The organism is Brevibacillus sp. AG162, assembly GCF_006715575.1.
Lineage (GTDB): Bacteria > Bacillota > Bacilli > Brevibacillales > Brevibacillaceae > Brevibacillus > Brevibacillus brevis.
The window spans coordinates 692,059-749,729 of record NZ_VFNO01000002.1; the positions used below are offsets into that span (position 1 = coordinate 692,059).

The following is a 57,671-nucleotide window of genomic DNA, read 5'->3' on the forward strand; positions in this document are numbered from 1 at the left end:
CTTGCGACCATCCAGCCTGCTTTGCTCTCTGATTATCCAGTGCCTTTTTTCCAGCCAGTCCAGCAAAGCTGTAACAGAAGCACGCCGAATGCCCAGCCTGTCTGCAAGCGAAGAGGGGGTGATAAGTTCTCCGTCTTCATGTAACGTAAGCAACAGCAATACGTCCCATTTACACTCCGTTATGCCGAATTTCTCCAAATTCAAATCAATGACGTCTATGGCGTTATCCCCCATCCATAGCATCAATAACCCCAAATGAGCCAATTTGCGATCCGTATTTTGCAGAGCTGTTTTTTCCATCAGATCCAAATACGGCTGAATACCTAGTTTTGGCAATTGATCGGATGTATGCTCACACTTGTTTTTTCTGCTCATGATCCACCTTACATATAATTAGACTATCTAACTAAAATCAATGTAATGGATTCTTTTGGATTTTGCAACCCCTAGAACCTTATTCCAAATACAGATACTCATGTCACCTTACAAGGACCTGGCAAGACGAAAGCCGAGATCATCAATTCGAAACGTGGGGTGACTGCGTCTACGGCAAGTCGCCCCACAGCCCCTGGCCTCTTCTGCCCAGCTGCCACCGCGAAAAATTCGGTAGGAGCCGTATACATTCACATCATAAAGGTCCCAGCACCACTCCCAAACATTTCCCAGCATGTCGTAGAGCCCCCACGCATTCGGCAGCTTTTGTCCTACCGCATGTGCTGTACCCTCAGCGTTCTCTTGGTACCATGCGATTTCATCCAGATCGCCGTATCGATAACCACCCGTCCCTGCTTTGCACGCGTACTGCCATTCAGCCTCTGTCGGCAAACGATAGCCATCCGCTTCCTCGTTCCATGCGACACGCTCACCATCTTCCCTTATCGAGTAGCATTCCGTGAAACCTGCTTGCTGAGAAAGCAAATTGCAAAACAAAATCGCATCGTTCCACGAGACATTTACAACGGGAGTCTCTGGGTGGTCATTCGGTCCAGCTGCTTTTTGTACAACCGAGAAGTATAACGCATTCGTAACAGGAACTGGTGCGAGTAAAAAAGCGTTCACCTCGGTTGTCCATGTGGCCTTAATCCGATCGTCCCGTAATTCGATATGCCCTGCTGGGATGTTCACCATGGGGTACGCCCGTTCCATCTCTATTTCACCTGGCTTAACTTCTCGAGCGCCTGCTCTTCGGTCGGCAAGAAAAAGATGTCGTTTCCGTTGTTGGATTCATAGATGAAGTCTTTTAGGCTTTTACTTGTGTACACCGAAAAATCTCCTACAATCGCTACTTTCACCCGATAATTGATGAACTTTTGCAGGATCTCGCCAGCAAGGCGTGTTTTTAAATCGAAAAAGCTTTCGTTAATCAATGATTTGTTTATAATGATACGATTACTGTCTGCCTCATAGTGTACGGTTGCAATCAGATCCAGGGCAGATTGTACATCAATAATCAATACCTCGCTTCCGCTCACGATCGCAATGTTTCCCACGGCTGCTTCTACCTTTGTAATATTCATGTGTACCCTCCTCATCTTCTATTGGTAATCTGCCTTACATAATCCTCACAAATATATCGGTTGTCTTCGCCGTTTGCCGGCTGAACGCTCGCCACTCGAAAGAAGCTCAAGCCCACAACCATCGCCATGAGTCCGTAGGCAGCGCTTTGCGAATCCTCTACGGACATAAGCCCGGTTTGCTTGCCGTAATCAAAAATCTTGGTGATGCCCTGCAAATCTCTCGAATAGCTGTTCGCAACCACTTCTTGGAGATTGGGGTCCAATGCGGCTTTGGAGAAGAATTGGACAAAGAGTCTTGCTTGATCTTCATGCGGGATGTACATGTTAGCGATGCCATCCAGCTGCGAAACATTGATCCGTTTTTCCTTGTCGTCCACGTATGGCGGCAAGATATGCGTAAGCGTAACGTCCATCATTTCCTTGGCGGTCATGGTGTTTTCAATGTCAGATTCGATTTTCAAGCCATAGTAGGCCAAGAATGCCTGAAAGGCTTCACTCGTCAAATTATCCTTATTCTTAAAATAATACGTGACGACACCTTTTGAGCAATCCGCATACTCCGCCACCTTATCCAATGTCATGCCATCAATCCCGTGATTGCTAATACAAGTGAGCGTCGCATTAATGACATCTGCTCGGCGCTTTGGTTCCATTCCTAATTTGGGCATGATTTTACCTCGTTTATTTATACTGTACAGTCGGAATAAAAAAAGTTTACACCATGATTTTCCAGTCTGTCAAACGAAGAGACTCTACCAAACAAAAAAACACGCTTACGCAGCGTGTTCCATCCTAACGTTACATGGCAAGTGCTTGGCGACTGATCCGATATTGCCCCGGTGTCAGCCCCGTCCATTTCTTGAAAGCATTTTGAAAGGCGCTTGGATCTGAAAAATGCAGCAGGTACGCAATCTCTCCGATGGAATACTCCGCTTGCTGCAAATACCCCATTGCCATTTCTTTGCGGACATTCGTGGACAATTCATGATAAGAAGTGTCCTCCGCCTTTAGTTTCGCTTGCAGGGATCTCGTACTCATATGAAAAGCAGCGGCAGTCTGCTGTAAAGTCGGAAAAGCCGCAGGCATACATCCCATCATCCATTGAAACACGCGGTCCGAAAATTCCCGCCCTCTGATCAGCTTCTCTCTAATTTCTTCCGCGATTGGTTCAAAAGCTTTACGTAGCCGAACATCTGAATACAGGATCGGGTATTGCAAAATTTCTTTGCCTACCAAGAGCCCATTTTCTTCTCCACCAAAGCAAGGCTCCATTCCGAACAGATTCAAATACGGAGCGACATTGGCCGTAGCGTCGTGTGTGAATCGTATTGCCTGTAACGGAATGGCGCGATGACTCATACGGACGATCAAGTGGTACAAGGAGCTGACCATATCTTCCATACAATGGCGAGACACGCTCCCAGGGCTTTGTCTATGAAACCGCAAGAAAACATCGTTCCCCCGCTCTTCCCAATCCAGCTCGTACCCGCTGCAAAGGATCACGTGATACCGCTGATAAGCCTTCAATGCATCGACGATTTTTTCCGAATGCATCATGACATAGCCAAGAATGCCCAGATCGGCAATATCGGTTAACTGCCCTTGATGCAGCCCAAAATGATCATCCTGCGTGTAAATGGCCGCTTCCTTCATCAAACGCTCGAGCTCCGCTTCATTAATGCGCGCCTCTACATCTTTTAACAAGCTACTGTCGAAAGAAATATGATCACAAAAACGCTCAAAATCAAGCTTTTTGTGAGTAATTGTCTTCATAATCGGATACACCATCGAAATCGCAAACCCATGCGCATTTTCCAAGTTACGGAACCCCCTTTGCGTGAATCTACAACATTTATGCGCTTTCGATCATTCATCTGTTCCCTTCCACACGATATGCTGAATACAGTTCAGTTTACCACGATCTGTCGTTTATGGAATCAACTCTACAGGGGGATATGAAAATGAACATTCTCGTTATCATCGGACATCCAGATCCCGAGAGCTATTGCTCTGCGTTGGCGCACGCCTATATGGAAGGAGCTAAAGGCAAAGCAGCACAGATTCGCATCATTGACTTGAGCCAAATCTCTTTTGACCCGAATCTGAAGTACGGATATCGGAAAAGAACGGAGCTGGAGGATGACTTAAAAGAAGCGCAGGACCTCATTCGTTGGGCGGATCATCTGGTCATTGTCTATCCGACCTGGTGGGGTACGATGCCCGCTATCTTGAAGGGATTTTTTGATCGTGTCTTATTACCCGGGTTCGCCTATAAATATCGGGAAGGCTCTTCTCTATGGGATAAGCTGTTGACGGGCAAAACCGCGCATGTGATTGTGACTATGGATACTCCATCTTGGTACAACCGATTGATCTACTGGCAAGCCGGACATCTCGTGATGAAACGCAACATTTTGAAGTTTTGCGGGATTAAGCCTGTGAAGGTTACGGAGATCAGTGGGGTGAATGCCTCGGCGGAGGAAAAGCGCAAGAAGTGGCTGGAAAAGGTGAAGCAGCTTGGGGCGAGGTTAGCCTAAGCCTAGCCGAACCATAGAACAAAAACTCAAGCCTATTTCAGCTTGAGTTTTTCCTGTTACCTTACTTATCGAGTGCTTTTGCACACTTTCCAAAAACTTGATGCGGCTATATGCGGGGCCGCCTTCCAGCAGAGGAGCAGCTAGTTTCTCCTAATCTGTCACTGTCCTGCACCTTCTTCCTAGCCTTATCCAGCGTATCTCTTCCGTTGGAATGATTTACCTAGGCAAATAAATCGTGCAAAGTGTATTTATTATGTAGCTGATTCTGAGTATGATAATAGTAAAAATAAGAAAGAGGCTATCATATGGATTCTACTTTTTCATCAAGAAAAGCAACAAAGACGAAAACCCTCGTTATCAATGCACTCTTTATCGCTTTTACTCTCGCAGCCACCATGTTTATCAATTTACGCCTCCCGATCATGGGGAACGGTGGTCTCATTCATCTCGGTAACGTGCCTCTTTTAATCGCTGCCTTTGTGTACGGCAGAAAAACAGGAGCTATCGCTGGAGCTTTTGGTATGGGCCTCTTCGATCTTATCTCCGGTTGGACAGCATGGGCACCGTTTACCTTCGTGATCGTAGGTGCAATGGGCTATGTAGCTGGACTCATCGCCGAAAAGGTGCCTGGCAATCGGGTATTTGTGTACGCACTGGCAGTTGCCGCTGCATTGGTGATTAAGATCGTGGGCTACTACTTTGTTGAGGTTATTCTTTACGGGAACTGGATTCAGCCGTTTGGCTCCATTCCGGGGAATGTTTTGCAAGTGGTTGTAGCAGCGATTATTGTCATTCCGCTGGTGGGGCGTTTGAAGAAGATTGTAGGACAAGGGTAAAAATCAAAAAATCGCTCAGGAGACATGAGTTCTCTTGGGCGATTTTTTCAGCGCTCTTTAAAAGATCGCCATTGCCGTACTCTACCAAATACAAAAAAACACGACCCATTGGATCGTGTTTTTTTGGTTAGGTGGGCATAACGGGATCGAACCGATGACCCCGGCACATCAACTTCTGCACCGAAGTTTGAAAATGTCAGTTCGCTACCTTTTGATTGGAAGCATGCTTGTCCTTTGCCGTATTCAGCTCAGCCTCGATCTGCGAGTTTTTCGACGACTCACCCATGCGCCAGTAAACAAGGAGGCTTATGGCAATACAAGCTGCTACATAGTAATAGAAGAGAGACTCGTTCCCGATGCTTTTGAACCATAGCGCGATGAACTCCGCTGTTCCTCCAAAGATCGCGACGGTCACCCCGTATGGAAACCCTACGCCCAGAGCGCGAATGGCGGTAGGAAACATCTCGGCTTTCACGATCGCGTTGATAGACGTATAGCCGGTAACAATGATAAGACCAGACAGCATCAGCAAGAAAGCAACATAAGGGCTAGTCGTTTGTTCCAGGAGCAAAAACATTGGTACGGTCCACAATGTTCCAAGAATACCGAAACCAATCAACAGCGGGCGCCGTCCAATTCGGTCGGACAGCATACCGGCAATCGGCTGCAAGACGACGAATACGAGCAATGCGGTAAAGTTAATCCAGCTGACTACTTCTTTCGGCAGTCCTACCGTAATCACCATGAATTTTTGCAAATAGGTCGTGTAGGTGTTAAAGGCGATGGTTCCCCCGAGCGTAAGGCCGACGACTGCCAGCACCGCCTTCGGATGCTTCATCAGCTCTCGAAGCGTACCCGCCTTCTCCTTGTTTTTCGACTCCATTTTGGTATACTGCTCTGATTCGTCCATACTACGGCGCAACCACAACACAGCTACTGCGCCAAATGCTCCGATGATGAATGGAATTCGCCAGCCCCATGCCATCATCGCATCTTCACTTAGTATTTGCTGCAGAATAATTTGCACACCCAGTGCCAGCAATTGTCCACTGATCAGCGTGACGTACTGGAAGCTGGAATAGAACCCTCGGCGACCACTCGCAGCCATCTCGGACAGGTACGTGGCAGATGTTCCGTATTCCCCGCCAAGCGAAAGACCTTGGAGCAGGCGGGCAAGAACGAGAATAATAGGAGCAAACACGCCGATCGTTTCATAGTTTGGTGTTACGGCAATCACCAGAGAACCACCTGCCATGATGGTGACAGACAACGTCAACGCGGCACGGCGCCCATGACGGTCAGCGTATCGGCCCAGGAGCAAGCTCCCGATCGGTCTCATTAAAAATCCGATAGCAAAAACAGCGGCAGTATTCAATAACTGGCTGGTAGGGTCTCCTTTTGGAAAAAACTGAGACGAGAAATACACCGCAAAAGCTGCATAGACATACCAGTCGTACCATTCAATCAGGTTCCCCAGTGAACCTTTAAAGATGTTGCTTGTGATTCGCCGCGTATTTTCACGATCACTCGATGGCTTCATTGCTGCCCCCTCCTTATGATTGACCCGAATCCATTCGCACTTGGGATTATTTAACCGCTTTCAAATGAAACTATACCTCTTCTGAAAGGGTTTACATATTTACCTGTATGGATTCTCGAAGAACTGTTTTCATTCTAAGTTGTTTGTTTTGCTAGAATCTATTGAATACTTCCAGATGTGCAAAAACGGCATCTGAGCTGCCGAAAAACCCAGTTGAGTTACATTGATTTTTCGACCGGATCGGGCTACCCTTTTCCATAGGGAGGCGGCTGTTATGACAATCACTATGCTTCTGGGACTGCTTGAAAACATCTCTGTAATCGCAGTCATCGCCCTTATCATCGGCCAGCTAGATTACTTTCGGAACATCGTGTACGGGAAAAACAACTGGATGCGGATCGTGATCCTCTCTACGCTGTTCGGGTTCCTGTCGGTAATCGGAACGGAGAATGGGCTACGGGTCAATGACGCACTCGCCAATACGCGCATTGTCGGTGCCGTCGCGGGCGGGTTGATCGGGGGGCCTGTCGTCGGTTTTTTTGCCGGCCTGATTGGAGGCATTCATCGCTATTCGATCGGTGGATTTACCGCATTCGCCTGTGCCATCTCGACCGTAATGAACGGCTACTTGGCCGGGATCGTAAGTACGAAAATGAATATGCTGCGTCTAAAATGGCAGCATATCGTACTGATTGGCGTTACAGCCGAGCTCATTCAAAAAGTTTTGGTGCTTCTCATGGCCAAGCCTTTTTCTGCGGCACTCGAACTGGAAGTAAAAATCGCGATCCCGACCACGATTATGACCATTGCAGGACTGTTGCTTTTCACGCGCGTTTTCCAAAATCTCAAAATGATGCAAGACCAGTCCGGCGCATTGGGGGCTAACCTGGCCTTGTCGATTGCAAGCCAGACGTTGCCTCATCTGCGGACGGGGCTAAATGAACATTCTGCAAATAAAACCGCTGAACTGATCCGTGAAATGGCCAGAGTGGATGCAGTCGCCATTACCGACCGAGAAAAGCTGCTCAGCGCAAAAGGCCACGAACTGGAGAATCATGTGCAGAAAGAGACGCTGTGCACACAAGTAGCGGAGGCTGTTTTGAACCACCCTACAGGGACATGGTGCGACAAAGATTTTGCTCTTCCGCGTCCACCTCGCCTAAAATCGATCAGCGCCGCATCGTTGTATCATCAAAACCAGAAAATCGGGACGCTGCAATTCTACTATAAAACCTCTTCCTCCAAGACGTCCCAGACCAACGAGAAGCTAGTGGACGGCCTCGCTAAGCTGCTGTCGGTCCAAATTGAACTGGCGGAGATCGAGCATCAAGCGAAAATGCGGAAGCAAGCTGAGGTGAGTGCCCTGCAAGCACAAATCAACCCGCATTTTCTGTTCAACACCTTGGGGACGATTATGTCGTATTGTCGTACAGACCCTGATCAGGCGAGAAACTTGATCGGTCATTTAAGTGACATCTTCAGGCGCAATTTGAAAAGCAAGGGAAATCATCACAGCTTGCAGGAAGAATTAGACGGAATCAAGTCGTATTTGGAAATCGAGAAGGTCAGATTTAGCAACCGCTTAAAGGTGAACATGGAGATCGACGAATCTCTGCTGGAGCGCAAATTGCCTGTCCTGACTTTGCAGCCGATCGTGGAAAATGCCATTCACCATGGACTTTCCCCAAAAGTTAGCGACTGTCTGCTCACGATTCGAGTGGAACCGTACGACCATGAAGTGAAAATCAGCATTGAAGACAATGGAGTTGGAATCAGTGAAGAGCGTTTGGCCGAAATCTGGAACAGCCGATCGAAAGGGATCGGCCTTGTCAATGTCCATTCACGGCTGCAATCCATTTATGGCAAAAAATACGGTCTCACGATTCAAAGTCAGCCTGGTTTGGGAACAGTCGTATCCTTTGTTGCTCCGTTATCCGTATTTGAAAAGGAAGTGCATCCAGATGCTCCTGAAAACAATCATCATCGATGACGAGCCAGCCATTTGTTCCGAATTGGAATATTTGCTGAAAAAATATATTGATATCCAGGTGGACGCAATCTATACCAATCCGCTTGAAGCATTGCCTCATATGATCAATTCTGAGCCTGATTTGCTTATGCTTGATATTCAGATGCCCGGGATGAATGGGCTTGAATTTGCCAAAACATTGAATCAGATGTCTAATCCCCCATTGATCGTTTTTTCTACTGCCTATCATGAACACGCTCTGGAGGCTTTTTCAACGCTGGCTGTGGGCTATTTGACCAAACCGATCATGGAATCGAAATTGGACGATGTGATCCAAAAAGTGAGGACACTGAGGAACCGATCGGCCATGAATGACCGCACCGCGACAGTCCCCCTGATAGAAGAGCATGTCTGCATCCGGAAGACCAACAAGATCATTCCGATCCCTGTAGGGCAGATTTACTTTGCGTTTGTGCGGGAGAAAGATTTATATGTGGCGACAAAAGAGAGTATCGACAAGTGCGACTTGTCCTTAAATGAGCTGGAGGAGATTTTGAATCGGTCGCGTTATTTCTTTAGAAGTCATCGGAACTATATTTTGAATGTGAAGTATATTAAAGAGATTATTCCGTGGTTTAATAATACGTATTTGATTAAGATGAATGATGACAGTCAGACCGAGATTCCTGTTAGCAGAGGGAAAATGAAAGCGTTTCGGGGTTTGATGAATTTGTGAATTTGGGGGAAGAAGGATGAACGGAGCGGGGAGAGAGTATCTTTTCGCTCCGTTTTTTCAGAGAAGCGCGGTATATTCGAGTTCCGAGGATGGATACTAAAACTATAAGATAAACCTCCGTCAAACTGGGGGGATTTCTTATACAAAAGATACAAAAAGAAAAAACGGCATCTCTGCCGTTTCCATAGTTGCTATATGGTGGACGAACCGATGACCTTTTCACTGCCAGAAGCGAAGTAGGGGTGATTTATGGTTATTGGGAAGTATATTAAATACCCTCGAACCCTTGATTTTTAAGGTTTTGTGGGCTTATTTTTCATTCGTCAATCTTACGTGTTATTTCTTGTTATCGGAAATATGTGACCATTTTTGTGACCACTTTCCCTAGCACATATAATCCGCTCAATTTCCAGCAACAAGAAGACCCGTTCATTTACATTCTTTAACTTTGAATGATAATTTTTATTGACATGGTATCAATTCACTTTATCACTCTTAGGAGAATTGAATTCATCCAATGATATCCATATTGTTTCAAAATAAGATCTAAATTGATTGATTCCTGTTTTAGTCTTAATCTCAATTCATTTTTCTCAATAAGATCATTGTTATAATTTTTAGCAATCTGAATTAGGTTCCTCAAATACTCACGATGCTTTGTATTTAATGTCATTTTTTGATTCTGTGCCAATTTTATATTAATTAACTCTATTTCTTCTTTTGGGATTTTGTTACTGAACTCAACATATGTTTGGAATTTATCTGTATGGTACTTCATTGCTGTGAGCGCATCGATTTCAATTGAATCTTTCAGTTTGAATACCGATAATAGTATTAATTGATAAAGAGTATAAGCAAAAACATATTCCTTAAATGTACTTAAAAGGCTATCCATCCCAATATCAGCACCCTTAAAAATGTAAACAATGATAGTGGTGACAAATAGAATCTCTAAAAAATATAATGTTACATGTTTTGTAAGCTTCAAAATTAATTTTCACCGCCATTTAAAGTTAACCCTATCAAACTCACATTTTATTAGATGTAACCTTGAGATTTTAAGTATTTTTTAACTCTTCTCTTCCAGTCAATGTAAGTATCATCAAGCTCCTCAAGCTCTTGATCAACTGTTAAAAGTCTTACACTCCTAAAAATTCGATCATTTGGAGTTTTAAAAATGTCTCCCCAGTAGGGAGCAGGATCAATTCCAACAGGCACAAATGGATTTTCGATCATTGTGTCAACATTTCCATCGATTAATATATTGTCACAAGTAACCCATGAATGCTCCCAAGAAAAAGTCATGCCTGCTTCATGCATAGACATGTAAATAGCCTCACCTATATGTACTTGTGCCTTGTGACCCAATAACCTTAATACGTATCTTATTAAGCAAGAGTAGTAAAGGCACATTTCTGATCTACCACACCAGTTATTATCGACTGCTGCCGCACACAAATCCACAAGTACATTTCTTGTATATTCATCTATTAGGTTCCCATTCGTAACTAGCCTGTCTGAAGGGAATGGTCGTGTCCCATCTTTTTTCTGTTCCAATATCCATTTCAATAACTCTTCTTGATCCTTCTGTGGTTTATAAACCTGACCATTTTTAACGATTGGCTTCCATTTATTTTTCTTAATTAAATCCATTGCAACATTCATGTTCCTTCTGATCCCTTTTGCCATTGAAAGCACCTCACATTAACTAGTCAAAGTCCCCATTTTATGAGAAAACGAACTGAATATAATTAAGCTCTTCTAATTCCTTAAGTATTTTCCTTGTTTCCTCTTCGCTATCTGATGATGCGTTAAGTATTTCATCTACTTCTATAAAACTCGCATCTTTTGATTTAGAAAGAAGAAACATTAACAATCCTTTAGCCTCTAGCGTCAACTTAGAATCATTTATTAAATCATTATGTACATACATGTGTTCCTTGTTATGGATAACTTCTCCTTGGTTCATTACTCTAATGTACAATCTAATCACTCCTATCCTATTGAAATGCAAATTTACAACTATGCTCTACTTCAAAATGATCATACTTTCGTTAGTCTCATTTTCTTTCTCTTCCAAATCGCTTAGATGTCGTCTAATATCTCTACTCATTTTATTGAATTCATTTTCAAATTTATCAAATTTTTTAGTTAGATCATGCAGTCCGTTTATATGAATTTGTGCTACTCCTTTATACATATTAGCATCTAAAGTATATGTAGCTCTGTATTGCATGCTCTCATTGTCTTCAAAGGTTACATGCACGTTTAATTTCGGAAACTCCCCTTCTTTTGACTTTAACTCAAGCAAAGTACCAAAAAACATTTCAAGTTTCTGGTTCGGCGCTAATGTTGATATTCCCTCAGATAGAATATATGTCTTTCTCATCTCATTCTCTTTCGCTATTTCATTGAGATATTCTAACTCAACCTTTGTATTTCTTGCCACATTTGCTCCAATATTTGCAATGTTGAAGTTCAAGATGTTGTGTACGGGCGTGTCAAAGTATGCAATAACATTGGGCATAACAGTCAACTTACGTGAAGTTTCTGTTTCTTTATAAACACCTTCATTTGCTTCTAGAATCTTCTTTGTAAATCTTACATAGAAAGCAGTTAACAACATCATTACTATTGCACTAATGCTTTGAATAACCCCAGAATTATTATTTATCCACTCAATCACAAATATCACTTCCTTTTCCAATTAAAACGATATTTTATTCTAATCTAAGTACTTGTGTTCAATCATTTCCAACATTTCGTCATAAAGTTGAGCACAATAATCAATCCATTCTGGTTCTGAGTCGACAAGGTAATTCATCTTATCAATCTCAGTATCAATTTTTCTAACACGACTTACTACTTCTTTGTCGAGAATATGTAGATTCTCATAAATAAGAGGACGAACATTGTCCATATAGATTTTAATTTTAAAATCACGTAGATTTATATAGTTTCCAGTGGTCACAATCATATGTTCACTTGCACTTTTCAATATTTTGTTATAAGCAAGAAACTTATTCTGCTCTTTTTCATAAGATTCTGCGCGCTCCTTGTCCTCCAATTCCCATCTTCTTCGTTGTTCTGCTTGTTTATTGTCATTTTTATTTTTCTGATCGTTTATTATCCAAGTGCCAAGTGTGCCAATCAAAGTACCGCTAAGTGTCCCTATCACGGTAATCAGTGTTGCATCCATTTACTATCCTGCTCCAATCACAATCAATTCGCTGTATTAATCAAATAGTAACTAACCAGATTTCATGTACTTCTAAAAGCTTATCCTTTTCTTCCCGATAAATTTCACGAAAATAACTGAGTCTTAAATGACCTTCCATTATATGATACGGCTTACCCAGGTTATAACATTGGTCATTTTGAAATACTATAATAGGTGCAGGCCATGTCGGATGGTTTAACATATACTTTTGAAGCCAACTCTTATCTTCTCTTTCATTTATTTGATAGCCCAAATCAAATATTCGATTATCAGGATATGAGTTTATTTCGTCGTATATTTTACTTGTATTCCACTTAACTTTTCGAAAGTTCATCTTATCAAAACCTAAAAAAGAATATTTCTCTATAGAATCATGGTGCCTGTAAATCCAGTTTTTAAATACACACTCAGGAATATTTGGAAAGTATCCACTTACGCGTTCATAATACGAAGAGAAGTCTTCCTTATTGTAAGGGCTTTTAATTATTGGTCTTAGTTTTTTAATTGTGGAATTACTTCGATTCAAGATAAATCCCCACCAATCAAATTACCTATTCGTTTGAATTCTTAGACAGCCTTTTTATTTCGAACAAAGCTGTAGCAGTCAATATAAGGAAGAATAGAGCTGTAAATAAGCTACCTTCAATTCCATACGTTCCACCATGAATCAAATGATTATTATACAATTCCGTTTCAAATAAGATTAACTCATTACGCCATATTCCCATGATCCCAGATGTAAAATTCCAAGCAAAATGGAAGCCTATCGGAAGCCAAACTGCCCCAGACTTTTCCCGCATGTACGTGTACAACACTCCAGCAAAGAATAAAGTACTTAAGGCAACTACGCTTACTCCCGGTCTAGTAAGATGAAAAACTGTGAATATTCCTGAGCTAATTATCGATGCTGTAATTCCACCGAACCAATGCTTTAGAGCACCATAGACATACCCCCTAGCAAATAACTCTTCAGACAAAGCAACGATAATACATGTAACTACCCAAATTAGAATTACTTTAGCATCAAAGGTGAGTCCTACTATTTTATGTCCACCAAAGATATAGACAGTAGTAAAAATAACAATGAGTGTTAGGGAGCCTCCCAACAACCCTTTTAAGAAATCGTAAATACACCGTTTTTTACTTAACCCTATTGACCAACGATCTTTCACAAATATAAAGTAATCAACTAAAGAAGCAACTGCAAGACTGACTGCTGTTGCATAAACTGGACTTTGCAAAGAAAGTCCAACTGTAATGAATATAACAATGTATAAACCTATTCTAAGAAAAACAACAAATGAGTTCTTATTTAACATTTTTCATCCAATCCAATCACCGTTTTATCCTTTAAATCTAGACGGCTTTTCAACATAACTATCAATAACATAGCCACAATTCGTAAAAATTCTATGAATTATAGTTGAGCCAAGACCAAAAAACTTGTCTAAAGGAGTCACTATCGCATGCCCACCTTGCTTCCCTCTTCTGATTTCATAACATCCACATTTTGGGCACTGTTCTTTTTGGTTTTCCACTTTTTGTACCTCGTTTTTATATCAAATCTTCATTTTATCGTTTTTTGATAATCATTGTACCAATCATCAATTTTCTTCTGATTGTTAAAGATAAATTCAATACCTTTATCAGTAATGGTGATTAATCCTCCGCCATTTGCACCTTTAATGAAGCCATATTGCTGCCTAATGCTAGTTATATGCCCACGGATTGAATTTGTTGGAAAATTAAACTCTTCTACCATCATTCTAGTAAATCCATCAGAAGACACCCTTCTACCACCAACATAAGATAGCTTTTTTAGTATGTAGCAGATTTTCTTTTGATTTGTTAATAAAGACTCCCATTCACGAACTTGCGTCATAAGATAGCCCCCTGTTTTTATTAAATACAATCTTTTATTTAGTCGTCATATCCTCTTGATTTTCTGTATTTTAGCCTGTAGTCAATAAATGCTCCAATTGCCCCTCCTATTACTATTAAGGCAATAGTAGATATGATCTAAAACCAACTAAAACCATTTAATACCGTTTCACGCTTCGGGAATGTAGCATATCCAATGTACTTACCAGTGAATTTATTGTACCCACCAAGAACACCAACTTCGGTTGTGTGTATTGTGTCAAATCCAAACAATAAAAGCACCGCTACCCATATTAGGACTCAAACATCCCATTCAAATTCTCCTTATAATGGAATATCTCACAACCGTTAACACTATCGATTTACTAAGACGAATACGTCCTGTAAAGTATAAATGATTTCCAATAATTACATAAGGAGGTATTTATGAAAAAAGTAATTTGTTGCTTATTAAGTTTGTCATTGTTCGGACTTATCTCTTCCATTGATTCAACACCTGTATCTGCAAAAAGTTCCAAATCTTCTAGTCATAGTGGGCATGTTAGTGTGAAGAGTTACGCCAAAAGAATGGAACTAAAGTAAAATCGCATCACCGTTCCAAAGCAGATGGGAAGTTCAAGAACAACTGGTCTACCAAAGGGAACGTCAACCCTGACACAGGTAAAAAGGGCACCAAGACAAAAAAGAAATAGCTGATATCGAAGCACTATTTTACAATAGTGCTTCTTTCAATCAAATATTGATTTTAAGCAAATGTAATTGGTGAAATAAAAGTGCCTTTGTCTAACTCAATTTCAACACCTTTGATTGCCAATCTAAAATCTTCTGCAATTAAATCAGATGGATGTGTTTTATAATAGGTTCTAAGTGAAATTCCATAACCTCCAAACACTTTTTTATGGCCTCATAGTTTGTACCAGTTTGGGAAAGCCTATGAATCCCAACAATGCTAGAATGAAGAGCTTGTTCGTTTGGCAGGAGTCCCATTGATAACATCTCACGAACAAAGTCACTTAATTATGCATGGTGTGAACGCAAAGATTGTTAGTGAACGCTTAGGTCACTCTAAAGTACAAATGACGCTTGATGCGTATAGTCATTTACTCCCTAACGTGCAAGCAGATGTTTTTGACAGGTTTGAATCTTCCCTTTTCGATATGACCAACAAACATGACCAAAACGCTATTTAAGAGACAACATGACCATTTTATGACCAATAACTATTGAATACACCAAACTTTACATAAATCACCCTCCCTCTTATTTTCCTAAAAAGCAAAAAACCCTTGATTTCTCAAGGGTTTCAAAGACCTTTCGTATGGTGGAGCATAGCGGGATCGAACCGCTGACCTCTACACTGCCAGTGTAGCGCTCTCCCAGCTGAGCTAATGCCCCATATGTATGGTACTTCCAGCGTATACCGCCTCAGTGAAATCAGTATAGCATACGCCCGCCGTACACTGCAAGCGAAAAAATCAGATAAATCCCCGTCCCTGCTGAAAAAACCAAATAAAAAGCCAACCGATCTCCACCGGTTGGCTTCCCTCTTATTCCCTACAAACCCACTATCTCACCGTCACCACAATCGGTGTCTTCTTCCCGCCATACTGCACATAAATCGTCGCTTTACCCGACCCTGTCGCCTTGATGACGCCGTCTTTTACATCGGCTACCAACAGACGAGAAGTGGTCCAGAGAGCTGGCTTGGTGACATTTTGCTCAGAGCCATCTGCATACGTCGCGATAGCGCTCACTTGCTTCACTTCACCTTTGCTCATGACAAGCTGTACGACATCTGTCTTCAAGTATTTCAATGTATCAACATCGACTGGGATCGATACGCTTTTGTCGTTGTATCTCGCTGTAATCGTTGCTTTTCCGTAGGTACGTCCTGTAATGAGGCCTTTGGTTACGTCTGCTACCTTGTAGTTGCTCGTCTTCCAGTCAGCCATTGAGGTAACATCCATTGTGCGGCCATCGGAGAAGGTAGCTGTCAAGGTTACTTGTACGTTGCTGTTCGACTTCGTAGATACGAAGCGCTTGTTTGCTTCCAGCTTGCTCACGATTCCGACTTCTACCGGGATGCTGATCGATTTGCCGCCGTATTTCGCGGTGATCGTTGCACGTCCGTTGGAGAGACCTGTTACACGGCCGTTTACCACATCCGCTACTTTTACCGAGGACGAGGACCATTCTGCATCACTGGTCACATTGTCCGAATTGCCAGCGGAGTCTGTTGCGTTCAGCTTGATCTCTTTTGACTCGTTGACGTTCAGGATCAGTAGGCGAGGATCAACGGAGAGATTCGTCGCTTGGTCTACTTCTACTGCAATCGAAACCGATTTGCCATCGAAGGTACCTGTTACGGTCGTTTTCCCTGCTCCTGTCGCTGTGATCTTCCCGTTCATTACCTCTGCTACAGCAGCAGAAGCCGAGCTCCATGTCGCTGTATCTGTTACATCCTTAGTCGTTCCATCTGCGTAAGCTGCAGTCAGCTTAACGGTTTCGGACTTGCCATTTCCAAGCACGATCTTTTTCTTGTCAACCGTCAATGTCTGCATGACGCCAACCGATACGGAAATGTTCACTGTGCGTGTTCCGTATGTAGCTGTCACGGTCGCTGCACCTGTTGACACACCAGTGATCAAGCCTTGACGCACGCTTGCTACGTTCGGTGCACTGGATGACCAAACGACTTTTTGTGTGACATCTTCTGCTGGAGTGCTTCCATCTGGATACGAAGCCGTTACCTTCACTTGCTTCGCGCCACCCACTGGGATTGCTACTGTCGTGATATCTGCAGCCAAGTTTTGCGGTACATCTACATCGACAACCAGTGTCGCTGTTTTTCCGCCGTATTTAGCGGTTACATTCGCCGTTCCAGCCTTGTAGGCGGATACGGTCTTGCCACTAGCAAAAACGGCATCTGCATTGTCCGAAGACCACTCTACTTTTGAAGTGATATCTTCACTTGTACCGTTTGCGAAGGACGCGTTTACAATTACATCTTTCGTTGTTCCGCTTTTCATCGTCAGGAAAGCTGGAACGATATACAAGGAACGAGGTACTTCTACATCTACGCGTACCTGAACCGATTTGTTTCCGTATTTCGCAGTAATCACGGCTTCACCGGACTTCACCGCGTGGATTTTCCCGTTGCTGTAGTAAGCAACGTCCTCGCGATCGGAGGACCATTCGGCCTTATCGTTCACTACCGTGGAACCGCCGCCATTGGCATACGTTGCTTTCAGCTCAATGTCTTCTTCCTTGCCCACATTCATGAAAATGTTTTGCTTGTTGAGTTCCAGCTTTTGCGTTGTATCCACATCGACTTTGATTGTCGCTGTTTTTGTACCATACTTCGCAGTAATCGTTGCTGTACCTGCGCCATAAGCCTTGATCGTTCCTTTGAGTGCATCGGCTACAGCGGTATTGTCTGAAGACCATTCAGCCTTGTCGGAGACGTCTTCCGTTACACTTCCATCCGGAAAAATAGCTTTGAGCTTGATTTTTTCTTCGCCGTTCAGCAAGAGTGAAACCTGGTTTTTGCTAGGCTCCAGTCTGTGTGCAATCTCTACATTGACAGAGATAGTCGTCGTCTGGCTGCCAAACTTCGCTGTCACGGTACCTGTTCCTGAATTCAAACCTTTGATTGCACCGTTTACTACAGTTGCAATCGCCGGATTATCGATGGTCCAGTCTGCTTGGGTCGTTACGTCTTCTGTTGTCCCATCACTGTAAACAGCTGTCAGCTTTACGTTTTCTGTGTTGCCGATCCGTACGTTCAACGTTTGATCTTCTGTCGTCAGTGCCTTTACCTTTTTCGTTACAGTTACACCTACTACAACAGGCTTACCCATGTACGTAGCTGTTACGGTTGATTTCCCTACCGATTTGGCTGTAATCTGCCCCGCATATACAGAGGCTACATCCGCATTTTGCGTGGTCCATTCTGTCTTGACGGTGACGTCTTCCGTTTTTCCGCTCACATAAATAGCGGTAGCCGTCAGCTTGGTAGAATCTCCATTTTCCAATGTTACCTCGTTCTTGGACAGAACGAGTCGGCTGATTTCATCGGCAGCCAATCCTACCCCTGCGTTTCCAGTCCCCACTAATAGCAGGACGGCCAGAAACAAGAGCATCGTTTTTTTCCAGAACATCAACTAGCCTCCCTCGCAAGTATGAAATTTGCTGTTCTTCGAAACCATTCCACCATTACTATATCGGCAAAGAGCAAGAAACAATTTACTAGTTTTTCGTGTCAGGCATGTGTCGAGCTTTGTAACTAGACTCCATTTCAAACGTCTAAATTAAAGAGAGCGACTATGAGGGAGATTCGAAGAATGAAAAATCGAACGACAAGCGTACAGCGTCCTTGCTGGCGCAGGATTTGGATAGGATTGGAGATTATCGTGCTGCTCGGCCTGATATGGTCGGGCTACAACTGGTACCGTATCGAACAGACGATTGAGGGAGCCAACGCCCAGCACGCAACTGTCGGCATTGTCCTCGGTGCAGCTGTCTGGGGAGAGGGACCTAGTCCTGGTCTGCGCGAACGTCTGGAGCAGGCGGCGACCCTGTATGAAGAAGGTTATGTATCGAAGCTGTTGGTCACAGGCGGCCTCGGTGAAGGCAAAACGATTACGGAAGCTGCTGTGAGCAGAAATTACTTGGTTGCCAAGGGAATTCCCGAAAAGGACATTTTGCTGGAAAGCAAGTCTACCAGCACATACGAAAACCTGCTGTACGGCCAGCAGGTCTTGGAGGAACATCATATACAAGACGCCCTGATCATCAGCCACGACTATCATTTGGCCCGTGCAATGATCATGGCTGATTCACTGGGAATTGTCGCCTCTCCTGTAGGGACGACGTCACACGTCCTGTTCGGTCCGTATCATAAGGCGAGAGAAGTACTCGCACTCACGCATTGGGAGCTCTCTCGCCTCTGGACACAAGTGCTAGGAACGGTGGTTCTCGCGTAAAATTTCATACACATCGACAAAATGGCGGATTCGCTCCATGATGCGAGCCGCTTTTGTTTGTTCGATCCGATTTCCGTTGGAGATAGACATATGCTCTTGCAGTTCACTCAGCGAGTAATTCGAAGTAAACAGCGTAGGCAAATGGTTGTTTGCCCGCTGATTCAGTATAACCCCCAAAATCTCATCCCGAACCCATGGCGTCAGGTTCTCTGCGCCGATATCATCGAGGATCAGTACAGGTACTTCTTTCAGCAGCTCCAGCTTCCCCGCGTACGATTGATCCGAGATGGAATCCTTCATCTCCCGGATAAAGTCAGGCACATACACCAGCAAGGAAGCGACGTTGCGCTCTGAGAGCTCGCGACCGATTGCTCCCATGATGTAGCTTTTTCCTACCCCAAACGGACCGTGCAAATAAAGTCCTTTTACTCGCTCCCCTGTTCCGACTTTTTCACAGAATTGAATCGCGGCATCTACGGTAGCCAAATTCCCGGAATCAATGACCAAGCCCTCAAAGCTCGCGTTCAAGGTCTCTTCGGAAACGTAATAGCTGCGCATCAGTCGGCGGCGGCGAATCTCTTCCTCGTGCGACAGTTGCTTGGAACAGGGCGTCATCGAGCTGATAATATGATGGTGAGCCAGCTCCAAATGAGTGCTATGCCCCTTGACCAAATTCGGGCATTCGCCAAGACCCGGACAACGCTCACACCAATACTGCTCCTTGACTGCCGTATAGATGTTGGAGAGCGAGCGAAGGTAATCGTCCCTGGTCAATGCGGGATGCTCTTGTTGAAATGCTTTTAAATAGGCTGACGAACGGAACATTTTATCTAACTGCTGATCCGGTGTCAGCAACTGACGCGGTGTACGTTTGGCGAGCTCTTGCATGAACTCACTGATAGATTCCATGCTCCCTCACACTCCTTATTTCCGTTTTCGCAAGGTTTCCAGTCTTTTCTGCAAGTCTGGAAAATCCTGAATGGACTGTTTCTTTTCAGCATCCGACGCGGATTTCTCCTGCGACAGCTGCCACTCGACAGATGCTGGCAGCTTGTCCTGCAAGATGGCTCTACCGTTGCGTCTTACAGGGGCAGATTCCTTCTTGCCCGCTTTTGCCTTCTCAGTTGTTTGTGCCCGTTGATCCGCACGTTCGAGGATCTGCTTGACTGCCTCGTCAGCTGTCGCGATCCGTTTGGCTTTCCAGCTGTCACGAATCGTCTCCATGTACGCTTTTGGCAGCTCCATTTGCATGCTAGCTAGCGTATGTAGCAGCAGCGCATTGACGACTTCCGGCTGCATCCCATCCGCAAATACAAGCGTTTCCGCCCGTTCCAAAAACACCTTGCTAATTCTGCCACCAACGACCTTTTCCAACAGGGTCACCGGAGATAGCTGGCGACAAGCACGGATAAAGGCTTCGCTGCCAGGCTCAGGCAAGCGACCCGGTCCCCATCCATCCTCTGCCGTGTCAGTTGCAGGCGCCGTTCGGTACAGCTTGTCTTCCGTGTAGCGTTGTACCAAACGCTTGCGCAAAACTTCTCCGTCCAAACTCCGATCCGACTTGTACAGTGTCCAATCACGCAGCTCCTGTCCCATCCCCCAGCTGTCCAGCTGATAGAAATGGCACAGCGAAAACAACAGCTCCATGCTCTTGCCTTCCAAAACTTTGACCGAGTCGGCATTATCCGGCAAGTACAGGCGCAAAGACGATACACTCAGCGAATGGTTGACTTGTGCCTCATAGCCAGATTTCATCGGCGCTTGCGGGAAGCTGTTATCCATCTCGGTTAAAAACTGATCCCGCTCCGATCCTTTTTTCACTTCCAGCTCCGATGGCTTCAACGACTGGAACACATCATGGAAATCTTTCGTGACGTTTTCCACAATGGAGTATTCTTGATCCAACTGACTGCCAAGCGTATCTGCATAATGCTGGCGCAGTTGCGAATAGCGAACGTTTTCGATTTTGTTTAACAACATCAATGACAGTACGTAGTCTGCAAAAAACTCAGCCGGACTAAGCGGCGGTTTGATCAAATACTCGTAATAATAGTCACGCTGCTGATTTTCCCTGCGGCGCACCTCGACTAGCCCGATTGCCTCCAGACGTTCACGCGCATCCAATAGCCGATCCAGAGAAAGCGAAGTCGTCAGCATCAAACTGCGATGGGTCCCCTCCGAGGAGGCTCCGCTCACCTCCTGCACGCCATGGACGAGCAGTTGGTAGAGAGCGTACGATTCGACACCGATGATCGGCAAGTATAGCTGCGTAACAAAGCCCATTTCGGCAAAGCCAATCGGTCTTGCCATCCGCACCAGATATCGATCCTTCGGCAACAACTCGTTCCAAACTAAACGACGCATCAGATCTTTCCTTCCTGACAAAATTCGATTCTATTATTATAGCACGACTACCCATTCATTCGCGGAAAAATCAGCTGGAAAGCCAAACAAGCCCTGGCGGATCGGCCGCAAGAGCGAGAGAGAGAAGTTGCGAGTTTGGCAGAAAAAAGCTTATCTATTCTTTTGGAAACGAGCTGTTTCGCGCTTGAGCCAAAAGCTCCTCCAGCTCTTTCATAAATACATTGATATCTTTGAATTGGCGGTATACAGAAGCGAAGCGTACATAGGCGACCTCATCGACATGGTATAAACGCTCCATGACCTTCTCCCCAACGTCATTGCTCGGGATCTCTGCTTGCCCGCAGCTGCGCAATTCTTTTTCAATGTCATTCACTACATTTTCAAGCACTTCCAATGGCACAGGTCGCTTTTCGCAAGCGCGCACCAGCCCCCGCAATATCTTGTCTCGACTGAATTCCTCGCGTGTTCCGTCCTTTTTCACAATTAACAAAGGTGTTTCTTCTACCATTTCAAAGGTAGTAAAACGGCGCTCGCAGGCTTCGCACTCACGGCGGCGGCGAATGGATTTATTATGATTGAAAGGACGTGAATCCAGGACTCTAGTCCCATTATATTCGCAAAATGGACAACGCATATCAGAATCAACTCCAATACTGACAATACTTGTCTACAGTGTCCCTCATATTCCTGTCAGAAGTCAAGTCAATCCTTGTACCTATTTAAAGCATAAGTCGAATGGAGTACAATTATGGTACTGTTGGAGGGATAGTCATGCGTTTAGTATCTTTAAGGCACCTACAGCCTGGAATGAAATTGGGACGTACGGTCTTCACAGAAGATGGAAAGGTGCTTCTTGGAACCGGCATGCAATTAACGGAACGACTCATTTCCGGATTAGAGCGAGCTGGTGTTGATTCGGTGTATATCGATGATCCCCGTACCAATGACATCGTTGTGGAAGAAGTAATTCGCCCACAAACCAGGCAAGTAGCTGTGGAAGCCATCGAGAAGACGATCAAACAAATTACAAACTCAAACAAGCTGGCCCGGAAAATTTCCTTAAAAGAAATGGGCCTTCATTTTCAGCGTGCCTTTAGTTCGATTTTGGACGACCTGATGCAAAACAAACAAATGGTTGGGCATTTGACAACGATCTCCACTCATTCGCCATCCTTGTACCATCATTCTGTGAATGTGGCTGTGCTGGCGACTGCTGTGGGCATGTCTCTGGGCTACAATCGCACACAGCTCATGAACTTAGGGATAGGTGCCATGCTGCATGATATCGGCAAGATAAGCCTGCCAGAAGAGCTGTTGCAAAAAACAGAGCGTTGGACGGACGAAGAGAAGGAAATCGCCAAAGAGCATACGATGCTTGGCTTTAATTTGTTGCGAAAGCAGCATGATATCTCGCTTTTGTCCGCACACGTCTGCTTGCAGCACCATGAACGGCTAAATGGAAGCGGCTATCCACAGGGTTTATCCGGCAAGCAAATTCACGAATTCGCACAAATCGTCGGTCTCTGTGATATTTACGACTCCTTGACTTCTCCACGTCCATGGCGCAAGCGTTACATGCCACAGGATGCCGTGGAATACCTGTTTGGATCTGGCGGTACGCTATTCGAGCACCATCTAGTCAATGCCTTTATCAAGCACATTGCTATCTTCCCGATTGGAAGCAGCGTCGTTTTGAATACCGGAGAAGTCGGGGTAGTGAGTCGGGTTGATCCGGATTATTCGCATCGTCCTACTGTACGTGTGATAAAAGACGGACGAGGAAACGACGTCCCTAGCCCTTATGACCTCGATCTCAAGGCGAACATCCGACTGTTTATTGTCGGCTTTGAAGATGATGATCTGTTTAACGTGAACTCATTAGAAGATTCTTCTACCTCATCGTAAATACGAAGCAACGAAAAACCCCTTTGCTCGAAATCGGCAAAGGGGTTTTGCTTATGCATTTTATTTTACACCAACGGCAGCTGCTTCTTTTGTTGCAGCTTGATTGTGCTGCTCGGATACGTGGCGAACCAGGTCTACAACACGGCAGGAGTAGCCCCACTCGTTATCGTACCATGCAATCACTTTCACCTGATTGTCTCCCATTACCATCGTAGACAGACCGTCGATGATCGAGGAGTGATCGTTGCCATTGAAATCGCTGGATACGAGTGGCTCGTCGCAGAACTCGAGGTAGCCTTTCATGCTGCCTTCGCTCGCTTCACGCAGGACACGGCTTACTTCGTCCAATGTAACTGGCTTCTTGGTATTGACCACCAAGTCTACTACAGAAACGTTTGGAGTCGGTACGCGAAGTGAAAACCCATTCAGCTTGCCATTCAATTCTGGCAGAACGATTCCTACTGCACGAGCAGCTCCGGTAGTTGTTGGAATGATGGACTCGCTAGCTGCACGTGCACGACGCAGGTCTTTATGCGGATTGTCGAGGTTCACCTGATCGTTTGTAAACGAGTGAATGGTAGTCATGAGACCTTGTTCGATACCGAATGCATCGTTGAGCACTTTTGCCACAGGTGCGAGACAGTTGGTCGTGCAGGAAGCATTGGAGATAATGTGGTGGTTGGCATGGTCGTAGGTGCCTTCGTTTACACCCATCACAATCGTGACGTCTTCTTCTTTCGCTGGTGCTGTAATCACAACTTTTTTTGCACCGCTTTGCAGGTGCTTGCCAGCGCCTTCGCGATTGTTGAACTTGCCTGTAGCTTCTACGACGATCTCTACTCCGAGGTCACCCCAAGGCAGCTTCAGCGGATCACGGTCAGACAGTACAACTGTTGCTTTTCCATCTACGATAATCTTGTTGTCTTGGACTTCCACTTTATTTTGCAGGCGTCCGTGGATCGTGTCATATTTCAACAAATGTGCAAGCGTCTCCGCTGGATAGCTGGCGTTAATTGCAACGATTTCAATGTTGGGGTCCTGGATAGCGCGGCGGAATACCATGCGGCCAATACGTCCGAAACCATTAATACCGATTTTAATTGTCATATATAGAAACCCCTTTCGAATTGAGTTACGCTTATCTGATACTTTTATTATAATAAGTATGACACAATTATCAATGTGTTTTACTGAAAAATAAATATTTGGACGATTTACCCTACCCAAAAAAAGAGGAAAAAGCCGCTCTCTTATCAGTAAGAAAGCGGCTTTTCATAATTTTTAACGTAATTGAAAGTCGTATATATTTTTGTAACGATCATGATAATAGAGCACTCGCTGGACATATTGACGGGTCTCCCCATATGGAATGTCCTCAATCGTCTCTCGAGTTCCGTCCCATTGCTCACTCGCGAGCCATCCGTTTACTTTTCCCGGACCGGCATTGTAGGCGGCAATGACTTGGACAATGTCCCCATCATAGCGGGACAGCAAAAAATCGAGATACCATGTCCCAATCTCGATGTTCATGACAGGGTCGTACAAGTATTGACTGTCCTTTGGACGGAAGCCTGCCTCCTTGACGATCCACTCCGCTGTTTCCGGCATGATTTGCATGAGCCCTACCGCACCCTTTTTCGAAACGCGATCTGTCGCAAACCCACTCTCGGAACGAATGACGGCCAATACCAAATGAGGGTCCACTTCATATTTCAATGAAGCCGTCACAATCTGTTGCTCATATTTGATCGGGTACATCCATTTCCACACCAATGGCGTGTTTAGCAGCAGAAATACACTCGCCAAAACGAGCACGATCAATGCTGCACGTTTGCCAAAACTCATGATTGACGCTCCGATCGAATCGCGGCCAATACTGCCTCCACTTGACGCTCGGTTTCTTCACGCGAACCAGAATTATCGATCAGAAAGTCCGCCCCCTGCTTCTTCTGATCAATGGGAAACTGCGCCCGCAGTCTTTTTCGTGCTTGTTCTTCCTCTAATTCGTCGCGCTCCAGCATTCTCGCCAGTTGCATCTCGTAGGGCGCATAGACGACCACGATTTTTTCTACCATATGCGTAAGCTTGCTCTCATACAGCAGAGGAATGTCCATAAAGACGATCTCGGCTCCATTCGCTTCCGCTGCTTCGGCCTCTTCCCGCATAACGCGGCGTACCTCGGGATGGACGATGGCGTTCAGCTTTTGACGCTCGGACTCGTCCGAAAACACGATCTCACCTAGTTTTTTCCGATCAATCTGACCATCTTCCAATAGGATTTCTCGTCCAAAATGGCGCACGATCGCTTCATAGGCCAATTTACCTGGTTCTACGACCTCTCTGGCGATCTGGTCAGCGTCGATGACAGGAATTCCGCGCTCTCGAAGCATACCTGTCACCGTGCTTTTCCCAGTGGCAATTCCGCCTGTTAATCCTAGTATCATGCCCATCCTCCTCCCTTGGTAGAACTGTTATAACTTTTGGCAGGTTGGGCAAATATGTGTCCCTCTGCCGCCGACTACAAACCGAATGATTTCGGCCCCGCACTTCGTGCACGCCTCATCTTTTCGCCCATACACCAAAAGCGATTGCTGGAACATGCCCATCTCGCCCTGTCCGTTCACATACGACTTGATGGAGCTGCCCCCTTGTTCTACCGCTTCTTGCAAGGTAGAGACGATACTTTCGTGCAGTCGGATAACTTCTTTATCTGTCAGCGTTCCTGCTGGTTTCTCCGGATGAATGCCTGCTTTAAAGAGTGACTCGTCCACATAAATATTCCCCAGCCCTACAATACATTCCTGGTTTAGGAGAAGCGGCTTAATTTTTGTTGACCGTCCTTTTAACAATTTCCCCAAAACTTCAGGAGTAAAACTTTTATCTAGCGGTTCTACCCCCAGCTTTGCCAAAGGTCCGACAGTTGTTTCCTTCCCCTTAGGGAACAGATCCATCGTCCCGAACTGGCGAACATCCCGATAACGCAGCTCCGTTCCGTCCGTAAAATGGAAGACGACATGGGTATGCTTCTCAACGGGATCATCCGCCTGATACACGCCATAGCGCCCTTCCATACGCAGATGGGACACGAGCACATCCTCGTTTAAGAAAAACTGAATGAATTTTGCCCGCCGTTGGATATCCTGGATGGTTTGTCCCACCAAGAGAGATTTGAAAGCTTCTACGTCATCTGGCTGACGCACAATGCGCGCCAAATGAACACTGACTCTCTCAATCGTTTTTCCCATGACCAAGCCACGCAGAGTCCGAACGACGGTTTCTACCTCCGGCAATTCTGGCATATGCCCTCCTCCTCTCGCTGTCTTTCCATCTTTATGTTCTAGGCATGCCTACTTCGCATCGTACCAGGTACGTCCGTCACTGACGTCCACCTTAAGCGGCACGTTGAGGGACAGCGCACTCTCCATCACTTCTGGCACCAGCTTGCGCATGACCTCCAGCTCATTTTCTGGCACTTCAAATACAAGCTCATCGTGCACCTGCAAAAGCATGCGGCTAGCGAGACCTTTCTCCTCGATTGCCTCTTGCATGCGAATCATCGCCAGCTTGATCACATCTGCTGCAGTACCCTGGATCGGCGTGTTCATTGCGGTACGCTCAGCAAACGAACGCAGGTTGAAGTTGCTGCTGCGAATATCAGGCAGGTAGCGGCGACGGTTCAACAAGGTCGTCACATAACCATCCGCCTTCGCCTGCTGGACGATCTCATCCATCCAGCGCTTCACACCGGAGAAGACATCAAAGTAGCGCTCAATGAAGTCGCCAGCTTCTTTGCGGGTAATATTGAGGTTTTGCGACAGACCGTAGTCGCTGATGCCGTATACGATCCCGAAGTTGACCGCTTTGGCCTGACGGCGCATCAGCGAGGTCACTTCTTCCTCACTCACACCAAATACGTCCATGGCGGTGCGGGTATGAATATCCATTCCTTTTTGGAAGGCGTCAATCAAGTTCTCGTCTTGCGAAATGTGGGCCAAAATCCGCAGCTCAATCTGGGAATAGTCGGCCGCCAGCATGTACCAGCCGTCCTCCGACGGGATAAACGCCTCGCGAATCTTGCGTCCTTCTTCCATGCGGATCGGGATGTTTTGCAGATTCGGGTCCGTACTGGACAGTCGCCCTGTCGCCGTAGTTGCCTGGTTGTAAAGCGTATGCACCTTGCTCGTCTTCGTATGGATTTCCTTGGTCAAGCCCTCAATATACGTAGAGCGGAGCTTGCCGAGCTGACGGAAGGTCAGGATCGCATCGATAATCGGATGATACGGGGCGAGCTTCTCCAATACATCTGCACTGGTAGAAGGCCCTGTTTTGGTCTTTTTCAATACAGGCAGAGACAAGCGGTCAAACAAAATCTCACCCAATTGCTTCGGCGAGTTGATGTTGAACTCCCCACCTGCCAGCTCGAAAATCTGTTCTGTCAGACCCGCGAGCTTTTTGTCCAAGTCTTCCCCCATTTGCACGAGGCGCTCACTGTTTACCTTCACGCCTTGCTTTTCCATGAGTGCCAGTACCATACTCAGCGGGGCTTCCAATTCTCCGAGCAGCTTTTCCATTTCGTTTTCCGCCAGCTGCTCGCGCAAGACAGGCACGCTCTGCCAGATGGCTGCCGCTTTATGCGCCACATGCTCGCTCAGCACGTCCATTTCAGGAACAAGACGCTTGGCACCCTTGCCGTACACCTCTTCATCTGACAATACCCGTGTCTGTGCGTATTGGGCCGCAATGCTATCCAAAGTCGGGTTGCTCTCAGCCGCATTCAGCAGGTAAGAAGCGAGGTACACATCAAAGCTGATGCCTTTTATCCCCAAATCATGCCAAGCGAGTCCAACCGTGTCTCGCTTGCCGTCAAATACCCACTTCTCCTTCGCCGGATCAGCCAGCCACTCACAGAGCGCCTTCCATTCCTTGGCTACGTCCCACGGAACGAACATCACCGTGTCATCCGCAGCCAGTCCAATCCCAAGGAATGGCGCATGATGATAGTTTTCCCCGTCCATTTCGATGTAAAGAGCCATTGGCGAAGTCAGCTTGGACTCGAACGCTGCTTTGTTTTCCTCTGAAATCCTCTCAAACGAAAACGGCTTGGCGTCTGCTTGTCCGCTTCCATCTGCTGGCTGTGCCACTTTGATCTTCGACAAGAGCGATTTGAACTCCATCTTTTTAAAGAACTCGCTGAGAGGTACACCATCATAGCCTTCATAGCCAGTCTCTTGCACATCCAGCTCCACAGGCGCTTCACGCAAAATGGTTGCCAAGGCTTTGCTCATGTTCGCCTTGTCTACATTCTCACGCAGGTTCTCTTGCAGCTTTTTGCCCGAGACTTTATCGATGTTTTCCAGTACTTGCTCAACAGAGCCATATTCGTGCAGCAGCTTCAGAGCAGTTTTCTCTCCGACACCAGGGACACCTGGAATGTTATCGGACGAATCGCCCATCAAGCCTTTCAGATCAATTATTTGCAGCGGCTTAAGGCCGTATTTTTCGTGAATTTCTTGCGGAGTGTACAACTCGATTTCGCTGACTCCCTTGCGCGTCAAAGCAACGGATACATGCTCGGACACGAGCTGCAGCATATCTTTGTCTCCGGTAATGACAGTCGTTTTCCAAGCTTGCTCATCTGCCTGCTTCGTCAACGTACCGATAATGTCATCCGCCTCGTAGCCTTCCAGCTCGAAGCGTTTGATTGAGAAGGCATCCAACAGCTCCCGAATCAGTGGAAACTGTTCAGACAGCTCCGGCGGAGTTTTGCTGCGTCCCCCTTTGTACTCTGCATACTCGCTATGGCGAAACACGACTTTTCCCGCGTCAAAAGCAACCATGATATGCGTTGGCTTCATTTCCTCCAACACTTTTAACAGCATAGTCGTAAAGCCCAGCACTGCGTTCGTATGCAGTCCTGCCGATGTGGACAATAAAGGAAGCGCATAAAACGCCCGGTTCGCAACACTGTTTCCATCAATCAACACAAAATGACTCAAGGAATTCGACCCCTCTCGTTACAAAACTACTATCTTTAATCGTAACATAGGGCAAACAACAAACCAAGCCGTAGATATGGCGGGTAAAGAACAAGCTGATTGAACAGACTATGAAAAAAATGGACAAGGAAGGTGATTCGATGAATTGGAGGAAATCGCTTCCTCTCTTGCTCGCATTATTTCTATCCTTTGGCTCGTTGCCAGTAACGGCGACCCCTAGTGTGGAGCCCAAACCCGCTGAAAAAAAGCTGATCGCATTTGTCATCGATGATTTCGGAAACAACATGCAGGGGACAGAGGAAATTTTATCGATGCCCGTCCCTCTGACAATCGCCGTCATGCCGTTTCTGCCAAGCACGAAGCAGGATGCAGAGCTCGCCCATCAAAAAGGTCATGATGTCATCTTGCATATGCCGATGGAGCCGATGAAAGGAAAACGCTCCTGGCTTGGTCCCGGTGCCATTACGGCTGATCTGTCCGACGAAGAAATTCGCAGTCGCGTCGAGAAAGCGATTGACGATGTGCCTCACGCGATTGGCATGAACAATCATATGGGCTCAAAAATAACGGCTGACGAGCGGATCATGCGCATCATCATGAAAGTGGTCAAAGAACGCGGGCTGATCTATTTGGACAGCAAAACGACCGACAAGAGCGTTGCAGGTAAGGTTGCAGCTGAAATGGGCGTGCCTTTTGCAGAAAATCTCTATTTTCTCGATGATATCTATACGGTCCCCCATATTACGAAGCAAATGGAAAAGATCTGCCAAAGAATCGGAAACCATCCGATCTGCATCGCGATTGGTCATGTTGGACCTCCTGGCAAGAAAACAGCCTCCGTTCTGCGCCAGTACATCCCGCGAATTCAGAAGGAGGCCGAATTTGTAACCATTTCAAAGCTTATCCAGCAAACTGCCCATTAATTTTCGCCACCAGCTCTCCTCAACACTCGCCTCCGTTTGCTTATTTCCCGACAACTTTACGTATTCGCTCACGGCTTCTGTAATGGCCTGAGCGATTTTTTCTTGTGTTTTGGGATTCGTCAACATTTCGCGGTCCTGCGCGTTGCTGATAAAGCCCATCTCCACGATGACAGACGGACAGTAGTTATGACGGAGCATGTAGTACGTCTTTCCCCTGACTGGCTTTTCGTTGGTTCCTGTAAGCTTGTTCAGCGAGTTTTGCAGCAGCTCTGCCAACAGGTAGCTCTCTTCTGTGTTTTGATGCAAAATAATCGCGCCCCTGCGCCGCGTACTGGGTGACCAGTTTACATGCAAGCTGAGCATCATCTGTGGACCGATTTCTTTTGCCAAGTTTTTGCGCTGTGCCAAGTCTCGTATATGCCGCGATCGGTTGTCCAACCAACGATTGTCATCACTCAGGGCAACATCCTTGTTCCGATTCAAAGCCACCGTGTATCCGGCTGCTGTCAATTGCTGATACAGTCGTTTGGCAATTTGCAGATTGATGTCTTTTTCGTGTAAATCCCCATAAGAAGTACCCGAATCTACCCCTCCATGGCCAACATCAATCAAAATATGAAACGAGGTGAGCGGCAAGGCCTCGCTTCGCGTCGGGATACAAATGAGGATAAGCATGAAAGCAGCGATACGGAAAATAGCCAGTAAGTTTCTCATGCCAGTAGGATAACCTGATTGAAAAGAAACCTTTCAAAGGGCGGGGTACACATAACATTGTGAATTTTTTAATCCAACTGTACAATTACAATAATGAAATATGACCTTACCTGCATAAGAAGGTGTACAAATGAATCAATCTTTGGAAAAACCGTTATTCCCCCCGTATTTGGCTCTCTTAATCGGGGTGATCGCCATTTCCTCTTCTGCGATCTTTGTAAAGCTATCGGATGCGCCTGCTCCGATTATCGCTACGTATCGCCTGATTTTTTCCGTTCTCTTAACGCTTCCTTTTTTATTCTGGAATCGTGGCGCCCTTGCAGAGATTGGAAAAATGTCCAAAAAAGTGTGGCTACTCTGTATTTTATCCGGAGCCTTTTTGGCAAGCCACTTTCTGTTGTGGTTTGAATCGCTGAACTACACGTCTGTAGCCAGTTCTACTGTGCTCGTTACCTTGCAGCCCTTATTTGCATTCATCGGCGGCTATTTCTTTTTTGGTGAAAAAATTCGATTTCTGGCTCTATCTGGCGGCTTGCTGGCGATTGCGGGAAGCTTCGTGATTGGCTGGGGAGATTTTCAAGTAGGCGGCATGGCTTTATGGGGAGATTTCCTCGCATTGATGGGAGCAGTTACTGTGACGGGCTACTGGCTGGTCGGGCAGTACGTTCGCCAGCATATGTCCTCTTTTGCCTACACAATTGTCGTTTATACGGCCACCAGCGTGATTCTGGTCGCCTATGATCTGGCTCTCGGGTATTCGCTCGTCGGTTACCCTGCGTCGGATTGGGGCTGGTTCTTCTGTCTCGCCCTGTTCCCGACCTTACTTGGACATTCTATTTTTAACTGGATTATTAAATGGCTCAATACGACGACGATATCCATGGGGATTTTGGGAGAACCGATCGGGACTGCGATTCTCGCTTACTTCATCTTGGGTGAAGTGGTAACGCCTCCGCAATGGATTGGCGGCTTGATCATTATCGCAGGCATTTATGTGTTCATTCGTTTTAACCAACCTGCTAAAGGAGTGTCCTCCATTGAACAAGCAACCGGAGAACCGAAAAAGCTTGCGTGAATTCGTCAAGGGACTGAACATTTGGGCGAAGATTGGCTGGACAATTCTTCTTGGCTACATCGTAGGACGGATTTTGTACTGGTTATTTAAAATAATGACCTAACAGCAAAAGGGGCAATTCCAAAGAAGTCTTCGATAAGACTTGCGGAATTGCCCCTTGCTATTAGGCTGTCGCCTTCTCGGTTGCGGGTATCTCTTGCTTTTTTTTCGGCTTTTTATGCAGGAAGTACAGAAGTGGAATCGAGAGGACAATAGGAATAACGGAGACGAGGAAAGTATCCCCGATACCTTGGACCAACGATTCTTTTGCCATCATTCCGTACAAAATCGTGCTGGCTCCCCCAGTCGCACTCGCCGCATCTACCCCTACTTGTGCATACATTCCGGAAATGCCACTGATAAACTGCATCGCCATATCCGTATTCAAGTTTTCAGAGATTGAAGCCATGTGAAAATTTTGACGCGCCTGCATGATCACGGTCAAAATCGCAATGGCAAACGAGCTCATAACCTGACGCAAGACGTTGGACAGCGGAGAAGCATCCCCCACACTTGCACGCGGAACAGCGTTCATCCCTACCGTAGACAGCGTCATCATACACAATCCGATCCCAATCCCGCGAATGGTCAAGATCATATCGATCCATGAGTGCATGCTGTCAGCAGATAGATTGTGCAGTTCATACGTCGTGACGCTCATGATGGTCAAGCCGATCAACCCAATCGGTCCGATCCCGTATTTATCCATCAGCTTTCCGCTGATTGGCATCATGATCGCCATGGCAATCGATTGCGGCATCAGCAGGATTCCAGACTCCATCGCCGTCAATCCCTGAATGTTCTGGAGGAAAATCGGCATCAGGAAGATACCGCCCATCATCCCCATCATGACGAAGCCAGAAGTCAAAATGCTGATAGTAAAGGTAGGAATCTTCAAAAGCCGCAAATCGAGCAGCGGACTTTCCTTCCCCAGCTCGACCCAAACAAACAGGATCAAGCTCATCACGGCAATGAAAAACAGACTGACGATGAAAAAGGAGGTCCAACCCTCTGCTTGCCCTTTACTTAAGGCGAGCAGCAGCGTCCCGAAACCGACGATAGCGAGAAATGCTCCCATAAAGTCGAACTTCAGCTCTGGCTTTTTCGGCGTTTCCTTGAGCAGAACGATACTCATGATCACCGCAAAAATACCAAAGGGTACACCGACCAGAAAAAGAAATTGCCAGCTTAAAAATTCGATGAGATATCCACCTAATGTCGGGCCCAGCGCAGGGGCTGTCATGGAAGCAATCCCGAATATCCCCAATGCCATGCCGATCTTTTCACGCGGAACAATCATGTAAATCATCGACATCCCGATTGGCATGATCATCCCCCCACTGACACCTTGCACGACGCGAAAGGCAATCAGCGAAGAGTCACTCCACGCCAAGGCACAAAGGATAGACGAAAAAGTAAACGCGGATAAGGAGAATACAAATATTTTTTTCGCCCCGAATTTGGCGGACAACGAGCCGCTCATCGGAATCATGACGGCGTTTGCCAGCATATATCCGGTCAATACCCACTGCATGGTCTCTGTGGTCGAACCAAAAATATTGACCATGGCTGGCAGGGCAACGTTAATCAAACTATTGTTCAGAATCGCAACGAAGGTTCCTGAGAGGATTGCGAGAAGAGACAGCCACATGCCGCCGTTCCCGCTTTTCTCCTCTCGGTGTGCCACCGCTTCCGCCATGTGTCATCACCCCCGTTAGTTTGCGATCACCTTGCTGCCCTCGGACAGTTTGTCTGTCGGGTTCAGCACAATTTGATCATTGTCTTTGACGCCATTCGTGACAGTTGTCCATTCGCCGCTTGCGTTCTCTACCGCAACTTCCACCTGGTGTACAACGTTGTCGTCTACGGTATAGACGTAATGCTTGCTGTCCTTTTCCAGCACGGCTGAAGTCGGCAATTTTGTTCCTGGCGTTGCCTGACCTTGGAGCATGACCTCTGCTACCATACCTGCGCGCAGCAAGCCGTCCTTATTATTTACTTTCACTTTGACTGGGAAAGAACTGCTGTTGGCATCCGAAATCGGAGAGACAAACTCAACGGTACCTTTCAGCACTTTGCCCCCCAGACTGCCTACCTTCACATCAACGCTAGAGCCGACCTTCACTTGGTTAATTTGGTTTTCCGGTACGCTTGCTTCTACTTTGACATCTGCCATATTCACAAGCACCATGAGAGGCGTCCCCGCTGCTGCCATTTCTCCCGGATCAACCGAGCGCTTGGCGACGATACCTGTGATTGGCGCACGAATAATGGTATTGTCATAATTGCTTTTCGCCAGCTCCAGATTGGAGCCCAAACGGCTTACTTCTGCTTGCAGAGCCGCTACCGTGTCAGCAGTTGGGCCGGCTTTTGCCAGATCGTATTGGGCTTGCGCCTGTTCAAGACCTGTGCGTGCTTTTTCCAAATCCAACGAAGATTTCTCCAACTCCGCTTGGGACAATGCCCCTGCATCAAACAATGCTTTCATTCGATTGTAATTGCTCTCGACCACCTTCAGGCTGGCTTCTGCCTGCGTGACAATACTTGCAAGCTGCGTCAGTTGCTCATTGCGCGCACCTGCTTTTGTATCTCTCAGCTTTGCCTGAGCGCCAGCAATGGCTGCCTGTGCCTGGTTGATCTGCTGCTGATAATCGGCTGCCTCCAGCTTGACCAGAACATCGCCTTGCTTGACGATTGCGCCTTCTTTTGCATTCACGCTCGCTGCTTTTCCAGATACTTTAGAAACGACTTGGATCTCCTCAGATGCTGCCACCTTACCATTGGCGATGACACCCGTAGAGGCCGAGGTCACCTTCCACGTCTTCACGACAGGGACGTTCTCGCTCGTTTGCGATGCAGAAGATGTCTCGCTACAGCCCGCCGTAATCAGCGAAACGGCCGCCATGACTGCAGCGATTGTTTTCCATTGTGCTGTCTTTTTCATGCTTGATTACATCTCCTTCACGTGCACTTTGATCTCGGCATTCAATCCGGCCACGAGGTCCAGACCGGCTGTGTCATCTATGGCGATTTTGATCGGAATACGCTGGGTTACCTTGGTGAAGTTCCCGCTCGTATTGGTCGCTGGCATCAAGGAAAATGTAGAATTCGTCGCCTTTCCGATCTCCATCAAATGACCGCCCAATTTCTTACCTGGGTAAGCGTCAAGCGTAAAATCGACTTTTTGGCCGAGTTTCAACCGTTCGATCTCAGTCTCTTCCAAATTGGCGGAGATGTACAATTTGCTTTCGTCAATTACGAGAGCTACCGATTGCCCTGTCGAAACAATCTCTCCCTCTTTTGCTTGCGTTTTAATCACGGTACCTGTAATGGGGGAGCGCAACACGCTGTTTTCCAGCATCGTCGTTGCTACGTTAGTTGTATCCTGCTGTCCTACGATTTGATCCGCTATAACGGTGTCGCCTTCTTTGACAGCGAGTCCGGTCAGTTTGCCTGTCATTTTTGGCATAACGCGATAAATGTCTCCCGTAATCCGGGCATCTTGTGTGGTCACATAATGCGCACCTTGATACCAATAGTAGTAACCGATTCCTCCACCACCTGCCACGAACAGGAGCAAAATGACATACAAAACCAGTTTTCGCTTCATGGTTTCTCCTCAACTTTCTCGTTCTTCTAGTTTCGCAATCAATGTTTCCATCGACTGAATAATGATGTCTAAATCCTCATCGGAAAATCCATGGAAAATACGCTTGTAAAAGTTCTCTGAGAAAAAATCAACCTTTGCGAACAGCTCGGAAATCTTCGGTGTTTTACGAATCCAGACAACACGCCGGTCATTCTCATCACGTACACGTTCTACGAGTTGTTCACGTTCCAAACGATCAATGATGCCAGAAACGGTGCTGTACGATAAGTCTACGGCTTTGCTTATCTGACCGATCGTTTTGGGATCAGGATGTATTTCTCGAATGACCATTAGCTGCGGGACAGTCACACCATATTGGGACAGTTCTTTTGTGGCCATCGTGCCAAATGTCTTGTTCAACCGTTTTAACAAGTCCCGAATATGCAGTGATTTATTCATAGCGCACTCCTTTCTTAAGTAATATTTCGTGTACGAAATTTATCACATGAAAACTATACGATGTTTTTCTTTCCGTGGCAACTATTTCTTTAGGTTAAACTTTAACTAGGCAACCTTTTAAGAGCGTGCGTTAAGTCGGGCTGTCGTGATGGGGCGGAAACAGGAGAAAACGCTCCAGCTTCTAGGGCCACCCGCTGTGGGATTGACTGCCCGACTCCATGCAAAAAGCGAAACCGCGTCCAAAGTGGTCCATTCAGGATGTGTTTCAGAGGTGGACGCTTAAAGTCGTGTTTCGCTTTTTGCATTCCGTCTCGGTCGGCGTCCCTAAGATCTTCGCTTATTTCTCCTGTTTCCTCTACGAGCTTTCCGTGTTAACCGGGTCTTAAATACCTGAAGAGATGGAAGAATGTAGTCAGTTACGACAGAGAAGAATATTTCCAGACGTAGCGACTTGGGGAGTCCTACCGAGCGGAGAAGGGATTTGCGGGCAAAAGAAACGCAACGTGCCCCTACGTCGAAGCGGCTACCACTTTTGCGTTTCCCCGCAAAACCCTTCGGAGCGGACAGTCTTAGCCCTCAGCAGGACGGAGCCTGGAGCCTAGACTGGAAATATTCTTCTCCCCACCGCAGCCTCGTACGCAAGCCATAAAAAAACCGACACCCCCAACTTATCTCTAAGGGCTTGCCGGCTCATTTTCATTCAAAATAGATGGAGCATCCGGTGCTTCCTCAGGAGTCGTGCGGCGCACGCTTGGTACATTTCTTGGCTCATGCTCAATTTCTGGAAAAGAGTGAACCGTCACGTACATGCTTCCGTTACTCGCGATCGCACGGATCAAGACAGGATAGGCGTATTTGTTTTGAAACACAAAATCAGGGCCGTACCAGCTCACTGTTGCATCGCGGCCAGGTGGTACATAGGCTACGTTTCGACTGTGGGAATAGCGTTGCATAATATGCAGACCTGCCTTGTCTACTGCATTGAACAAGGTAGACGATACTTGGCAAATTCCTCCCCCGATGCCTTCCGACAGCTCTCCCCTGACAATAATGGGCGCCTGCAAATACCCTTTTTCTTTTGTACGCTTGCCCACGACCTTATTAAAAGAAAAGATTTCTCCTGGCAATACCACGTAATTGTTAATCGCCTGCGCGGCGAGCTTGATGTTGTGTACACGATTTCGGTTGCCTGCATTGAAATAGGTCGCATATTGTCCGATCCTTTTTTTCCGAACCTGACTGATAAGAGCTTTGTCTACCTTCGGGAATACCTCTTTGTAGCTGACATTCATGCTTGCGGCTCCCGCACCGTAAAAATAATCGTAGAACCGTGTGCGAAATGCCAGGTCATCTAACCTTCTTCCCTTGGTTTCTGGAACAATGGCCCCTGCGTTATTTATCGTCGCATTGATGGGCTCGATGTACGCTTTTTTCGCCAACTCTTCCACCATTCGCGCAAGCTTGCTTTCATCGACCAAAGGAACACCATCAAAGGGAAGAGAATAATCAGCCCGATTGAGAATAGCTACCGTCTTGTCCTCCATCTCTATCTGCAAAAAATTCGTTGGGTCGAGGGGATTGATTAACAGTAACAGAGCCAACGTCATAGCAAAACCCATCCGGCTGCTCACCTCCATTCTCCAACAACGATCATCTTCCGTTATTGTAGTATGAGCAGTCGAACGGGTTTCATTCCACGACTTGAATACGATTAGCTCATCTTCGTCAGTCTGCTGACAATTGCTTGCGTAACTGCCTTGAGACGCTGCTGGTCGACCGCTTCCTGGTAAGCATTGTTCAACTGGTCGCGCAGCTCTTTGGCAGCGAGAAGATTCGCCGTTGCTTCTTTCACTTTTTGCTTATATCTTACCTGAATATCCATTAATTCTTCTTCATATACCTCATCTGTGCCAGGTTCAATTGCCCGTTCATACATATCGATAACCTCATCTGTAACTTTGCTTGGAAAATACTCATGAGGTGCGGTGCTGTCAAAAATAGCGAGGCCCTTCTCAGGAACAATGACCATATCAAGGCTGTGCGGGTCAAGTCCACAGTGGTACACTTCCACGTCAAAGCCGCGTGTTTTGGCTTCCTCCACCAACTTTTTCAGCATAGTGGACTTGCCAGAGCCTGGTCTGCCCTTGATAAAGTAACGCTTCTCCAAATGGTCGGTCAGCTTCATGATATGATCTACGGGCCCCTGTGGCGTCGCTGCCCCCAAATACATACGCCGTACCTTTGCTTTCTTTTCCAGTTGCTCCTCTCCGAAGAACAAGGCTTTTACTTCTTCCGTGACGCTATTGGCTTCTTCTCTGTTGAGGTGCTCAATGTAGGGAGCCTCCCACTCATCGTGGATGCGCAGCGCCTCGCCAAAAGCTTGATATGCCTCTTCACTCTTCCTAAAAATCTCTTCGTACCAACTGGCAATCTGGTCTTTGTAATCCACCAGCTGATCAACGTTGACCATCGACTGCAAATTGACCTGAATTTCCTTTACACCCGGAGAAGCGGGTCTCCAAATCCGGGGATAGCTTCCATCCATGATCGCCACTTTATACTTGGGAAAAATAACACCATCAAACTGCCCATTCACAAAAGGCGAATGAATCCACTCCACTTCATCTGTCTCTCGTGCTATTTGATTGCCAATCGCCTCTATGAGCGGTGAGGTAATTCCTTCCACTGTCCCTGTCAAAATATAGACGCGCTCCAATCCTTCCAATACGGAGTCATAAAACGTCTTGTATCCTCGCGCAGTATTCCCTGCGGCATATATATGGCGGACTTTTGTGGTCATAGCCTTTCCCTCCTGTACTTCTTCTAGCTGCCATTGAATCGATGTATTGTATGCACAAAAGGGAGAATAGGCGTCTGTCTACAACCGTGAAAAAAACCGCTGTCAGCTAATATTCATAGCTCACAGCGGCTCTTTGCCATTCGGGTATTATTTATTCAAATCCGTCATTTTACCAGTAGACATATAAATAATCCATTCGCAGATGTTCGTAACATGATCGGCAATCCGTTCCAAATATTGCGCGACCAAGAGCAAATGCGTTCCTTGCGAAATGGCCTGACTGTTTTTCGTCATCAATTCAATCAAATCATGGAAAATCGTGGAGTACAGTTTATCTACAATGTCGTCGCGTGCGGCAATCTCTTCAGCCGCATCTTTGTTGCGTGCAATATACGCATTTAAGCAATCGCGGACCATAGCCTTGACGTGATCAGCCATCATCGGAATATCGATGAGGGGTTTCACGTACGGGTCCGCCATCAAGCGTCGGGTCGTCTTGGCAATGGAAACGGCATGATCACCCATTCGCTCCAAATCCGTCACCAGCTTCAACATGGTTCCCAAGCGACGCAAGTCACCTCCGACTGGCTGCTGCAGTGCAATGAGACGGAAGCAATCGCTCTGTATTTCTTGCTCCAACTCATTGATCACAGGATCGCTTGCGATAACCTGTTCAGCCAGTTCAACATCCCGCTCAACCAGACTCTTAATGGATTTATGAATGGCTTCTTCCACCAATGTGCCCATCGTCATGAGCTTGCGGTGCAGTACATCCTGCTGTTCTTCAAAAGCGTGCCGTGACATTTCCCTCTTCCCCCTTCTTTTGTCTGACATGTCAAATGGTACAAGGCGATTGTATTGTAGAAGTAAAGCTACTATTTTGTTTGTGTAAATGTTTTTGCAGTTGTTTTTAGGTAAGGGGAAGTGTAACTGTGAAGGTTGTCCCTCTTCCTTCCTTGCTCTCCACGCTGATATGTCCGTGCAAATTTTCCACGAGATGCTTCACAATGGCGAGGCCCAAACCTGTTCCACCTGAATCGCGGCTGCGCGCCTTGTCTACACGATAAAACCGCTCAAAGATACGGGTGAGATCCTTTTCCGGAATGCCGATCCCAGTATCCATAACTTGAATGGTGATGTTTTCGTTGTCTGCTTCTGTCTTGACGTTGATTTTTCCACCTTCGGGCGTATAGGCGATCGCATTCGTCAACAAATTCAAGATGATCTGCTGCAAACAATCCTTGTCCGTCATCAGCCAAATATCTGGCTTCGGTGAAGGGAGCGTGATCGTCAATTCCTTGCGCTGTGCCTGGTCATGCATGATGGCAACTGCCGAACTGATCAAATCTTGCAAGTGAACCTTACTCAGATGCAATGGGATTCGCTTTTGCTCGATTTTGGACAGGTCCAAAATATCGCGGATCATTCGGTAGAGCCGCTCGCTCTCATCCGAGATGATTTGCAGGAAGTTGCGACATGTTTCCTCGTCCTGCATCGCCCCTTCAAGCAAGGTCTCCGTGAAGCCCTTGATCGAGGTAATCGGCGTGCGTAGCTCATGCGATACGTTAGCTACGAAGTCACTGCGCATCTTCTCCAAGCGGCGAATGTCGGTGATGTCATGCAGCACCACGACCACACCCCTCGACTCCCCCTTGAAGTTAATATAGGGAGCAAAATTCACGTCAAGGATGCGTTCCTGCGGGTAATAGATGTGCACCTCTTGACGGAACTTCTCGCTTCTGTCGAGGCACCTGTCGATATATTGGCTGAGCCCAAAGCTCTTGCCTGCCTCGATATGCAGCTTCCCTACGATCTCATGTCCAGCGGTCCCCAACAGCTTTTCAACGGCTGGATTGACCAGCATGATCCGACGTTGCTCTGAAATGAAGATCACGCCACTCGTCATATTGGTCAGTACCCCTGCCAGGCGTTGCTGATTCTCTGAGATTTCGTACATCTGCTGCTCCAGGCTCGATGCCATGAAGTTGATCGCGCCTGCAAGCTGACCGATCTCATCCTTTGCTTTGATTCTCACACGGCTCTCGTATTGGCGCTGCGTAATGTTGCGGGCTACCCGGGTGATCTCCTCGATCGGACGAATAATGGAAAAGGAAATGCGGGAAACGACAATCGATCCGACTACCAAAGTAACCAATAAACCGGTGAGCAAGCTGTACCACATTTTGTGGATCGTATCGGTAATATCTTTCATCGACATCGCTGAACGAACGACACCGAATATTTCGTTGTTCAGTTCAACAGGTACTGCAACGTACATCATGTCATAACCGAGCGTCTCACTGAAACGGCGGGAAATCCCTGTTTCTCCTTTTAACGCTGCCATCATCTCCGGTCGGTCATAGTGGTTTTCCATCTCTTCCGGGTGGGAGGAGTTGTCGTACATCACCTGACCATCCTTGTTGATAATGGTGATCCGTACTTCATCCGTTGGCGCTACTTGTGTGACCCGATCCGCTAACGTCGCCTTATCGGTAAAGACATTCGGGAAACGGACCGCCTGAGAGATGAGCTTCGACTCGCGAGACAATAGCTCATTCAGTGATTGGAGGTAGGAATTCTCCAGCACTTTGGCAAAATACATCCCCATCACCAATAGTACGAGGGAGATTAAACCCAAAATAGTCAAAGTGAGTTTGATTCGAAAGCGAGTCAAGGTAAATCCTCCGTTATCCTTCCAGTTTGTATCCTAATCCGCGAACTGTTTTGATGTATTTTGGGTTCTTCGTGTCATCCTCAAGCTTTTCGCGCAAATGGCTGACATGCACGTCCACGATTCGAGAGTCCCCGATAAAATCGTAGTTCCAAACAGCGTTCAACAATTGATCACGCGTCAGTACACGCCCTTGGTGACTCGCTAAATAGTTAAGCAGCTCGAATTCCTTTGGCGTCAGCTCAACTTTGACGTCTTTACAGAACACCTCGTACTTCTCCGGGTAGATGCGAATATCCCCAAATTGGAGCAACACCTCTTGAGGCGCTGTAGTCGCTTCTGGTGTGTTCTGAAACCGCCGCAGAATGGCTTTCACACGGGCAATGACTTCTCTCGGGCTAAACGGCTTTGTCAAATAATCATCGGCACCAAGCTCAAGCCCCAAAATCTTGTCGAGCTCATCATCTTTCGCTGTAAGCATCAAGATCGGCGTATTATTGCGTTCCTGGCGCAAGGTTTTGCATACGTCCATTCCATCCATCTTGGGAAGCATCAAATCAAGAATGATAAAATCAGGCTGCTCGCTCTTCACCATTTCCAAGGCCTGTTTACCGTCAAAAGCAGTTACGACCTGAAATCCTGATTTTTCAAGATTAAATTGCAATAGCTTAACAATGGAAGCTTCGTCATCCACTACCAATACTTTAATCATCTGTCTGATTCCCCCTAGCGTTGCAATGCTTGCGCTCGATTTTCTAACCTACGTCCCCTGAAAAATACTTCTCTCTACAATACTCAGTCTGCCAATGCTCATTGCGGAAAACAAGTAATTTTTTTGTAAAGACATGCTGTTGGGCACATAGAACATAGTTGCTTTGCAATAGTATTCCTCTTTTAGGTAAAGGTATCTACTTTAAAAATCCTTGTTGTCTTCTGGCTGTTGTGGTCGGGTGAAGCCCTGCCACATGTTTTCCAGTCGCCTGTATCCTCCCTTCGTTCGGGCGGTCTCCTTCCAAACATGTGACAGTGCTTTCGTACAGCTGTGGATGTATGTATTGCTTTTACTACGTTTTGCAAGTGGACTCAAAGAAATTTTCCAGAGATTAAACGTATTAACCCACACGTTTTTTCCTTGAGCGCTTTTTGTAAATAGCCAAAAGCTGCGTAGAAGAAGCGAATTTCCAGTCCAAGCGCCTCTGGAGGCCATCTCAGCGTAGGAATAAATGGCGGAGAATTTCAGCTTCACTCATGGACTACCTCCTCGAAACATCTACGTTTGAAGCGCTCCCGCCATTTATTCCGAAGCGGACAGTCAATCCCCCTTGCGGGTCGGAGGCCGAAGCGCAGACTGGAAATTCGCTTCTTCCCCCCACTAGAGCCACTTTGACAAGAAAAAGACGCCTTCCCAAAGAAAGGCGTCTTACATGTATTGATCTTATTTCAAAACAGCCATTACGCTGCGTACGGAGTCAGCAGATTTGTCGAGCGCTGCTTTCTCTTCGGCAGTCAGATCCAATTCGATCACTTTTTCGATCCCGTTTGCGCCGAGCAGAGTCGGTACACCCAGGTAGAGATCGTTGTAGCCGTACTCTCCTTGCAGAAGAGCGATGGATGGCAGAATGCGTTTTTTGTCCTTGATGATGGCTTCAGCCATTTGTACCAAGGAAGCCGCAGGTGCATAGTAAGCGGAACCGTTCCCCAGCAGGTTTACGATCTCGCCGCCGCCCTTGCGGGTACGCTCTACGATCGCATCCAGACGGTCTTTCGGGATTAATTTTTCCAATGGGATACCACCAGCATAAGAGTAGCGAACCAATGGAACCATGTCATCACCGTGACCACCCAAAACGAAACCCGTTACGTCTTCTACAGATACGTTCAACTCCATAGCCACGAAGGTACGGAAACGAGCTGTATCCAGAACGCCGGATTGACCGATTACGCGCTCTTTTGGAAAGCCGGACGTTTTGAAGAAGGTGTACGTCATCGCATCAACTGGGTTGGACAGTACGAGCACGATAGAGTTAGGTGCATATGTTTTTACTTGCTCTGCAACAGATTTCATAATACCAGCATTGGTGTTAACCAGGTCATCGCGGGACATGCCAGGCTTGCGGGCAATACCTGCTGTGATGATGACGAGATCAGCATCTTTGATGTCTTCATAGTTCGCAGTACCTGTGATGTTTGCATCAAAGCCTAATACTGGCGAGGATTCCATCATATCGAGCGCTTTACCTTTTGTTGGGTTTTCCAGTTGCGGAATGTCAACCAATACTACGTCGCCCAGCTCTTTTTGCCCCAAAATGAATGCAGTTGTTGCACCAGTGAAGCCACTACCGATAACAGCGATTTTTTTACGGTTGAATGCCATGAACTATTCCCCTCCAAAAATGTAAGTGTAAAAATTTGTACCCAAATCTATCTTACATGTTTTGAATCAGAGCGTCAGCAAACTCGGAGCATTTCAGTTCTTGTGCGCCTTCCATCAGACGAGCGAAATCGTATGTTACAGTTTTCGCGGAGATGGTTTTTTCCATGGAGTTGATGATCAAATCAGCTGCTTCGTTCCAGCCCAGGTGACGCAGCATCATTTCTCCGGACAGGATCACGGAGGATGGGTTTACTTTGTCCAGACCAGCGTATTTCGGAGCTGTACCATGAGTTGCTTCGAAGATCGCATGGCCAGTCAGGTAGTTAACGTTTGCACCTGGAGCGATACCGATACCGCCTACTTGTGCAGCCAGAGCGTCGGAGATGTAGTCACCATTCAGGTTGAGGGTTGCTACTACATCGTACTCAGCTGGACGAGTCAGGATTTGTTGCAGGAACGCGTCAGCTATAACATCTTTTACGATGATTTTGCCAGCTGCTTCTGCTTCTTTTTGAGCTTTGTCAGCGTCGCCGCCTTCAGCTTTGATGCGATCGTATTGTGCCCAAGTGAATACTTTGTCGCCGTATTCTGCTTCAGCCACTGCATATCCCCAAGTTTTGAACGCACCTTCCGTGAACTTCATGATGTTACCTTTGTGTACGAGGGTAACAGATTTGCGGTTGTTGTCGATCGCGTAGTTGATCGCTGCACGAACCAGACGCTCTGTACCATCTTTGGAAACAGGCTTGATACCGATACCAGAAGTTTCTGGGAAGCGGATTTTCTTCACGCCCATTTCGTTTTGCAGGAAGTCGATTACTTTTTTCACTTCTGGAGTGCCTTCAGCCCACTCTACACCAGCGTAGATGTCTTCAGTGTTCTCGCGGAAGATTACCATATCAGTCAATTCAGGTTGTTTCACTGGAGATGGAACGCCATCGAAGTATTGAACAGGACGTACGCAAGCATACAGATCCAGCTCTTGACGCAGTGCTACGTTGATAGAACGGATACCGCCGCCTACTGGTGTAGTCAAAGGACCTTTGATTGCGATCAGGTATTCACGAACTGCAGTCAGCGTATCTTCTGGCAGCCACTCGCTGTATTGGTTGAAGGATTTTTCACCTGCGAATACTTCGAACCAAGCGATTTTCTTCTCGCCTTTGTAAGCTTTTTCTACAGCTGCATCCAGAACGCGAACGGAAGCTTTCCAAATGTCAGGGCCAGTACCGTCACCCTCGATGAAAGGAATGATCGGATTGTTTGGAACTACCAGTTTACCGTTATCCACAGTAATTTTTTCGCCTACAGTTGGTTGCGTCAGGTTTTTAAACACAAAAAATCCCTCCAGTGTTATATATATTTGGTGATTATGAATATTTCCAGACGTAGGAGAACTACCACTCACTTGTGGTAGTTCTCAAGCTTGCGCTCAGGAGCGATCAGCTTGGCTGACCACCTGCCCTCCACGCTCGAAAATAGCGAATTCTTAGCGGCGGTCAATTGGAACGTAGTGTTGGTTGACCGGACCGGTGTAATCCGCGCGAGGACGGATCAGACGATTATTTTCATACTGTTCCATGACATGTGCTGTCCAACCGGACATACGGCTGATAGCAAAGATCGGTGTGAACAGGTCCGTTTCGAGGCCGAGAGAAATGTAAACAGATGCGGAGTAGAAGTCAACGTTTGGCTTCAATCCTTTTTCACCGGAAATCATTTCATCGATCTTCACAGACATCTCAAACAGCTCAGGGCGACCGATTTGGGCGGTCAGTGCTTTGGACATTTCTTTCAGCCATTTCGCACGTGGGTCACCGTCTTTGTATACACGGTGTCCGAAGCCCATGATTTTTTCCTTGTTATCCAGCTTGGTGCGGATGTAGGATTCTACGTTAGCCATGCCGCCAATTTCGTTAAGCATCTTCGCTACTGCTTCATTGGCGCCGCCATGCAGAGGGCCTTTGAGCGTACCGATTGCAGACACGATACCGGAATAAATATCAGTCAAGGTCGCAACAGTTACGCGAGCAGAGAATGTAGATGCATTAAACTCATGGTCAGCATGCAGGATCAGAGCAACGTCAAACGCTTTTACTGCCGTTTCTGTTGGCTCTTGGCCTGTGAGCATGTAGAGGAAGTTTTGTGCAATCGTAAAATCAGCACGTGGAGCTACTGGCTCCAGACCTTTACGCATACGCTCGTAAGCAGCGATCAAGGTAGGAGTTTGTGCCATCAGACGGATAGATTTCCGATAGTTGGCTTCTGGAGACATATCTTGCGCTTCTGTGTCGTAGAGCGCTAGCGAAGAGACAGCTGTGCGCAACGCCGCCATTGGGTGCACGCCTTTTGGATAGTGGCGAATGCTTTCCAGCACTTCTTGAGCCACTGCTGCATTTTCACCCAATTGTTTTTTCAAAGCGTCTAGCTGATCACGCTTCGGTAACGCTCCATGCCAGAGCAAATATACAACCTCTTCAAAAGTTGCATGTTCTGCCAGCTCATCGATGTTGATCCCGCCATAGCAAAGAACCCCATCGACGATCGAACAGATGGATGATTGAGCGGCAACAACGCCTTCAAGTCCACGAGTAGTTGTCATAGAACTCCCTCTCCTTTTCCACTCAAGTAGTAGTACTTATCTAGTCTTCGCTTGTCCGCCATGACTGATAAACGACCTGATCCCGTTCAAAAAGGCGACTTTTTGAACAACCTATCTATGAAATTATAAGCAGCGGTTTCTTTCATCCACCACTCTTGACAGGGAATGTATCCACGCAAATCCTCACAAGGCCATACATGAAAATGACGCTCGTGAAAGGGGAGAGGCGAGAGAAAAGAATCCACTAAGACGACCCAATTATAAAAGATTATTGCGATTTTGTGAATAAGGTTGGCGAAAAAATGTTTCGAAGGGTGAAACGGAGTTTTGTTTTTTCGCGATTCTTGCTCCACCTATCAGGCATGCTGCATAATAGAAACATCAGTATTTTGTTCGCACCTTCGCGGCGGAAAGGAGAAATCGTTTGAATCAGGAAAACTGGGTAGAGCGCCTCTTTCAAATCATTCGATTGTTATGGGTTTGCCTGCTTGTCTATGTAGGGATTTGGGTATTCCAACATGCAACACCCTTACTGTACCCATTTATAATCGCTTTAATCATTGCGCTCATCATCAACAAGCCAGTCACGTTTATGACCAGAAAGTTCAGGATTCCACGCTGGCTTTCCGTCATTATCGCGCTCTTGGTTTTGATGCTGCTCGCTGGTGGAGTGGTCACACTGATTATCACGGAAACGGTCGTGGAAATCGGAGAGTTGGCCAAACGCTTGCCAGTCGTTGCACAGGAACTGGCCCATTATTTGCAAACTACGATTTCTCAAGACTTTTTAATGGGGCTGTACAATCAGATTCAGTGGTTTTATGATCAGCTTGATCAAGGATATCAAGAAAAGCTCGCCAGTACGGTAGGCAGCGCGATCTCGACCATCACGAATGTCGGACAGGACTTGATCGTCAAATTCCTGGATGGATTGAAAAATCTGCTTGTCTCACTCCCAAATATGGCGACAGTTTCCGTCATTTCCATCATGGGCGCCTTCTTTATCTCCAAAGATTTTGCACTTTGGGAAGCACGGGCTCGCCGTCTTTTGCCAAAAGGAGTTAACAGCCGTCTCGATCAAATTTTTATCGATTTGCGCAATGCCTTGTTCGGATTCGTCAAGGCACAGCTTACTCTCATCTCCTTAACCGCTGCCATCGTGATTATTGGTCTGTTGTTCATGCGTGTGGAATACGCGATTACGATTGGCTTGATCACGGGCTTGGTCGATCTCTTGCCTTATCTTGGCACAGGAACCGTCTTCGTCCCTTGGATCATCTACATGTTTTTCAAAGGCAATTACGGGATGGTCATCGGCTTGTCCATTTTGTACGGGATCGTTTTGATTTTCCGTCAAATTATTGAGCCAAAAGTCGTTGCAGAAAACGTCGGTCTCGACCCGCTCCTCACGCTGGTCGCACTGTTTGTCGGCCTCCAGCTGTTCGGATTCCTGGGATTGATTATCGGACCTGTTTCCCTCGTTATGATCAATGCTCTGGTAAAAGCCAACGTCTTTGTCGATGTATGGGGCTACATCCGCGGGAAGAAAACCTGACCCAACGTAAAAAGAACCGCTTGCGAGCAGCTTGTCACACAGCTCGAAGCGGTTCTTTTTTATTGGGGAAATCTGTACTAACGGCGAAAAAACAATTGAACACGACCGGACGAAATGAGGTTCCACAGCCAGCGCTTCAACAGATGACGGATAATCATCCGTGTGTACGGGATGAGGAAGACCAGTCCGATCACATCCGTGACGAACCCAGGCAACAAGAGCAAAATGCCACCGATCAAAATCAAAACACCATCGATGAGCGAATCCGTAGGCATTTGCCCACGCCCCAGCTGGTGTTGGACCATCCGGAATACTTGCATGCCCTGCTGCCTAGCAAGCCAAGCTCCCAAAATCCCCGTGAGAATGACGAGCACGACCGTATTCCAGCCGCCAATCCATGACCCAATGGTAATAAGCCCCCAAAGCTCTAATCCAAACGCAACGACAAACAGAATGGCAAAAAAGCGGAACATGCCTATTCCCCTCCTTTATGCTGGGAGTCCAACCAATCGTATATGTCAGGCTCCGCTCGCGACAAGCGAATCGGTCTCAGAGCTGTGTTGGTAAATACATGCATCGTCTCTCCTGAGACCAACAGCTGTTGGTCAGACAATCTAACAATCTCGTAGGCAAAAGTGAGACGGACAGGACTGATCTCTTTTACTCTCGTCCGTATTTCTACCTCATCGTCATAGCGGGCGGGCTGTTTATAAGAGATGTTGGCATCTGTAACAGGCAGAAGTACGCCTTTTTCCTCCAGCTCACGGTAGGTGATCCCCGCATGGCGAATCAGCTCTGTTCTTCCTACTTCAAACCAGTTCAAATAATTCGTATGGTAGACCACACCCATCTGATCGGTTTCGCCATAGCGGACGCGCAATCGATGGGAATGAATAATGGGAGTCATTTTGGATCGCTCCTTTCTCTATAGAATGATTGTACCATAGACCCTGTACGTGGCTGTAGTGGTGGGGAGGAAACAGGAGAAAACGCTCAGATTCTAGGGCCACCCCCTGGGGGATTGACTGCACGACTCCATGCAAAAAGCGAAACCGCGTCCAAAGTAGTCCATTCATGATGTGTTTCAGAGGTGGCCGCTTAAGAGCGTGTTTCGCTTTTTGCATTCCGTCTCGGTCGGTGTCCCTAAGATCTTCGCTTTTTTCTCCTGTTTCCTCTACGAGCTTCTAGTGTTAGACGGGTTTTTAAAGTCTTAAAAGATTGAAAAATCACATCTGTCACGGCAGAGAAGAATATTTCCAGACGTAGCGACTTGTGGAGTCCTACCGAGCGGAGAAGGGATTCGCGGGCAAAAGAAACGCAACGTGCCCATGCTACGTAGCGGCTACCACTTTTGCGTTTCCCCGCGAATCCCTTCGGAGCGGGCAGTCTTGCCCCCCAGCAGGACGGAGCCTGGAGCCTAGACTGGAAATATTCTTCTCTCCACCTCAGCCACATAACAAGAGGATAAAGTTGCTGTTATGGTGGGGAGCAAACAGGAGAAAACGCTCAGATTCTAGGGCCACCCGCTATGGGATTAACTGTCCGGCTCCATGAAAAAAAGCGAAACCCGCGTCCAAAGTGGTCCATTCAAGGGGTATCTCAGAGGTGGACGCTAAAAGCTTGTTTCTCTTTTTTTCATTACGCCTCGGGCGGTGTCCCTAAGATCTTCGCTTTTTTCTCCTGTTTCCTCTATGAGCTTTCCGTGTTAAACGGGTTTTAAAAGCCTTAAAAGAATGAAGAAGGTAGTCAGTTACGCTAGAGAAGAATATTTCCAGGCGTAGCGACTTGTGGAGTCCTACCGAGCGGAGAAGGGATTCGCGGGCAAAAGAAACGCAACGTGCCCATGCTACGTAGCGGCTACCACTTTTGCGTTTCCCCGCGAATCCCTTCGGAGCGGGCAGTCTTGACCCCCAGCAGGACGGAGCCTGGAGCCTAGACTGGAAATATTCTTCTCTCCACCTCAGCCACATAACAAGAGGATAAAGTTGCTGTTATGGTGGGGAGCAAACAGGAGAAAACGCTCAGATTCTAGGGCCACCCGCTGTGGGATTGACTGTCCGTCTCCATGAAAAAAAGCGAAACCCGCGTCCAAAGTGGTCCATTCAAGAGGTATCTCAGAGGTGGACGCTAAAAACTTGTTTCTCTTTTTTTCATTGCGCCTCGGGCGGTGTCCCTAAGATCTTCGCTTTTTTCTCCTGTTTCCTCTATGAGCTTTCCGTGTTAAACGGGTTTTAAAAGCCTTAAAAGAATGAAGAAGGTAGTCAGTTACGCTAGAGAAGAATATTTCCAGACGTAGCGACTTGTGGAGTCCTACCGAGCGGAGAAGGGATTCGCGGGCAAAAGAAACGCAACGTGCCCACGCGACGTAGCGGCTACCACTTTTGCGTTTCCCCGCGAATTCCTTCGGAGCGTGCAGTCTCAACCCCCAGCAGGACGGAGCCTGGAGCCTAGTCTGGAAATATTCTTCTCTTCACCGCAGCCACATAAAAAAACAGGAGCAGACTGTTTTTCCCAGTCTCCCCCTGTCTTATATAATTCGGTTCGCTTAGCGAATCGGGCAAGCTCCGCCTTCGCAAGATTCAGCCGTGGACAGATCAGCCTCGCCGCCGGTTTCATACTGCTGCAAAATCGCAGGATCAAATGGCTTCATGGACTGCTTCAATGCCTCGTACTGTTCTTTGGTGCACTCTTCATATGGAGCCAATTGGTAGTTTCCGCCATCCAATTGCAAGAAGGATACACCTACGAAATTATCCCAGTTATCGTAAACGATGTCTTCTACTTCTGCCCACTCTTCCTTGCGTACTGTAATGGTGTTCGAAGAGTTGTGCTCGGTATATTCTTTCTGGAAACGGAAGTACGTATCGAATTGGCGTTTTGCACTTACTTCGTTCTTCGTTTCTTCTGCACCTGATGCCACAGGGAAATCGATCACAAGTGTACGTGCATTTGCCATGCGCTCTTCATACGTTTCGCCTGGTGTTCCTACCTCTGGGTTGACTGTCCAGCCGAGAGCTTGTACCGCTTTTGCCAATGGGTCCTCGGCATTGATACGGATGCGGCGGATGTAGTACGGCGAATGAGACCAGTGCAGACCGCTGGAGACACCGCCAGCTACTTGAGACAGCGTACCTTCCGGCTTCACGGTCGTAACCAAGAGTGGAGAGTTCACACGCAGCTCATACGCATATCGGTTCGCCTCGTCACGAGCAGCATCGCCCAGCTGGCGCAGCAATTCGAGCTCTTGCTCTTCTGTATAGCCAAGAGATGCCAACGCATCCTTTACACCAGTAAGGGAAGTTCCGAGCAAACGGTCACGCTGTTGAACAGTATCCCAATGCGGCAACTCCAACGTTACCAGCGTCATGCGCAGACCGGCACGAGCAGATTTGCGTTGTGCTTCCAGCAAGCCATCGAGATCCAGATACTTGGAGCCATCCTCGTGATCCTTCACGAATTCAACCAGATTGACTGTCGTCAGGTTGCAGACGCCATAAGAATCGAGCAGGATTTCTGCACAAGGGTTCAAGCCCTCTGCATTTGGACGACGACGGTTCGCTTCTTCCAAATTGATGAAGCCTGGCTCGCCTTCCAATTGCATCAAGGTGAACACGAGGTTCAAGAATGGCTTAGTCGGTTGTTTGGTAAACGCGATAGAGTTGTTGGACATGCGGCGGTGATCCAGACCGAAGCGTCCGTCTCCTACATTTTGGATGCTGTCAAACCATACAGGCTTGTGCTCTCCCAACAGCTCGCCCACACGGCGGTGGTGGTTCAGCTGATCCTCTGTCCAGAAGCCGTTGATGCCGTATTTCGCCAGCATGCACTCGTAATCATCGTGATCGAACAGGAAAATTTCCGCTGTACGGCGCACGCCACCTACAACGACGTTTGCTCCGATGAGGTTTCCAATGTCGAGAATATGTATCGGACGGATTTTGCCGTATCCTTTTTCATCACTCTCGATTGGTGCCAAATGCTGGTCGATTTGGTTTTTCAACACTTTGTCGATTCCTTCAAACATTTCGCGAAGCGGCTCATGACCACTAGCTGTACCGCCAAAACGCTTCAGTCGCTCGCCTTTCGGACGCACGCTGTTATAAGAGATTTTCACGGTGTGAATGTGTTCGTAAGTGGAATCTGTCAAAATTTGCAGGTAGAGACGGAGGGATTCTACCCAGCCTTCTTTACTGTCGCCCACATAAATTTTGGCAAAGCCGTTATCCAGTACATTCAGCTCAGAACGCTCCAGGCGTTGATGCTTTGGCAGCGGTCTGTATTCAGAAGAAAGCAGCGAAACATTCGTGCGAATCGGGCCCAGTCCAGCCGCCATTTCCTTCGTGCATTTGAAGCCTACGCCAGTTCCTACCAAGAGAAGGTAAAACAAATCGCCCAAGTCATCCCAAGACTTGATGTTCAGGAAGGAGCAGTTGAAGTTCGCCAACGGATACAAATCCGCTACGCCGTTGTCTGCACCACCAACCCACAAGGTACGACCAGACAAAAATTGGCGAAGGTTGAACATGTTGTCAAACAAACCTTCTGCCTCTGTTTCCATTGCGCGAGAATCGGCGTACATTCCGATTTTGTTCAAATGCTGATAAGCCAGCTTAATATTGTAATCCACCGAGCGGCGGCAGGTTTCTTTCCACGTTTCCCGTCTTCCTTTTTCCGGTACAAAGCGAGAATAAGTACGGTAGTAAACAAATTGTCCCAGAGGACTCATATGGATCGGAAAATCAGGATATTGATCTAAGAATTCATCCCGCAAAAATTGAGTTCGGGATACGGTTTCGGTCGCCAGCATATCGTTCCTCCTTCGAATCTTTCCTCTCTAGTTTAACTATCTTTATCTATAAAACTCAATAGTTTTACCTATATATTGTGCAAAATAATTTTCGACAATACTAGATGTTGTGTTTACCCTAAAAAAACACTTGACACAAAATCCCGAACATTGGACGTACAGAAGGACCATTTTATGTTCAGCCTTTTCCTGGCAACGAGTGCTACAACACCCATTCTGTCATGATTTGGAAACCCCGAACGTATGGATTTCATCCGTCCTGACACAAAGCCACCGACCGATTTTAACAGATTCCCACTCGCTTTGCACCACCTAATAATCACCGTTATCTGGTAAAACTTATCAGGTAGTTCGTCGGCTAACCCTTTTTGCACCAAGCCAAAAAAGGGTGACACTTGGTCACCCTTCAGAGGCATTCTCCATTAAAGATGAGTATTTTTACCTACAGAATCCGGGCATGTCCTGAGTAAATATGCCCACGTTCAGAATCCACTGTTACGATTTGTCCGTCCTTCAATACATCCGTAGCAAATTGCACCCCTACGATGACTGGAACGCCGAGATTCAGGCCTACAATAGCTGCGTGAGAAGTAAGCCCGCCCTCTTCGCAAATCACCGCTCCAGCCTTGCCAAACGCTTCAATCATATCGGAGTCGGTACCGATCGTTACCAGGATCGCTCCTTCTTCTACCTTTGCCAGTGCCTCTTCAGCGGATCTAGCAATAACTACCTTGTTTGTGACAACTTTTCGGCCGATTCCTTGTCCTTTTGCTACCACATCGCCAATGACGTGGATTTTCATCAGGTTCGTTGTCCCAACTTCACGCACAGGCACGCCTGCTGTGATCACAACGAGATCGCCATGACGAACGAAGCCTGCATCAAGCGCCTCCTGGACAGACATCTCCAGCATTTCATCGGTTGTATTCGCCATCTCGCCCTTTACCGGATACACGCCATTTACGAGTGCAAGACGGCGAATAATCGCTTCATGCGGCGTTACAGCCACGATTGGTGCTTTTGGACGGAACTTTGATACCATGCGAGCTGTGTGTCCGCTTTCGGTCGCTGTAATAATTGCTGCTGCGTCCAGATCCAATGCTGCATTGGATACAGCTTGGCTGATGGCATCCGTAATCGTCACTTGTTTAAGCTGTGCTTGCGCGTACAAGATCTCACGATAATTCAGCTCTTGCTCTGCACGCACTGCGATCCGTACCATGGTTTCGACAGACTCAACCGGGTATTTACCTGCAGCCGTCTCACCGGAGAGCATGATGGCGTCTGTACCATCGAAAATGGCGTTCGCAACGTCACTCGCTTCCGCACGTGTTGGACGTGGGTTGCGCTGCATGGAATCAAGCATTTGTGTCGCCGTAATGACTGGCTTCGCAAGTTCGTTACATTTTTTGATCAGCTTCTTCTGAACAAGTGGTACTTCTTCTGCCGGAATCTCTACGCCCAAATCACCACGCGCAACCATGATTCCATCTGTTACTACCAGAATTTCGTCAACGTTGTCGACGCCTTCCTGGTTTTCGATTTTCGCGATAATATCGATACGAACGTTATGGCGCTCCAGGATTTGGCGAATCTCCAAGATATCCGATGCTTTTCGGACGAAGGAAGCCGCAATGAAATCGACTCCTTGCTCAATACCAAATTCGATATCCTGTGCATCCTTTTCTGTGATACCTGGCAAGTTGATTTTAACACCAGGTACATTGACGCCTTTTTTGCTCTTCAGTGTTCCGCCGTTTTTGATCAAGCAGATGATTTCGGAGTCACTCACTTCTTGTACAGTCAACCCGATCAAGCCGTCGTCAATCAAGATTGTATCGCCGATTTTTACATCATGAGGCAATTCCGGATACGTAATGGAGACGCGCTCTGCGGTACCCGCTACTTCCTCAGTGGTGAGGATCAGCGTATTTCCTTCTACGAGCTCGACTGCATCTACTGCAAGCGTACCCGTACGAATTTCAGGACCTTTTGTATCCAACAGGATTGCAACGGGTTTCCCGGTTTCTTTTGATGCCTGACGAATGTTTACAATTCGCGCCGCATGCTCCTCATGGGAACCGTGCGAGAAATTCAAACGCGCTACGTTCATTCCTGCTTCGATCAGTTTTTTCAGTGTTTCAACCGATTCACTCGCCGGTCCGATGGTACACACAATTTTTGCTTTCCTTAACATAGGATGTAAGCCTCCTCTACACTCGTAAAAACTGTCGGTATTATATAGATAGCGTGCGCGCCAATTGATAAATGGATAAATCCAATTGATGCTTATTGGCCAATGCTTCTTGAAAATCAACATCAACGATCTGGTTGTTTTGAATCCCAACCATTCGGTCCTGCTTGCCCTCCAGCAAAAAATCGACGGCTGCGGCACCCATTCGGCTCGCCAGCATTCGATCCATTGCAGTCGGGGAACCACCCCGCTGAATATGACCCAGTACTGTCACGCGAGTCTCCCAGCCTGTCTCTTTCGTGATCGCTTCGGCGTACGAAGCGGCACTTCCTACTCCTTCCGCCACGATGATGATGGAATGCTTTTTGCCACGGCGTTGTCCAGCATGCAGACGTTCAATAATGTCGTCCATCTCCTGCGACGCTTCCGGGATAATAATGGACTCGGCACCAGCTGCAAGACCTGCCCACAATGCCAGATCGCCAGCATCTCGCCCCATTACTTCAATAATGTACGTGCGTTCATGCGAGGTAGCCGTATCGCGGATTTTATCGATCGCTTCCACAACGGTATTCAATGCCGTATCAAACCCGATCGTGAAATCGGTGCATGGAATGTCATTATCAATCGTCCCCGGTACGCCAATGGTCGGGAAGCCTTTTTCGGTCAGCTTCTGTGCACCGCGAAACGACCCGTCTCCCCCAATCACAATCAGCCCCTCAATTCCATGAGCACGCAATTGCTCCACCGCTTTTTGCTGTCCGGCTTCCGTCTTGAAAGCTTCACTGCGAGCGGAGTAGAGAATGGTTCCTCCCCGTTGGATAATATCCCCAACAGAGCCCAGAGACATCTCCTTGATATCTCCCCTCATCAGCCCTTCGTATCCGTGGTAAACCCCAAACATTTGCACCTCGTGAAAATGAGCACGACGTACAGCCGCCCGGACTGCGGCATTCATTCCAGGAGAATCTCCACCGCTAGTGAGAACTGCAAGTTTTCGCATGGAACCACCTCTCCAATCATATCGTCTTTAGCATGTCATTTAACGGAAACAGTATGTACCATACTTTGTATGAAACATGCTGTATCACTCAATTCCTCATATCTGTTATACACTCGAAAGATATGTGCCATACTTTTTGAAAGCTCTGATAACTCTTTCATTCGACTTCGATTGTAGCAGATTTTCCTCGGAGAAAAAAGAAAAAAACGCCCCCTGTTTCTTACAGGGAGGCGAATTCTCCGATCTGTTTAAACTTCTCGTAACGGTCCTGTATCAATTCATCTGGAGTTAAACGGCCCAGCTGTTCTAGTTGTTCCGTGATGACCGCCTTGACCATCCCTGCCTGCGCGATCAAATCACGATGGGCTCCTCCGAATGGTTCATCAATAATTCCGTCAATGACTCCTAATTCCAGCAAATCAGGAGCCGTAATTTTCATCGTCTCCGCTGCACGCATACCCAAGCTGGAATCTCTCCAGAGGATCGCGGCGGCACTCTCCGGTGCAATCACGGAGTAATAGGAATTCTCCAACATATAGATACGGTTACCTACGCTGATCGCCAAGGCTCCACCGCTTCCGCCTTCCCCGATGACGATACAAATAATCGGCACGCCAAATGTTGCCATTTCACGCAGATTGCGGGCAATCGCTTCACTCTGACCGCGCTCTTCTGCCGCTTTTCCAGGATATGCTCCTGATGTATTGATAAAGCAAATAATCGGGCGACCGAACTTATCCGCCTGCTGCATAATGCGCAATGCCTTCCGGTAGCCTTCTGGATGAGCCATCCCGAAATTGCGCTTGATGTTGTCTTTTGTGTCTTTCCCTTTTTGGTGACCGATGACCGTAACCGGACGTCCATCCAGCTTGGCAATTCCACCCACAATCGAATGGTCGTCTCCGAACAAACGGTCTCCATGAACCTCGATAAAATCAGTAAAAAGTAGTTGTATATAGTCCAAAGTCGTTGGCCGTTCCGGATGACGAGCCAGCTGTACGCGTTGCCATGGAGTCAAGTTGCCGTAAATTTGCTCAGCAAGCTCTTTTGATTTTTGTTCGAGACGCTGTACTTCGTCAGAGAAGTCAATTCCCTTTTCCTCAGTAAAACGGCGCAATTCCTTAATCTTGTCTTGTAATTCTACTAATGGCTTTTCAAAGGAGAGCTCGCCTGCCATGTTTCTACTCCTTCCCGAGACGTGTGCATCTCTACCAGTTTGGACAGCGTATTTCGCATATCCTTACGGTGTACCACCATGTCGAGCTGCCCATTTTTCAACAAGAATTCCGCTGTTTGGAAGTCTTTTGGCAACTCCTGACGGATCGTTTGCTCAATGACTCGACGCCCAGCAAAACCGATCATAGCACCTGGTTCTGCGAT

The 57,671-nt window shown here is 46.9% G+C and carries 54 protein-coding genes and 1 tRNA gene (2 of these 55 only partly in view); 10 read left to right on the forward strand and 45 right to left on the reverse strand.

The features are described 5' to 3' along the window. From FB479_RS08110 to FB479_RS08130, 5 genes are all read right to left on the reverse strand, one after another. Window positions 1–375, reverse strand: partial view of a MarR family winged helix-turn-helix transcriptional regulator gene (locus tag FB479_RS08110; RefSeq protein WP_142064025.1) — the 5' portion only. Its footprint begins 177 nt before the window's first position; 375 of the gene's 552 nt are visible here — the first part of the coding sequence; it begins with the start codon at window positions 373–375; the stop codon falls past the left edge of the window. Between the two features lie 108 nt (window positions 376–483). Continuing rightward, window positions 484–1,146 (reverse strand): formylglycine-generating enzyme family protein, encoded by a 663-nt coding sequence (locus tag FB479_RS08115; protein ID WP_142064028.1) that lies wholly within the window; start codon window positions 1,144–1,146, stop codon window positions 484–486. A 2-nt stretch (window positions 1,147–1,148) separates the two neighbouring features. Next, a complete protein-coding gene (locus FB479_RS08120) occupies window positions 1,149–1,517 on the reverse strand; it encodes a DUF4180 domain-containing protein (protein WP_142064031.1) in 369 nt (122 codons plus the stop codon). Window positions 1,518–1,528: 11 nt separating this feature from the next. Continuing rightward, on the reverse strand, window positions 1,529–2,185 hold the full coding sequence (locus FB479_RS08125; RefSeq protein ID WP_142064034.1) for a TetR/AcrR family transcriptional regulator: 657 nt from the start codon (window positions 2,183–2,185) through the stop codon (window positions 1,529–1,531). Window positions 2,186–2,315: 130 nt separating this feature from the next. After that, window positions 2,316–3,335: an AraC family transcriptional regulator gene (locus FB479_RS08130; RefSeq protein WP_142064037.1), complete on the reverse strand. Its 1,020-nt coding sequence runs from the start codon at window positions 3,333–3,335 to the stop codon at window positions 2,316–2,318. Between the two features lie 143 nt (window positions 3,336–3,478). Between FB479_RS08130 and FB479_RS08135 the strand changes: the two genes are divergently transcribed. Both FB479_RS08135 and FB479_RS08140 read left to right on the forward strand, forming a co-directional pair. Further along, on the forward strand, window positions 3,479–4,054 hold the full coding sequence (locus FB479_RS08135) for an NAD(P)H-dependent oxidoreductase (protein WP_142064040.1): 576 nt from the start codon (window positions 3,479–3,481) through the stop codon (window positions 4,052–4,054). Window positions 4,055–4,359: 305 nt separating this feature from the next. After that, a complete protein-coding gene (locus FB479_RS08140; protein WP_142064043.1) occupies window positions 4,360–4,890 on the forward strand; it encodes an ECF transporter S component in 531 nt (176 codons plus the stop codon). A gap of 196 nt (window positions 4,891–5,086) precedes the next feature. Here FB479_RS08140 and FB479_RS08145 read toward each other — a convergent pair whose 3' ends face one another. Beyond that, on the reverse strand, window positions 5,087–6,430 hold the full coding sequence (locus FB479_RS08145; RefSeq protein ID WP_142064046.1) for an MFS transporter: 1,344 nt from the start codon (window positions 6,428–6,430) through the stop codon (window positions 5,087–5,089). Between the two features lie 274 nt (window positions 6,431–6,704). Here FB479_RS08145 and FB479_RS08150 point away from each other — a divergent pair, with 274 nt between their 5' ends. Together FB479_RS08150 and FB479_RS08155 are read left to right on the forward strand one after the other, a co-directional pair. After that, window positions 6,705–8,420: a LytS/YhcK type 5TM receptor domain-containing protein gene (locus FB479_RS08150; protein WP_142064049.1), complete on the forward strand. Its 1,716-nt coding sequence runs from the start codon at window positions 6,705–6,707 to the stop codon at window positions 8,418–8,420. Beyond that, window positions 8,392–9,135 carry a LytR/AlgR family response regulator transcription factor gene (locus FB479_RS08155; protein WP_142064052.1) on the forward strand — a complete coding sequence of 248 codons (744 nt, stop codon included), beginning with the start codon at window positions 8,392–8,394 and terminating at the stop codon, window positions 9,133–9,135. The genes FB479_RS08150 and FB479_RS08155 overlap by 29 nt, the downstream gene beginning before the upstream one ends. A gap of 481 nt (window positions 9,136–9,616) precedes the next feature. Here FB479_RS08155 and FB479_RS08160 read toward each other — a convergent pair whose 3' ends face one another. The 11 genes from FB479_RS08160 to FB479_RS08215 form a co-directional block, all read right to left on the reverse strand. Continuing rightward, window positions 9,617–10,123: a hypothetical protein gene (locus tag FB479_RS08160; protein WP_142064055.1), complete on the reverse strand. Its 507-nt coding sequence runs from the start codon at window positions 10,121–10,123 to the stop codon at window positions 9,617–9,619. 50 nt (window positions 10,124–10,173) lie between these two features. Then, window positions 10,174–10,824 (reverse strand): transglutaminase-like domain-containing protein, encoded by a 651-nt coding sequence (locus FB479_RS08165; protein WP_142064058.1) that lies wholly within the window; start codon window positions 10,822–10,824, stop codon window positions 10,174–10,176. 37 nt (window positions 10,825–10,861) lie between these two features. Continuing rightward, entirely contained in the window at window positions 10,862–11,119 is a 258-nt protein-coding gene (locus FB479_RS08170; RefSeq protein WP_142064060.1) for a helix-turn-helix domain-containing protein, read from the reverse strand. Window positions 11,120–11,164: 45 nt separating this feature from the next. Further along, window positions 11,165–11,821: a hypothetical protein gene (locus FB479_RS08175; protein WP_142064063.1), complete on the reverse strand. Its 657-nt coding sequence runs from the start codon at window positions 11,819–11,821 to the stop codon at window positions 11,165–11,167. Between the two features lie 39 nt (window positions 11,822–11,860). Then, on the reverse strand, window positions 11,861–12,334 hold the full coding sequence (locus FB479_RS08180) for a hypothetical protein (protein WP_142064065.1): 474 nt from the start codon (window positions 12,332–12,334) through the stop codon (window positions 11,861–11,863). A 40-nt stretch (window positions 12,335–12,374) separates the two neighbouring features. Further along, window positions 12,375–12,881, reverse strand: a complete 507-nt coding sequence (locus tag FB479_RS08185) for a hypothetical protein (protein WP_142064068.1) — start codon at window positions 12,879–12,881, stop codon at window positions 12,375–12,377. Between the two features lie 25 nt (window positions 12,882–12,906). Continuing rightward, window positions 12,907–13,674, reverse strand: a complete 768-nt coding sequence (locus FB479_RS08190; protein WP_142064071.1) for a CPBP family intramembrane glutamic endopeptidase — start codon at window positions 13,672–13,674, stop codon at window positions 12,907–12,909. A 248-nt stretch (window positions 13,675–13,922) separates the two neighbouring features. Continuing rightward, window positions 13,923–14,237 (reverse strand): hypothetical protein, encoded by a 315-nt coding sequence (locus tag FB479_RS08200; protein WP_142064081.1) that lies wholly within the window; start codon window positions 14,235–14,237, stop codon window positions 13,923–13,925. 744 nt (window positions 14,238–14,981) lie between these two features. Beyond that, the gene (locus FB479_RS30425) at window positions 14,982–15,128 is read right to left on the reverse strand and encodes a hypothetical protein (RefSeq protein ID WP_185746343.1); all 147 of its coding nucleotides are present in this window, start codon (window positions 15,126–15,128) and stop codon (window positions 14,982–14,984) included. A 427-nt stretch (window positions 15,129–15,555) separates the two neighbouring features. After that, window positions 15,556–15,631: transfer RNA gene (locus FB479_RS08210), tRNA-Ala, on the reverse strand. 170 nt (window positions 15,632–15,801) lie between these two features. Then, on the reverse strand, window positions 15,802–18,396 hold the full coding sequence (locus tag FB479_RS08215; protein ID WP_142064084.1) for an Ig-like domain-containing protein: 2,595 nt from the start codon (window positions 18,394–18,396) through the stop codon (window positions 15,802–15,804). Window positions 18,397–18,579: 183 nt separating this feature from the next. Between FB479_RS08215 and FB479_RS08220 the strand changes: the two genes are divergently transcribed. Then, a complete protein-coding gene (locus FB479_RS08220) occupies window positions 18,580–19,221 on the forward strand; it encodes a YdcF family protein (protein WP_142064088.1) in 642 nt (213 codons plus the stop codon). Here FB479_RS08220 and dnaI read toward each other — a convergent pair. The 3 genes from dnaI to nrdR form a co-directional block, all read right to left on the reverse strand. Continuing rightward, window positions 19,198–20,130 (reverse strand): primosomal protein DnaI, encoded by a 933-nt coding sequence (gene dnaI, locus FB479_RS08225; protein WP_106654632.1) that lies wholly within the window; start codon window positions 20,128–20,130, stop codon window positions 19,198–19,200. The genes FB479_RS08220 and dnaI overlap by 24 nt on opposite strands. Window positions 20,131–20,145: 15 nt before the next feature. After that, the gene (locus tag FB479_RS08230) at window positions 20,146–21,585 is read right to left on the reverse strand and encodes a replication initiation and membrane attachment family protein (RefSeq protein WP_106654631.1); all 1,440 of its coding nucleotides are present in this window, start codon (window positions 21,583–21,585) and stop codon (window positions 20,146–20,148) included. A 154-nt stretch (window positions 21,586–21,739) separates the two neighbouring features. Beyond that, window positions 21,740–22,219 carry a transcriptional regulator NrdR gene (nrdR, locus tag FB479_RS08235; RefSeq protein WP_012685137.1) on the reverse strand — a complete coding sequence of 160 codons (480 nt, stop codon included), beginning with the start codon at window positions 22,217–22,219 and terminating at the stop codon, window positions 21,740–21,742. 137 nt (window positions 22,220–22,356) lie between these two features. On the opposite strand from nrdR, the gene FB479_RS08240 reads away from it, so the two are divergent. After that, the gene (locus tag FB479_RS08240) at window positions 22,357–23,490 is read left to right on the forward strand and encodes an HD-GYP domain-containing protein (RefSeq protein WP_106654630.1); all 1,134 of its coding nucleotides are present in this window, start codon (window positions 22,357–22,359) and stop codon (window positions 23,488–23,490) included. 60 nt (window positions 23,491–23,550) lie between these two features. On the opposite strand, the gene FB479_RS08245 is transcribed toward FB479_RS08240, so the two are convergent. The 5 genes from FB479_RS08245 to polA all read right to left on the reverse strand — a co-directional run bounded on the left by FB479_RS08245 (window position 23,551) and on the right by polA (window position 29,486). Further along, on the reverse strand, window positions 23,551–24,597 hold the full coding sequence (locus FB479_RS08245; RefSeq protein ID WP_142064093.1) for a glyceraldehyde-3-phosphate dehydrogenase: 1,047 nt from the start codon (window positions 24,595–24,597) through the stop codon (window positions 23,551–23,553). 174 nt (window positions 24,598–24,771) lie between these two features. Continuing rightward, on the reverse strand, window positions 24,772–25,335 hold the full coding sequence (locus FB479_RS08250; protein WP_142064096.1) for a lytic transglycosylase domain-containing protein: 564 nt from the start codon (window positions 25,333–25,335) through the stop codon (window positions 24,772–24,774). After that, window positions 25,332–25,940, reverse strand: coding sequence for a dephospho-CoA kinase (coaE, locus tag FB479_RS08255; RefSeq protein ID WP_048031720.1), 609 nt, complete (start codon window positions 25,938–25,940; stop codon window positions 25,332–25,334). The genes FB479_RS08250 and coaE overlap by 4 nt, the downstream gene beginning before the upstream one ends. Before the next feature lie 21 nt (window positions 25,941–25,961). Next, entirely contained in the window at window positions 25,962–26,789 is an 828-nt protein-coding gene (mutM, locus tag FB479_RS08260) for a DNA-formamidopyrimidine glycosylase (protein WP_106654627.1), read from the reverse strand. Window positions 26,790–26,837: 48 nt separating this feature from the next. Further along, window positions 26,838–29,486 (reverse strand): DNA polymerase I, encoded by a 2,649-nt coding sequence (gene polA / locus FB479_RS08265; protein ID WP_106654626.1) that lies wholly within the window; start codon window positions 29,484–29,486, stop codon window positions 26,838–26,840. Window positions 29,487–29,596: 110 nt separating this feature from the next. On the opposite strand from polA, the gene FB479_RS08270 reads away from it, so the two are divergent. Then, entirely contained in the window at window positions 29,597–30,409 is an 813-nt protein-coding gene (locus FB479_RS08270; protein WP_106654625.1) for a divergent polysaccharide deacetylase family protein, read from the forward strand. On the opposite strand, the gene FB479_RS08275 is transcribed toward FB479_RS08270, so the two are convergent. Then, window positions 30,380–31,123, reverse strand: a complete 744-nt coding sequence (locus tag FB479_RS08275) for an N-acetylmuramoyl-L-alanine amidase family protein (protein ID WP_142064099.1) — start codon at window positions 31,121–31,123, stop codon at window positions 30,380–30,382. The two genes, FB479_RS08270 and FB479_RS08275, sit on opposite strands and share 30 nt — an antisense overlap. Window positions 31,124–31,253: 130 nt before the next feature. Between FB479_RS08275 and FB479_RS08280 the strand changes: the two genes are divergently transcribed. Both FB479_RS08280 and FB479_RS30430 read left to right on the forward strand, forming a co-directional pair. Next, window positions 31,254–32,198, forward strand: coding sequence for a DMT family transporter (locus FB479_RS08280; protein WP_142064102.1), 945 nt, complete (start codon window positions 31,254–31,256; stop codon window positions 32,196–32,198). Further along, the gene (locus FB479_RS30430; protein ID WP_164724412.1) at window positions 32,161–32,301 is read left to right on the forward strand and encodes a hypothetical protein; all 141 of its coding nucleotides are present in this window, start codon (window positions 32,161–32,163) and stop codon (window positions 32,299–32,301) included. Before FB479_RS08280 ends, FB479_RS30430 begins: the two co-directional genes overlap by 38 nt. Window positions 32,302–32,361: 60 nt before the next feature. On the opposite strand, the gene FB479_RS08285 is transcribed toward FB479_RS30430, so the two are convergent. The 12 genes from FB479_RS08285 to citZ all read right to left on the reverse strand — a co-directional run bounded on the left by FB479_RS08285 (window position 32,362) and on the right by citZ (window position 46,732). Next, a complete protein-coding gene (locus FB479_RS08285; protein WP_142064105.1) occupies window positions 32,362–33,936 on the reverse strand; it encodes a DHA2 family efflux MFS transporter permease subunit in 1,575 nt (524 codons plus the stop codon). A gap of 15 nt (window positions 33,937–33,951) precedes the next feature. Further along, the gene (locus FB479_RS08290; RefSeq protein ID WP_142064108.1) at window positions 33,952–35,181 is read right to left on the reverse strand and encodes an efflux RND transporter periplasmic adaptor subunit; all 1,230 of its coding nucleotides are present in this window, start codon (window positions 35,179–35,181) and stop codon (window positions 33,952–33,954) included. A 6-nt stretch (window positions 35,182–35,187) separates the two neighbouring features. Next, window positions 35,188–35,847, reverse strand: coding sequence for an HlyD family secretion protein (locus FB479_RS08295; RefSeq protein WP_106654620.1), 660 nt, complete (start codon window positions 35,845–35,847; stop codon window positions 35,188–35,190). Window positions 35,848–35,856: 9 nt separating this feature from the next. Continuing rightward, window positions 35,857–36,285, reverse strand: a complete 429-nt coding sequence (locus tag FB479_RS08300; RefSeq protein WP_012685124.1) for a MarR family winged helix-turn-helix transcriptional regulator — start codon at window positions 36,283–36,285, stop codon at window positions 35,857–35,859. A gap of 674 nt (window positions 36,286–36,959) precedes the next feature. Next, window positions 36,960–37,904 carry a VanW family protein gene (locus tag FB479_RS08305; protein WP_106654038.1) on the reverse strand — a complete coding sequence of 315 codons (945 nt, stop codon included), beginning with the start codon at window positions 37,902–37,904 and terminating at the stop codon, window positions 36,960–36,962. A gap of 92 nt (window positions 37,905–37,996) precedes the next feature. Continuing rightward, a complete protein-coding gene (locus tag FB479_RS08310; RefSeq protein ID WP_142064111.1) occupies window positions 37,997–39,085 on the reverse strand; it encodes a PRK06851 family protein in 1,089 nt (362 codons plus the stop codon). Between the two features lie 147 nt (window positions 39,086–39,232). Continuing rightward, window positions 39,233–39,889: a phosphate signaling complex protein PhoU gene (gene phoU / locus FB479_RS08315; RefSeq protein ID WP_106654036.1), complete on the reverse strand. Its 657-nt coding sequence runs from the start codon at window positions 39,887–39,889 to the stop codon at window positions 39,233–39,235. A gap of 106 nt (window positions 39,890–39,995) precedes the next feature. Next, window positions 39,996–41,759 (reverse strand): two-component system histidine kinase PnpS, encoded by a 1,764-nt coding sequence (pnpS, locus tag FB479_RS08320; protein ID WP_142064114.1) that lies wholly within the window; start codon window positions 41,757–41,759, stop codon window positions 39,996–39,998. Window positions 41,760–41,772: 13 nt separating this feature from the next. Next, a complete protein-coding gene (locus tag FB479_RS08325) occupies window positions 41,773–42,468 on the reverse strand; it encodes a response regulator transcription factor (RefSeq protein ID WP_007725334.1) in 696 nt (231 codons plus the stop codon). A 723-nt stretch (window positions 42,469–43,191) separates the two neighbouring features. Then, the gene (gene mdh / locus FB479_RS08330; RefSeq protein ID WP_088906346.1) at window positions 43,192–44,130 is read right to left on the reverse strand and encodes a malate dehydrogenase; all 939 of its coding nucleotides are present in this window, start codon (window positions 44,128–44,130) and stop codon (window positions 43,192–43,194) included. Window positions 44,131–44,182: 52 nt separating this feature from the next. Next, window positions 44,183–45,466: an NADP-dependent isocitrate dehydrogenase gene (gene icd, locus FB479_RS08335; RefSeq protein ID WP_106654033.1), complete on the reverse strand. Its 1,284-nt coding sequence runs from the start codon at window positions 45,464–45,466 to the stop codon at window positions 44,183–44,185. Between the two features lie 153 nt (window positions 45,467–45,619). Beyond that, window positions 45,620–46,732 carry a citrate synthase gene (gene citZ / locus FB479_RS08340; protein ID WP_106654032.1) on the reverse strand — a complete coding sequence of 371 codons (1,113 nt, stop codon included), beginning with the start codon at window positions 46,730–46,732 and terminating at the stop codon, window positions 45,620–45,622. Window positions 46,733–47,156: 424 nt separating this feature from the next. Here citZ and ytvI point away from each other — a divergent pair, with 424 nt between their 5' ends. Beyond that, window positions 47,157–48,287, forward strand: coding sequence for a sporulation integral membrane protein YtvI (ytvI, locus tag FB479_RS08345; protein WP_106654031.1), 1,131 nt, complete (start codon window positions 47,157–47,159; stop codon window positions 48,285–48,287). Window positions 48,288–48,364: 77 nt separating this feature from the next. Here ytvI and FB479_RS08350 read toward each other — a convergent pair whose 3' ends face one another. The 7 genes from FB479_RS08350 to accD form a co-directional block, all read right to left on the reverse strand. Next, complete coding sequence (locus FB479_RS08350) at window positions 48,365–48,760, reverse strand: FxsA family protein (protein ID WP_106654030.1); 396 nt, start codon at window positions 48,758–48,760, stop codon at window positions 48,365–48,367. A gap of 2 nt (window positions 48,761–48,762) precedes the next feature. Beyond that, on the reverse strand, window positions 48,763–49,194 hold the full coding sequence (locus tag FB479_RS08355; protein WP_106654029.1) for an acyl-CoA thioesterase: 432 nt from the start codon (window positions 49,192–49,194) through the stop codon (window positions 48,763–48,765). Window positions 49,195–50,832: 1,638 nt separating this feature from the next. Continuing rightward, entirely contained in the window at window positions 50,833–53,094 is a 2,262-nt protein-coding gene (gene nrdJ, locus FB479_RS08370) for a ribonucleoside-triphosphate reductase, adenosylcobalamin-dependent (protein ID WP_142064117.1), read from the reverse strand. 442 nt (window positions 53,095–53,536) lie between these two features. Further along, window positions 53,537–55,291, reverse strand: coding sequence for a pyruvate kinase (gene pyk / locus FB479_RS08375; protein ID WP_142064120.1), 1,755 nt, complete (start codon window positions 55,289–55,291; stop codon window positions 53,537–53,539). A 40-nt stretch (window positions 55,292–55,331) separates the two neighbouring features. Next, complete coding sequence (gene pfkA, locus FB479_RS08380) at window positions 55,332–56,291, reverse strand: 6-phosphofructokinase (protein WP_106654073.1); 960 nt, start codon at window positions 56,289–56,291, stop codon at window positions 55,332–55,334. 220 nt (window positions 56,292–56,511) lie between these two features. Continuing rightward, complete coding sequence (accA, locus tag FB479_RS08385) at window positions 56,512–57,468, reverse strand: acetyl-CoA carboxylase carboxyl transferase subunit alpha (protein WP_106654072.1); 957 nt, start codon at window positions 57,466–57,468, stop codon at window positions 56,512–56,514. Next, window positions 57,435–57,671 carry the 3' end of an acetyl-CoA carboxylase, carboxyltransferase subunit beta gene (accD, locus tag FB479_RS08390; RefSeq protein WP_106654071.1) on the reverse strand. It continues 708 nt past the right edge of the window, so only the last 237 of its 945 coding nucleotides appear in the window; its start codon lies off the right edge, out of view; its stop codon occupies window positions 57,435–57,437. Before accD ends, accA begins: the two co-directional genes overlap by 34 nt.

Bases quoted from the DNA above. Each gene is read 5' to 3' on its own strand.
- phoU (WP_106654036.1), bottom strand. From the start codon at position 39,889: ATGTCACGGCACGCTTTTGAAGAACAGCAGGATGTACTGCACCGCAAG.
- pyk (WP_142064120.1), bottom strand. From the start codon at position 55,291: ATGTTAAGGAAAGCAAAAATTGTGTGTACCATCGGACCGGCGAGTGAA.
- FB479_RS08230 (WP_106654631.1), bottom strand. From the start codon at position 21,585: ATGCGTCGTTTAGTTTGGAACGAGTTGTTGCCGAAGGATCGATATCTG.
- dnaI (WP_106654632.1), bottom strand. From the start codon at position 20,130: ATGGAATCTATCAGTGAGTTCATGCAAGAGCTCGCCAAACGTACACCG.
- FB479_RS08300 (WP_012685124.1), bottom strand. From the start codon at position 36,285: ATGAATAAATCACTGCATATTCGGGACTTGTTAAAACGGTTGAACAAG.
- FB479_RS08120 (WP_142064031.1), bottom strand. From the start codon at position 1,517: ATGAATATTACAAAGGTAGAAGCAGCCGTGGGAAACATTGCGATCGTG.
- FB479_RS08200 (WP_142064081.1), bottom strand. From the start codon at position 14,237: ATGACGCAAGTTCGTGAATGGGAGTCTTTATTAACAAATCAAAAGAAA.
- nrdR (WP_012685137.1), bottom strand. From the start codon at position 22,219: ATGCGTTGTCCATTTTGCGAATATAATGGGACTAGAGTCCTGGATTCA.
- FB479_RS08245 (WP_142064093.1), bottom strand. From the start codon at position 24,597: ATGACAATTAAAATCGGTATTAATGGTTTCGGACGTATTGGCCGCATG.
- accA (WP_106654072.1), bottom strand. From the start codon at position 57,468: ATGGCAGGCGAGCTCTCCTTTGAAAAGCCATTAGTAGAATTACAAGAC.
- citZ (WP_106654032.1), bottom strand. From the start codon at position 46,732: ATGACAACTACTCGTGGACTTGAAGGCGTTGTTGCCGCTCAATCATCC.
- pfkA (WP_106654073.1), bottom strand. From the start codon at position 56,291: ATGCGAAAACTTGCAGTTCTCACTAGCGGTGGAGATTCTCCTGGAATG.
- FB479_RS08165 (WP_142064058.1), bottom strand. From the start codon at position 10,824: ATGGCAAAAGGGATCAGAAGGAACATGAATGTTGCAATGGATTTAATT.
- FB479_RS08220 (WP_142064088.1), top strand. From the start codon at position 18,580: ATGAAAAATCGAACGACAAGCGTACAGCGTCCTTGCTGGCGCAGGATT.
- FB479_RS08270 (WP_106654625.1), top strand. From the start codon at position 29,597: ATGAAAAAAATGGACAAGGAAGGTGATTCGATGAATTGGAGGAAATCG.
- FB479_RS08325 (WP_007725334.1), bottom strand. From the start codon at position 42,468: ATGATTAAAGTATTGGTAGTGGATGACGAAGCTTCCATTGTTAAGCTA.
- FB479_RS08115 (WP_142064028.1), bottom strand. From the start codon at position 1,146: ATGGAACGGGCGTACCCCATGGTGAACATCCCAGCAGGGCATATCGAA.
- FB479_RS08240 (WP_106654630.1), top strand. From the start codon at position 22,357: ATGCGTTTAGTATCTTTAAGGCACCTACAGCCTGGAATGAAATTGGGA.
- mutM (WP_106654627.1), bottom strand. From the start codon at position 26,789: ATGCCAGAATTGCCGGAGGTAGAAACCGTCGTTCGGACTCTGCGTGGC.
- FB479_RS08350 (WP_106654030.1), bottom strand. From the start codon at position 48,760: ATGTTCCGCTTTTTTGCCATTCTGTTTGTCGTTGCGTTTGGATTAGAG.
- FB479_RS08150 (WP_142064049.1), top strand. From the start codon at position 6,705: ATGACAATCACTATGCTTCTGGGACTGCTTGAAAACATCTCTGTAATC.
- FB479_RS08250 (WP_142064096.1), bottom strand. From the start codon at position 25,335: ATGAGTTTTGGCAAACGTGCAGCATTGATCGTGCTCGTTTTGGCGAGT.
- FB479_RS08190 (WP_142064071.1), bottom strand. From the start codon at position 13,674: ATGTTAAATAAGAACTCATTTGTTGTTTTTCTTAGAATAGGTTTATAC.
- FB479_RS08295 (WP_106654620.1), bottom strand. From the start codon at position 35,847: ATGAAGCGAAAACTGGTTTTGTATGTCATTTTGCTCCTGTTCGTGGCA.
- coaE (WP_048031720.1), bottom strand. From the start codon at position 25,940: ATGGGCATGATACTAGGATTAACAGGCGGAATTGCCACTGGGAAAAGC.
- FB479_RS08285 (WP_142064105.1), bottom strand. From the start codon at position 33,936: ATGGCGGAAGCGGTGGCACACCGAGAGGAGAAAAGCGGGAACGGCGGC.
- FB479_RS08180 (WP_142064065.1), bottom strand. From the start codon at position 12,334: ATGGATGCAACACTGATTACCGTGATAGGGACACTTAGCGGTACTTTG.
- FB479_RS08140 (WP_142064043.1), top strand. From the start codon at position 4,360: ATGGATTCTACTTTTTCATCAAGAAAAGCAACAAAGACGAAAACCCTC.
- FB479_RS08135 (WP_142064040.1), top strand. From the start codon at position 3,479: ATGAACATTCTCGTTATCATCGGACATCCAGATCCCGAGAGCTATTGC.
- FB479_RS08355 (WP_106654029.1), bottom strand. From the start codon at position 49,194: ATGACTCCCATTATTCATTCCCATCGATTGCGCGTCCGCTATGGCGAA.
- FB479_RS08280 (WP_142064102.1), top strand. From the start codon at position 31,254: ATGAATCAATCTTTGGAAAAACCGTTATTCCCCCCGTATTTGGCTCTC.
- FB479_RS08155 (WP_142064052.1), top strand. From the start codon at position 8,392: ATGCTCCTGAAAACAATCATCATCGATGACGAGCCAGCCATTTGTTCC.
- FB479_RS08310 (WP_142064111.1), bottom strand. From the start codon at position 39,085: ATGACCACAAAAGTCCGCCATATATATGCCGCAGGGAATACTGCGCGA.
- FB479_RS08125 (WP_142064034.1), bottom strand. From the start codon at position 2,185: ATGCCCAAATTAGGAATGGAACCAAAGCGCCGAGCAGATGTCATTAAT.
- FB479_RS08290 (WP_142064108.1), bottom strand. From the start codon at position 35,181: ATGAAAAAGACAGCACAATGGAAAACAATCGCTGCAGTCATGGCGGCC.
- FB479_RS08275 (WP_142064099.1), bottom strand. From the start codon at position 31,123: ATGAGAAACTTACTGGCTATTTTCCGTATCGCTGCTTTCATGCTTATC.
- nrdJ (WP_142064117.1), bottom strand. From the start codon at position 53,094: ATGCTGGCGACCGAAACCGTATCCCGAACTCAATTTTTGCGGGATGAA.
- FB479_RS08145 (WP_142064046.1), bottom strand. From the start codon at position 6,430: ATGAAGCCATCGAGTGATCGTGAAAATACGCGGCGAATCACAAGCAAC.
- FB479_RS08305 (WP_106654038.1), bottom strand. From the start codon at position 37,904: ATGGGTTTTGCTATGACGTTGGCTCTGTTACTGTTAATCAATCCCCTC.
- mdh (WP_088906346.1), bottom strand. From the start codon at position 44,130: ATGGCATTCAACCGTAAAAAAATCGCTGTTATCGGTAGTGGCTTCACT.
- FB479_RS08215 (WP_142064084.1), bottom strand. From the start codon at position 18,396: ATGTTCTGGAAAAAAACGATGCTCTTGTTTCTGGCCGTCCTGCTATTA.